Annotated in this window: 44 protein-coding genes and 2 rRNA genes (2 of these 46 running past the window's edge); 10 read left to right on the top strand and 36 right to left on the bottom strand. The window is 60.9% G+C overall.

What is annotated here, in order from left to right; all coding sequences use genetic code 11:
* The 6 genes from AC0R79_RS04865 to AC0R79_RS04840 form a co-directional block, all read right to left on the bottom strand.
* On the bottom strand, window positions 1-631 hold the start of the coding sequence (locus tag AC0R79_RS04865; RefSeq protein WP_474733472.1) for a DUF1329 domain-containing protein. It extends 743 nt beyond the left edge of the window; the window shows 631 of its 1,374 coding nt (coding positions 1-631); it begins with the start codon at window positions 629-631; its stop codon lies beyond the left edge, outside the window.
* 31 nt (window positions 632-662) lie between these two features.
* Window positions 663-2,621, bottom strand: coding sequence for a DUF1302 domain-containing protein (locus AC0R79_RS04860; RefSeq protein ID WP_474733471.1), 1,959 nt, complete (start codon window positions 2,619-2,621; stop codon window positions 663-665).
* Between the two features lie 45 nt (window positions 2,622-2,666).
* Complete coding sequence (locus tag AC0R79_RS04855) at window positions 2,667-3,953, bottom strand: phospholipase (protein ID WP_474733470.1); 1,287 nt, start codon at window positions 3,951-3,953, stop codon at window positions 2,667-2,669.
* Window positions 3,954-4,069: 116 nt separating this feature from the next.
* Complete coding sequence (locus AC0R79_RS04850) at window positions 4,070-5,638, bottom strand: FGGY-family carbohydrate kinase (RefSeq protein ID WP_474733468.1); 1,569 nt, start codon at window positions 5,636-5,638, stop codon at window positions 4,070-4,072.
* 20 nt (window positions 5,639-5,658) lie between these two features.
* Window positions 5,659-7,254, bottom strand: a complete 1,596-nt coding sequence (locus AC0R79_RS04845) for a glycerol-3-phosphate dehydrogenase/oxidase (RefSeq protein ID WP_474733467.1) — start codon at window positions 7,252-7,254, stop codon at window positions 5,659-5,661.
* Between the two features lie 5 nt (window positions 7,255-7,259).
* The gene (locus AC0R79_RS04840) at window positions 7,260-8,855 is read right to left on the bottom strand and encodes an FAD-binding oxidoreductase (protein ID WP_474733465.1); all 1,596 of its coding nucleotides are present in this window, start codon (window positions 8,853-8,855) and stop codon (window positions 7,260-7,262) included.
* A gap of 211 nt (window positions 8,856-9,066) precedes the next feature.
* Here AC0R79_RS04840 and gliR point away from each other — a divergent pair, with 211 nt between their 5' ends.
* Complete coding sequence (gene gliR, locus AC0R79_RS04835; protein WP_474733463.1) at window positions 9,067-10,095, top strand: AraC family transcriptional regulator GliR; 1,029 nt, start codon at window positions 9,067-9,069, stop codon at window positions 10,093-10,095.
* On the opposite strand, the gene AC0R79_RS04830 is transcribed toward gliR, so the two are convergent.
* From AC0R79_RS04830 to mdaB, 7 genes are all read right to left on the bottom strand, one after another.
* On the bottom strand, window positions 10,092-10,460 hold the full coding sequence (locus AC0R79_RS04830) for a glyoxalase superfamily protein (protein ID WP_007953815.1): 369 nt from the start codon (window positions 10,458-10,460) through the stop codon (window positions 10,092-10,094). The two genes, gliR and AC0R79_RS04830, sit on opposite strands and share 4 nt — an antisense overlap.
* A 117-nt stretch (window positions 10,461-10,577) precedes the next feature.
* Complete coding sequence (locus AC0R79_RS04825) at window positions 10,578-12,035, bottom strand: D-aminoacylase (protein WP_474733461.1); 1,458 nt, start codon at window positions 12,033-12,035, stop codon at window positions 10,578-10,580.
* Window position 12,036: 1 nt separating this feature from the next.
* The gene (locus AC0R79_RS04820; protein ID WP_221535603.1) at window positions 12,037-12,897 is read right to left on the bottom strand and encodes a MurR/RpiR family transcriptional regulator; all 861 of its coding nucleotides are present in this window, start codon (window positions 12,895-12,897) and stop codon (window positions 12,037-12,039) included.
* Window positions 12,898-12,912: 15 nt separating this feature from the next.
* Window positions 12,913-14,262 (bottom strand): GntP family permease, encoded by a 1,350-nt coding sequence (locus tag AC0R79_RS04815; protein ID WP_474733458.1) that lies wholly within the window; start codon window positions 14,260-14,262, stop codon window positions 12,913-12,915.
* A gap of 249 nt (window positions 14,263-14,511) precedes the next feature.
* Window positions 14,512-15,405 carry an NAD-dependent epimerase/dehydratase family protein gene (locus tag AC0R79_RS04810; RefSeq protein WP_474733457.1) on the bottom strand — a complete coding sequence of 298 codons (894 nt, stop codon included), beginning with the start codon at window positions 15,403-15,405 and terminating at the stop codon, window positions 14,512-14,514.
* 103 nt (window positions 15,406-15,508) lie between these two features.
* Window positions 15,509-16,420 carry a LysR family transcriptional regulator gene (locus AC0R79_RS04805; RefSeq protein ID WP_007953823.1) on the bottom strand — a complete coding sequence of 304 codons (912 nt, stop codon included), beginning with the start codon at window positions 16,418-16,420 and terminating at the stop codon, window positions 15,509-15,511.
* A gap of 60 nt (window positions 16,421-16,480) precedes the next feature.
* Window positions 16,481-17,071, bottom strand: a complete 591-nt coding sequence (gene mdaB, locus AC0R79_RS04800) for an NADPH:quinone oxidoreductase MdaB (protein WP_375745317.1) — start codon at window positions 17,069-17,071, stop codon at window positions 16,481-16,483.
* Window positions 17,072-17,272: 201 nt separating this feature from the next.
* On the opposite strand from mdaB, the gene AC0R79_RS04795 reads away from it, so the two are divergent.
* Window positions 17,273-17,587 (top strand): putative quinol monooxygenase, encoded by a 315-nt coding sequence (locus tag AC0R79_RS04795; protein ID WP_129972410.1) that lies wholly within the window; start codon window positions 17,273-17,275, stop codon window positions 17,585-17,587.
* On the opposite strand, the gene AC0R79_RS04790 is transcribed toward AC0R79_RS04795, so the two are convergent.
* Entirely contained in the window at window positions 17,577-18,341 is a 765-nt protein-coding gene (locus AC0R79_RS04790) for a sulfite exporter TauE/SafE family protein (protein ID WP_474733454.1), read from the bottom strand. The two genes, AC0R79_RS04795 and AC0R79_RS04790, sit on opposite strands and share 11 nt — an antisense overlap.
* A gap of 230 nt (window positions 18,342-18,571) precedes the next feature.
* On the opposite strand from AC0R79_RS04790, the gene AC0R79_RS04785 reads away from it, so the two are divergent.
* The 5 genes from AC0R79_RS04785 to AC0R79_RS04765 all read left to right on the top strand — a co-directional run bounded on the left by AC0R79_RS04785 (window position 18,572) and on the right by AC0R79_RS04765 (window position 21,494).
* Window positions 18,572-19,453, top strand: coding sequence for a LysR family transcriptional regulator (locus AC0R79_RS04785; protein ID WP_474733452.1), 882 nt, complete (start codon window positions 18,572-18,574; stop codon window positions 19,451-19,453).
* 42 nt (window positions 19,454-19,495) lie between these two features.
* Window positions 19,496-20,074, top strand: a complete 579-nt coding sequence (locus tag AC0R79_RS04780) for an NAD(P)H-dependent oxidoreductase (protein WP_375745310.1) — start codon at window positions 19,496-19,498, stop codon at window positions 20,072-20,074.
* 51 nt (window positions 20,075-20,125) lie between these two features.
* Window positions 20,126-20,503, top strand: coding sequence for a MerR family transcriptional regulator (locus tag AC0R79_RS04775; protein ID WP_474733450.1), 378 nt, complete (start codon window positions 20,126-20,128; stop codon window positions 20,501-20,503).
* A gap of 146 nt (window positions 20,504-20,649) precedes the next feature.
* Window positions 20,650-21,159, top strand: coding sequence for a flavin reductase (locus AC0R79_RS04770; protein WP_007953834.1), 510 nt, complete (start codon window positions 20,650-20,652; stop codon window positions 21,157-21,159).
* Window positions 21,160-21,218: 59 nt separating this feature from the next.
* Window positions 21,219-21,494, top strand: a complete 276-nt coding sequence (locus AC0R79_RS04765; protein ID WP_085713206.1) for a helix-turn-helix domain-containing protein — start codon at window positions 21,219-21,221, stop codon at window positions 21,492-21,494.
* A 52-nt stretch (window positions 21,495-21,546) separates the two neighbouring features.
* Here the strand turns inward: AC0R79_RS04765 and AC0R79_RS04760 are convergent, their stop codons facing one another.
* The 7 genes from AC0R79_RS04760 to AC0R79_RS04730 all read right to left on the bottom strand — a co-directional run bounded on the left by AC0R79_RS04760 (window position 21,547) and on the right by AC0R79_RS04730 (window position 30,839).
* On the bottom strand, window positions 21,547-22,104 hold the full coding sequence (locus AC0R79_RS04760) for a chorismate--pyruvate lyase family protein (RefSeq protein WP_375745305.1): 558 nt from the start codon (window positions 22,102-22,104) through the stop codon (window positions 21,547-21,549).
* 74 nt (window positions 22,105-22,178) lie between these two features.
* Window positions 22,179-22,544: an ArsR/SmtB family transcription factor gene (locus AC0R79_RS04755; protein ID WP_007953843.1), complete on the bottom strand. Its 366-nt coding sequence runs from the start codon at window positions 22,542-22,544 to the stop codon at window positions 22,179-22,181.
* Window positions 22,545-22,674: 130 nt separating this feature from the next.
* Window positions 22,675-24,126 carry an efflux transporter outer membrane subunit gene (locus AC0R79_RS04750; protein ID WP_474733448.1) on the bottom strand — a complete coding sequence of 484 codons (1,452 nt, stop codon included), beginning with the start codon at window positions 24,124-24,126 and terminating at the stop codon, window positions 22,675-22,677.
* Window positions 24,127-24,135: 9 nt separating this feature from the next.
* Window positions 24,136-27,213: a MexW/MexI family multidrug efflux RND transporter permease subunit gene (locus AC0R79_RS04745; protein ID WP_064593301.1), complete on the bottom strand. Its 3,078-nt coding sequence runs from the start codon at window positions 27,211-27,213 to the stop codon at window positions 24,136-24,138.
* Entirely contained in the window at window positions 27,210-28,310 is a 1,101-nt protein-coding gene (locus AC0R79_RS04740) for an efflux RND transporter periplasmic adaptor subunit (protein ID WP_221535611.1), read from the bottom strand. Before AC0R79_RS04740 ends, AC0R79_RS04745 begins: the two co-directional genes overlap by 4 nt.
* Before the next feature lie 135 nt (window positions 28,311-28,445).
* A complete protein-coding gene (locus tag AC0R79_RS04735) occupies window positions 28,446-29,603 on the bottom strand; it encodes an acyl-CoA dehydrogenase family protein (protein ID WP_115076459.1) in 1,158 nt (385 codons plus the stop codon).
* A gap of 231 nt (window positions 29,604-29,834) precedes the next feature.
* Complete coding sequence (locus AC0R79_RS04730) at window positions 29,835-30,839, bottom strand: NAD(P)-dependent oxidoreductase (RefSeq protein ID WP_474733444.1); 1,005 nt, start codon at window positions 30,837-30,839, stop codon at window positions 29,835-29,837.
* A gap of 26 nt (window positions 30,840-30,865) precedes the next feature.
* Between AC0R79_RS04730 and AC0R79_RS04725 the strand changes: the two genes are divergently transcribed.
* On the top strand, window positions 30,866-32,002 hold the full coding sequence (locus AC0R79_RS04725; RefSeq protein ID WP_474733442.1) for an LLM class flavin-dependent oxidoreductase: 1,137 nt from the start codon (window positions 30,866-30,868) through the stop codon (window positions 32,000-32,002).
* A gap of 36 nt (window positions 32,003-32,038) precedes the next feature.
* Here AC0R79_RS04725 and rfbA read toward each other — a convergent pair whose 3' ends face one another.
* Genes rfbA through AC0R79_RS04700 form a run of 5 tightly spaced genes read right to left on the bottom strand, consistent with a single transcriptional unit; the run spans window position 32,039 to window position 38,560 of the window.
* The gene (rfbA, locus tag AC0R79_RS04720; protein WP_115076456.1) at window positions 32,039-32,962 is read right to left on the bottom strand and encodes a glucose-1-phosphate thymidylyltransferase RfbA; all 924 of its coding nucleotides are present in this window, start codon (window positions 32,960-32,962) and stop codon (window positions 32,039-32,041) included.
* A gap of 42 nt (window positions 32,963-33,004) precedes the next feature.
* The gene (rfbB, locus tag AC0R79_RS04715; protein ID WP_474733439.1) at window positions 33,005-34,087 is read right to left on the bottom strand and encodes a dTDP-glucose 4,6-dehydratase; all 1,083 of its coding nucleotides are present in this window, start codon (window positions 34,085-34,087) and stop codon (window positions 33,005-33,007) included.
* A 54-nt stretch (window positions 34,088-34,141) separates the two neighbouring features.
* On the bottom strand, window positions 34,142-36,319 hold the full coding sequence (locus AC0R79_RS04710; RefSeq protein ID WP_474733437.1) for a prenyltransferase/squalene oxidase repeat-containing protein: 2,178 nt from the start codon (window positions 36,317-36,319) through the stop codon (window positions 34,142-34,144).
* A 22-nt stretch (window positions 36,320-36,341) separates the two neighbouring features.
* Window positions 36,342-37,592 carry a hypothetical protein gene (locus AC0R79_RS04705; protein ID WP_474733436.1) on the bottom strand — a complete coding sequence of 417 codons (1,251 nt, stop codon included), beginning with the start codon at window positions 37,590-37,592 and terminating at the stop codon, window positions 36,342-36,344.
* A complete protein-coding gene (locus tag AC0R79_RS04700) occupies window positions 37,589-38,560 on the bottom strand; it encodes an acyltransferase (protein WP_474733434.1) in 972 nt (323 codons plus the stop codon). Before AC0R79_RS04700 ends, AC0R79_RS04705 begins: the two co-directional genes overlap by 4 nt.
* Window positions 38,561-39,126: 566 nt before the next feature.
* Here AC0R79_RS04700 and AC0R79_RS04695 point away from each other — a divergent pair.
* Window positions 39,127-39,471: a cupin domain-containing protein gene (locus AC0R79_RS04695; protein WP_474733432.1), complete on the top strand. Its 345-nt coding sequence runs from the start codon at window positions 39,127-39,129 to the stop codon at window positions 39,469-39,471.
* Window positions 39,472-39,565: 94 nt separating this feature from the next.
* On the opposite strand, the gene mmsB is transcribed toward AC0R79_RS04695, so the two are convergent.
* Window positions 39,566-40,453, bottom strand: a complete 888-nt coding sequence (gene mmsB / locus AC0R79_RS04690; protein WP_039772935.1) for a 3-hydroxyisobutyrate dehydrogenase — start codon at window positions 40,451-40,453, stop codon at window positions 39,566-39,568.
* Window positions 40,454-40,462: 9 nt separating this feature from the next.
* Window positions 40,463-41,989 carry a CoA-acylating methylmalonate-semialdehyde dehydrogenase gene (locus AC0R79_RS04685; protein WP_474733430.1) on the bottom strand — a complete coding sequence of 509 codons (1,527 nt, stop codon included), beginning with the start codon at window positions 41,987-41,989 and terminating at the stop codon, window positions 40,463-40,465.
* A 149-nt stretch (window positions 41,990-42,138) separates the two neighbouring features.
* Here AC0R79_RS04685 and AC0R79_RS04680 point away from each other — a divergent pair, with 149 nt between their 5' ends.
* Complete coding sequence (locus AC0R79_RS04680; RefSeq protein ID WP_007953866.1) at window positions 42,139-43,086, top strand: LysR family transcriptional regulator; 948 nt, start codon at window positions 42,139-42,141, stop codon at window positions 43,084-43,086.
* On the opposite strand, the gene yfiB is transcribed toward AC0R79_RS04680, so the two are convergent.
* The 8 genes from yfiB to AC0R79_RS04640 form a co-directional block, all read right to left on the bottom strand.
* A complete protein-coding gene (gene yfiB, locus AC0R79_RS04675; protein ID WP_375745288.1) occupies window positions 43,083-43,583 on the bottom strand; it encodes an outer membrane lipoprotein YfiB in 501 nt (166 codons plus the stop codon). The two genes, AC0R79_RS04680 and yfiB, sit on opposite strands and share 4 nt — an antisense overlap.
* Window positions 43,583-44,851 carry a diguanylate cyclase DgcN/YfiN gene (dgcN, locus tag AC0R79_RS04670; protein WP_474733428.1) on the bottom strand — a complete coding sequence of 423 codons (1,269 nt, stop codon included), beginning with the start codon at window positions 44,849-44,851 and terminating at the stop codon, window positions 43,583-43,585. Before dgcN ends, yfiB begins: the two co-directional genes overlap by 1 nt.
* A complete protein-coding gene (yfiR, locus tag AC0R79_RS04665; RefSeq protein WP_474733426.1) occupies window positions 44,848-45,423 on the bottom strand; it encodes a regulatory sequestration protein YfiR in 576 nt (191 codons plus the stop codon). The genes dgcN and yfiR overlap by 4 nt, the downstream gene beginning before the upstream one ends.
* A gap of 119 nt (window positions 45,424-45,542) precedes the next feature.
* Window positions 45,543-47,651, bottom strand: a complete 2,109-nt coding sequence (recD, locus tag AC0R79_RS04660; protein ID WP_474733424.1) for an exodeoxyribonuclease V subunit alpha — start codon at window positions 47,649-47,651, stop codon at window positions 45,543-45,545.
* A complete protein-coding gene (gene recB / locus AC0R79_RS04655; protein ID WP_474733422.1) occupies window positions 47,648-51,337 on the bottom strand; it encodes an exodeoxyribonuclease V subunit beta in 3,690 nt (1,229 codons plus the stop codon). Before recB ends, recD begins: the two co-directional genes overlap by 4 nt.
* Window positions 51,334-54,786 carry an exodeoxyribonuclease V subunit gamma gene (recC, locus tag AC0R79_RS04650; protein WP_474735063.1) on the bottom strand — a complete coding sequence of 1,151 codons (3,453 nt, stop codon included), beginning with the start codon at window positions 54,784-54,786 and terminating at the stop codon, window positions 51,334-51,336. Before recC ends, recB begins: the two co-directional genes overlap by 4 nt.
* Window positions 54,787-54,940: 154 nt before the next feature.
* Window positions 54,941-55,056 (bottom strand): 5S ribosomal RNA (gene rrf, locus AC0R79_RS04645).
* A 155-nt stretch (window positions 55,057-55,211) separates the two neighbouring features.
* Window positions 55,212-57,671, bottom strand: a 23S ribosomal RNA gene (locus AC0R79_RS04640) (it continues 431 nt past the right edge of the window).

Genomic DNA, 57,671 nt, shown 5'->3' with positions numbered 1-57,671 from the left:
AGTAGTTGAAGAAGCCTTCCTGCTGCGAGGTCACCAGCGCGAAGCTGCCGTTGCGCTGCACGGGTGCTTCGGAAGCTCGGCGGACGACGTAGATACCGCGATAGCGGGTGATGTGGTTCCACAACACTTCGACGCCATCCTTGGGCACCGGAAACGGCACGCCGCCATAGGCATCGGCGAACCCGCTGCCGCCCTCCAGCAATTTGGCCGAGGTCGCATTTTTCAGGGTGTTGTCATACAGCCACTGCGGCGCCGAGCCGGATCGGCGCGAGGGATAGACCGGCATCTGGAAGGTGTCGGGGTAGCTGTTGAACAGAGCGATCTGACCCGGCGTGAGATGCGCTTTGTATTGGTCGAGGTTGGCCTTGGTGATGGTGAACAGCGGTTTGTCCGCCGCGTACGGATCGGGGTGATGCTGGCCGGGTTTGTAGCCGGCCGGCGCCTGGGTGATACCGCCGGTCCAGGCCGGGATGGTGCCGGCCGCGTTGCCGGCGCGCTCGGCGCCCATGGGGGTGAGCGAGGTTTTCAGTTGTTCGGCTTGCTGGGGCGAGATGGCGGCCAGCGTGCTGCCGGCGGTGAGGCTCAAGAGCAGCGCCAGTGTGGTTTTGGTCAGTCGTGATGCAGCAAACATGTTCGTTCTCCGAATTCAAAAACCTGTGGGCTCACAAGAAATACTTGAGGTTGAAACCGACGTTGTCGCGGTCGCGAATGCCGTTGTTCTGCCCACCGCCGTAGAACTCGGTGTACTGCAACTCGGCTTCGAGCCTGTTCTGGTAGTTGGCCTTGATCCCCAGCGTGTAGGCCTTGCGGCCCTCGATGGTGTTGCCGGCCTGGTAGCTGTTGCCCTTGAAGTCGTCCTTGTAGACGACGTAAGGCGAGACGTTGACCCCGGCATACACGTCGTTCCAGGTGCCGTTGAACATCACCGTGTAGCTGTAGGAATCGCGGTTGACCTGATCGTCACGATCGCCGCCGGACACATATGAAGTGTTGCCGGTACCGGCGTAGTAACGGTTGCTGCCGTCGTAGGCGGTGTATTGCAGGCTGCTGCCGCGCAGGTGCTCGGAGGCCAGTTCGAAGATGCCGAACATCGAGTCGAACGACAGCGTCGGGCCGAAGTTGTAGATGCTGCCCAGCGAAGTGTTGAACGCTTCCACCCGCTCGGCGTTGTTGATCTGGCTGTCGAGGGTGACCATTTGCCCGCCGACGTTGATGGTCTTGCCAGACACCGCTGCGGCAGCGCCATTGGCCAGGTCGCCGATCAAATCATTGGTGGCCGCGACGCCGATCGGCAGGTTCGGTCGGTAGGCCACTTCACCGAACACCGAGGCCTCGCCCAGCGTGGTGTTGAAGCTGAAACCGTACATGCGGATGTCTTCGGCATAACGCCGATGGGCCTGGATGTTGCCCATCACATCGGCAGTCGCCAGACCGTTGGCAAGCGCCCCGGCCTGACTGCCCGCAACGCTCGACAGCATGTTGGTCAGGGCATTCATGTCGATGCCGTTGTAGCCGCCAAGGTCGGCAGCGATGGTCGGTTCCTTGGCGTGGTAATTGACCATGTACAGGCCGAACTCGGTGCTGTTGAGTTCTTCGGCGATGTATCGAAAGGCGAAGCCGAACTGGCCGTCGTTGCGCGCGTTGTAGTCCTTGCCGATCGACGCCACCTTGAGGGTGTTGCCATAGGCCGGAGTAACGCCGTTGGCATAGAGGCCGGTGGACTTCAGCGCCGGGCCGAGCAACGGATTGTTGCCCAGTGCGCTGTACAGGCCGATGACGTTGCCGAACCCCGGCACCGGCGTATCAAGCGCGGTGCCGCTGAAGTTGTTATAGGCGGTGTTGCCGCCGTCGGCGAACAGGTCGGTCTGCGAGTAGAACGTGCCGACCGGGTCGATGCGGGTTTCTTTCCAGTTGGTCTGGTAAAAGCTCTCCATGGTCAGGTTGTCGCTCAGGCCGATGTTGAAGCTGACCGCCTCCACCGGCATCAGCACTTCCTTGACCTCGGCACCCGGCAAGCGGTACTTGGCGGCGTCCACCGGGTTGGTGGTGTTGATTCCGCCGCGATAGAAAATCCCCTCGCCCCAGTTGAACACCTGACGTCCCACCCGCGCGGTGACCGGCATGGTCGCGACGTCCCAGGTGCCATGAACGTAGGCATCGAGCATCTCGATCCGGCTGCCGGCGATGTCGCGGGTCTGGCCAGTGAAACGGTCGTCCTGGGGATAACTCTGGCTCGGTTGCGACGGGCTGTTGTTGTGGTAGTAGTCGTTGCGCTTGTCCATCAACTGGGTGTCGTAGAACGCGGTGCCGCGCAGGAACATCCCGTAGTTCTGGTAGTTGGCCTCCAGCTCCGACGTGATCTTGTACACCTCGGAAACCAGCCCGGTGTCGAAGTTGCGATTGCCGTCGTTGGTGTTGACGTCATCGTTGGTCTTGTCGCGGCCCTGCACCCGCCACAAGCGGCCGTAGGACAAGGTCGTGTCGAGCGAGCCGGTGACCTGATTGTCCAGCACGCTGAACTCGGCGGCCTGCACCGCATCGACTGCGCAGAGTTGCAGCAGCCCTGCCAAACCGACACCGGGGAGCGCTACGCCAGACAGGCGCAATCGAGTGTTGATCATCTGTTCCTCCTTCCCTGTTCTTATTGTTGTGTGTTGCCGCGATGCTTATGGCGCCAGCCCCGCACGGACATAAATCCGGCTGTGGGCGCCGAAATGGCCGAGCAGTCTTAGCAGTTGTTGATTGAGTTCCGGGTGCTCGAAGGTCTCGCGCTGCAACTGATTGCCCGCGCTGAAATCGCTGGTGACCGGCGCCGTTTCCAGCCACTGGCCGATGGCTTCATCGAAGGCAGCGGAGTCGTCGACCGACTCGGCACTCACCACTTCGCGCAGGTAGTCCACGGAGTACGGCGGGTAATGCGCGTCCCCGGCGGCATCGGCGTAAGCGTCGAGCATCGGATGCGGCTGACCGGCGCGCAGCACGCGGCGCAGCCAGGTCGACTGGTATTTCTCAACTTCCATGTGGCGGGTCGCCACCCGTTCGATGGACGCCTGTTTGTCATCCGCAAAACCGGCCAGCGCCTTGCCCTCCAGCAACAGAAGACTCGGCAGTTCGACGCCCGGCAACGGCTTGGCGTGATACGGCTGGGTCAGGTCCTGAACGTGGTGCAGACCCCAGCCGAGAAAGCGATAACCCCAGTAAGAATGGCCGGTGGCAAACGCCAGTCGCGCCAGCCCCATGTACTGATAGGCGCGCCAGTCCGGCCAGCTGCGTTCGAGGAATCCGGCGGCCGCATACACCACCGGGCTCTCGTGGAAGAAGCCCATGTGGAACGGCGCCTGGGAGCTGTACTGGAAGCGCGCATCGCCAAACGGCTGCGGGCCGAAGCCGTACAACGCGGCGACTTCGCCGGGGTTGTCGCTGAACAGGTTGATGTCGTGTCCGTAGTCCGGCTCGTCGGCGGCGCTGGCCAGCACGGCCAGAGGCGCGACTTTTTCGTGATCGGCCACGCGAATGAAACGCTGACGATTCCATGGCGAAAGCGTCTGCTCGACCATGACCTGATCGGGCTGCAGATGCTCGCGCTCGGGCAGGTCCTTGCCCGGCAATGGCTGGATGACCATCGCCAGAAAAATCTGCGGATTGATCCGCAACGCAGTGAGGAAGTCGTGGCGCAGATTGTCGCTCGGCACAGCGGGCAACTTGAGGTTGTCGGGGCGCGGCGGGTATTGATTGAAATGCTCGCGGGCGAAGCGCTCCTGCTCATCGAGCAACGCGACGATGGCCGGGTATTGCTCGGAGAGAAACTGCTCCAGCGGTTCGACCTCGACGGGCGACGCATCGCGCAACGCCGGCAGGTCCTGCAACGCCAGGTAGCTGCCCACCGTATGGTTCGACCAGCCCCACGCCGTGGGGGCCATTGCGCAAAGCAGCAGGAGGGAGATCAGCTTCATTGCTTCTGGTTCTTGTTATGTGTGCCGTGGGGATCGAGCCTAACAACCGACCCCGTCTCTGACACTGTCCGATCTCACCAGAAAAGTTCTCCGATAGCGCCACGCGCGATGTTCTTTCAGGCCGGGTAACCGGTGATCTTGCGGATGCTCTGGTACAACGGTTTGAGCTGCCGATACATGCGCAGATAGACGTCCTTGTACAGTCGCTCATAGACCTGCTGCGCCTCGGGTTGCGGCTGAAACACAGCACCGACCCGGGTCATCGCCGCTATCGCCGTGGGGAAATCCGCGTGCAGTCCCAGCCCCACCGCGCAACAAATCGCCGCGCCCAGACCGGACGCTTCATAGACATGCGGACGCTCCGCCGGCAGGCCGAAAATGTTCGCCGTGAGCTGCATCGCCGCATCACTTTGCGAGCCACCACCAGCGACCCGCAGACGGGTGACGGAGATCTTCGAGCGCTTCTCGATTTTCTCCATGCCCTGACGCAACGCATAGGCCAGACCTTCAAGGATCGCCCGGTAAATGTGCGCGCGGGAATGCACGTCGCCGAAGCCAATCATCGCGCCTTTGGCTTCCACGCCCGGCTCGCGAATCCCCGGCGACCAGTACGGTTGCAGCATCAATCCCATCGAGCCCGGCGGTACCGCATCGACCAATGCATCGAACAGTTGCTCGGGCTCGATGCCCTGCTCTTTGGCCTGCTGCATTTCCCTCAGGCCGAACTCGTTCTTGAACCAGCTGACCATCCAGTAGCCGCGATAAATCATCACCTCGCAGTTGTACTGATCCGGCACCGCCGACGGGTACGGCGGAATCAACGGGACGATTTCCAGATAGCGCGAGCGGGTGCTGGTGATGGTCGCGGTGGTGCCATAGGACAGGCACACCGTGCCCGAATCGACGACGCCGGAACCGAGCACTTCACAGGCCTTGTCAGCGCCCGCCGCGATCAGCGGAACGCCTTCGGGAATGCCGGTGTGGCGACTCGCTTCGGCGCTGATATGGCCGAGGGTTTCACCGGGTTTGTGCAAGGTCGGCAGTTGCTCGGGACGCACCGCCAGCGCCTGCCACTTCCAGTCACGGGTTGCGGCCCAGCGCAGGCGTTTGAAGTCGAACGGCAGGTAACCGACGCAACAACCCACCGAATCGACGAAGCGCCCGCACAGACGATGCGTGAGAAAACCCGAGAGCAGCAGAAACTTGTCGGTCGCCGCCCACACTTCGGGTTGATGGCGAGCAATCCAGTTGGCCTCGGCCTGGGCGCGAAAGTAATCCACCGTGGCCTGCGCGCCGGCCAGTTTGAACAGCCAGCCCCACGGCCCCTTGATCCCGCCTTCGACTTCGCTCTGGCGCTGGTCGAGCCAGAGAATCGCCGGGCGCAGCGGCTTGCCCTGGGCGTCGACGTTGATCACCGTGCCGCGCTGCGTCGTGAGAGAAACCCCGGCAATCTGCGAACGATCGATGCCGGTTTGCGCCCACACCTGCTGGCAGGCCTCGCCCAGTTTCGCCCAGTAATATTCCGGATCCTGCTCGGCCCAGCCCGGCTGCGTCGAGTAATAGGCCTGCAATTCAACCTTGCCCTTGCCGAGCAGGTTGCCCTGCAAATCGAAGAGCAGCGCGCGCACGCTCTGGGTGCCATTGTCGATGGCCAGCAGGTAACGCTTGTTCGGGTGGTTGTCCATGGAGCTCTCTTCGAGGGGCATCACTGCGCGATTTCCGGCAGGCCGTGATGGCGTTGCCATAACGCCTGATAGCGTTGCTGTTCCTGTTGCCAGTGTTCGTCGTCCCAGCCCAGCCGTGGCTGGCAGAGTTGGCGAATGGCCGGGAAATACTCCGCGCCGCCACGGGGCAGCAACAGGCCCAGACGGGTTCGACGCAGCAGCAGATCATCCAGATGCAGGACCATTTCTGCTTCGCAGGCGAAGGCCAGTTCCGCCCACAAGGTGTCGGTGGCGCCGACGGTGTCATGGCCCAGTTCGGTTAGCAGTTGCGCCAGCCTTGGCAAGTCCCGGCCATGTCGCCCGGCCAGACGTCGCCACTGGCCGGGACTGAGTCCGGGGATCGCCAGTGGCGGGACGGCGGCAAACACCGGCGCGGCATCGTCGTCGAAAGAACGACCGAGCATGTCGGCACAGGCCCTGAGCACTTCGATGGCTTGCGGGCGGAACGTCGTGAGTTTGCCGCCGGCCAACGTAACGCAGCCTGGCTCCTGCCACAGCACATGTTCACGGGTTTCGTTCGACGGTTTGTCTTGATGCTCACCCGCCGCGCTGCCCACCACCGGGCGCACGCCGGACCAGGTTGAAAGTACGTCGGCGGCTGTCACTTCCGCGCCGGGAAACTGCTGTCGGCAGGCGGCCAGCAGATAGTCGAGCTCTTCGGTGCTGATGCTCGCGCTCTGGTCCAGATTCTCGCGGTGATCGAGGTCGGTGGTGCCGACCACCGTGGCGCCTTCCCACGGGAAAACGAACACCGGTCGCCGATCCTGCTCGTGCATAAACGTGAACGCCTGCGCCACCGGCAAGCGCCAGCCCGGCAGCAACAAATGACTGCCGCGCAACGGACGCAACTGGCGTGGTGCCTCAGATGGACGCAAGCGTTCGGCCCAGGCGCCGGTGGCCACTGCCAGCACACGACAACGCAATTGCAGTGACTCGCTGGCCTCGCAATCTTCGACCTGAACCCCGCACACCCGCCCGTTTTCCCGCAGCAGATGTTCGACGCGTACACCGTTGAGCACCACCGCGCCGTCGGCCCGTGCTTCGCTCAACACGCGCATCACCAGCCGCGCGTCATCGGTCAGCGCATCGATAAAACAGGTGCCGCCCAGCAAGTCATTTTCTTTCACGCCCGGAGCGAGATAACGCAGTTGTTGCGCATCATGGAAACGATGGTCGCGGCGTCCGGCCAATGCGTCATAGATCGACAACAGACCGCCCAGCACCCGCGGTCCGGGAAAGCCGCCGCGATAGTGCGGCATCATGAAACTCATCGGCTCCACCAGCCCCGGCGCTTCGTCGAGCAGGCGCTGGCGTTCGCGCACTGAATCTCGGGTCAGGCGCCACTGGCCCTTGGCGATGTAACGCAATCCGCCATGAACCATTTTTGAGGATCGACTGGAGGTGCCCCAGGCGAAATCACGCTGTTCCAGCAGCAGACAACGCCAGCCACGACGCGCGGCCTCACGCAGGATGCCGGCACCGCTGATGCCGCCGCCGATGACGATCAGATCCCAGGTTTCAGCCGCCAGTGTCGGCAGGATTTGCTGGCGCCATTCGGCGTTCCAGTCCGCGCTCATGGCGGTCACTCCTGCAACAGCGTGCCGGGGTTCAGGCGCCCGGCCGGGTCGAAGTGCCGGCTCAGCGCCTGCAAGGTGTCCATCGCCAGTGCGCCCTTTTCGCGCGGCAGGTAAGGCGCGTGATCCTTGCCCACGCCGTGCTGGTGGCTGATGGTGCCGTGGTTGTCGACGATAGTCTGGCTGGCCGCGTGTTTGAGGGCTTTCCAGCGGGCCAGTGTCGCGGGATAGTCCGCCGCCGGGCGAAACACGTAGGTGGTGTAGATGCTCGAACCTTCGCCGTAGACGTGGGACAGATGGGTGAAGACGTGCACTCGCTCACCCTCGGCCGCCAAGGCATCCCGCAGGCTGTTTTCGATCAGGTTCAGCAGGTTGTCGACGTTGCTCCAGTCGGTGGCGGTTTCGAGGGTGTCGACCACGTAACCGGCGTTCCACAGGTTCTCCCGCAGATACGGAAAGCGAAAGCGGTTCTGCGCCCACTTCTTGCCGAGCAGCGTGCCGGTGAACACACCGCCGAACGCCTTCAGATGCTGACGGGCCTGACTCAGGGACAGCGCATTCTGCTTGCGATTGCCGGTCACGCCGAAGGTCAGCAGGCACTTGCCCTGCCCCGCGCCGCGCAGGCTCAGGTACTTTTCCAGCCAGGCGATCTGCTGCGGATGACCGGCCAATGCCAGTTGAGTTTCGGTTTCCACCGCGTTGGACAAGCGCAGCATCGACAGCGGCACCCGCGCCTGAGCCAGTTGTTGAATGGCTTGCAGCGCCTTGCTCCAGCTGGGCAGAAACACGCCGTAGAAACGCTCATCGGCCGGCAACGCACTGACCCGCACCTTGACCTCGGAAATGATCCCGAAACGCCCCTCGCAACCCAACACCACTTCGCGCAGATCCGGGCCGGCCGCCGACGCCGGGAAGGTTGGAATTTGCAGCGGCCCGGCAAAGGTTTCCAGGGTTCCGCCGGCGAACAGTTGCTCGATCCGCCCATAGCGCAGCGACTGCTGACCGCTGGAACGACTGGCCACCCAACCGCCCAGTGTCGACAGCTCCCACGACTGCGGGAAATGCCCCAGCGTGTAGCCTCGGGCGCGCAGTTGGCTTTCCACCTGCGGGCCACTGGCGCCGGGGCCGAAAGTCGCCAGCAGGCTTTGTTTATCGAGGTCGATCAGGCGGCTCATCCGCGCCAGGGACACCGTCACCACGGGCCGCGCAGAGTCTGGCGGGTTGATGTGCCCGGCCACCGACGTGCCGCCGCCGTAGGGGATCAGGCACAGGTCCTGCGCCTGGGCGAGCGCCAGCAATTGGCGGATGTGTTCGGCAGTTTCCGGGAATGCCACGGCGTCGGGGTAATTGCCCAGCGCGCCCTCGCGCAATGCCAGCCAGTCCGGCAGGCTCTGCCCGCGTGAGTGCAGCAGACGGTCATGGGCATCGATGCTGTACAAGGCGTGTTCCGCCAGCCGCGAGACCGGTACGCGGGCCAGCGCCGCTTCGAGCGTCGCATCGGGCAGCGCGCGTCCCTCCCCCAGTCGCTCATGGAGAAAACTTGCGCCCTGGGCCGGCAGTTCGACCACCGTGGTTGCATCTCCCCAGCCGTTCCAGCGTCGCATGCGTGTGTCCTTCTGTGCAGTCTGATCAGTGAGATTTCAGGCCCTCATACTAGTCAGCCGGCCGAAAGTGTCACGGTCGCATCCGGCCAGTTCGAGTAGCCAATTGAGTCAAACGTCGCGCAAGCGTCAGCCATTTACTTTAGTCGTGGATTCAAATTACCTTTCAGGGCGCTCATCCGCCCGTGGCGGCCTCGATCAAGGGAATTCGGTCATGCAATCGCTCGGCTTCACCTCCGTTCCGCCGCTGCTCAAGTACCTGCGCCATGCCGAACATCTGGGCCTGGCCATCGAGCCTGCGTTGGCGGCGGCCGGGTTGCAGGCGCAGCAGTTGAGCGACAACAGCCTGCGCTTGCCGGGTGAAACCCATGAGCGGTTGCTCGATTACTTTTGCGAACACTCGGGTGATCCGTTGTTCGGCCTCAACGCTGCGAATTTCGTGCTGCCCAACTCCTGGAGCGTGCTCGGCTACATCACCATGAACTGCGCGACACTGGGCGATGCCATGAGCCGCATCATGCCGTTCGAAAAACTGGTGGGCGACATGGGCGTCAGCCGCGCCGAGGTGCACGACAGCCACGTGCACCTGATCTGGAGCTGCCGCTTTGAACGCCCGCGAATTCGCCGGCATCTGGTGGAAAACGTACTCGGCTCCTGGCTGCAATACGCACGCTGGATCGCCGACACTCAGCTGTCGCCGGCCGCCGTGTGGCTGGAACACTCGATCCCGGCGGACACGACGCTGGCGCAATATGAAGCGTTTTTCGAATGCCCGGTGCTGTTCGATCAGCCGTATTCCGCGCTGGTCGTGCCGTTGCCGTATTTGCAGTTGCCGTTGCGCCAGGCCGATGCGCATTTGCTGCGCACGCTGGAAGAACACGCTCAGAGTTTGATGGCGACGCTGGAGGATGCGTCGCTGGAGCAGCGGGTCAAAAGCATCCTGCGCCAGTTGCTCAAGGAAGGCCTGCCGCGCAAGGAACAGGTGGCCGAACATCTCGCTGTGTCCGTGCGCACGCTGCAACGCCAGTTGCATCAGGCCGGCACCTCGTATCAGCAGATCCTCGATGAACTGCGCCAGGAACTGGCCGAGCATTACCTGCTCAACAGCACCTTGCCGATTCAGGACATCGCCCAGTATCTGGGCTTCACCGAACCGCGCTCGTTTCACCGCACCTTCAAGAGCCGACGCGGCATGCCGCCCGGTGAGTTTCGGCAGGCTCACCGTATAGCGAACGACAGTTAGAGGCTGATCGCGTTGGTGAACACCAGACGATTGCCGAACGGGTCGGCGATGGTCATGTCCTGGCTGCCCCACGGCATGGCCTGGATGCCCGGGTGCGAGAACTTGTAGTTCTTGGCGACCAACTGCTGCTGGAACGCCTCCAGCTCATCGGTCTCGATCCGCAGGGCCGAACCCGGTGTCGCATCGCCGTGATGTTCGGACAAATGCAGCACGCACTCGCCGCGCGAGACTTGCAGGTACAACGGGAAACCGGGTTCGAAACGATGCTGCCAATCGATCTTGAAGCCGAGGAAATCGACGTAGAATTCCACGGCCTTGGCTTCATCGAAAATCCGCAGGATCGGGGTGGTTTTGCCGAAGCTCATGGGTTGCTCCCTGACTGATTGGCCCCAGAGTGTAGCCGGGGTGGATGTCAGCAATTCGGCTTGGTGATGGCTTTCTTTAATTGCAATGTGCCATCACCGTGACGCAGTCAGCAAAATTCAACGAAAGCCGTCGCGCAGATCGCCCTGGCGCGCCAGGAACCGCCCTGGTCTCTGGCCGTTGGCCTGACCGTCGCGGTAACTCAAAACACCATTGATCCACACACCCTCGATACCTTGGGCGGCGCGTTGCGGGTCGTTGAAATCCGCCACGTCACGCACGGTCGCCGGGTCGAACAACACTAGATCCGCCCAGTGCCCTTCACGAATCTCGCCCCTTTCCTTCAAGCCGAAACGCGCCGCCGACAGACCGGTCATCTTGTGCACCGCGGTATGCAGCGGAAAAAGCCCGACGTCGCGACTGAAATGGCCGAGCACCCGTGGGAAAGCGCCCCACAGACGCGGATGCGGGAACGGGTCTTCCGGCAGACCATCGGAGCCGACCATCGACAGCGGATGAGCAAGAATCCGTCGCACGTCGTTCTCGTCCATGCCGTAATACACCGCGCCCGCCGGTTGCAGACGCTTGGCGGCGTCGAGCAACGACAGGTTCCATTCGGCAGCGATGTCCATCAGGTCGCGGCCGCCCATTTCCGGATGCGGTGTCGACCAGGTGATGGTGATGCGGTGGGCGTCGGTGACCTGCTTCAGATCCAGCGTCGAAGAACTCGCCGCATACGGGTAGCAATCGCAGCCGACCGGGTGAGTTTTCGCCGCCTCTTCCAGCGAGGCGAGCAACTGCGGACTGCGGCCCCAGTTACCGGCACCGGCGCATTTGAGGTGGGAAATGATCACCGGCGATCGGGCATGGCGGCCGATGCGAAAAGCCTCGTCCATCGCCTCCAGCACCGGTTCGAATTCACTGCGCAGGTGGGTGGTATACACCGCGCCGAACGCATTCAGTTCTTCGGTCAGTTGCATGACTTCATCGGTGGATGCCGAGAACGCACTCGCATACGCCAGACCTGTGGATAAACCGAGGGCGCCCGCCTCCAGGCTTTCACGCAACTGCTCGCGCATCGCGGCGATTTCATCATCAGTCGCGGTGCGGAAAAGATCATCAAGATGATTGCTGCGCAGCGCCGTGTGCCCGATCAGTGCCGCGACGTTCAGCGTGGTATTGGCCGCTTCGACCGCCGCCCGATAATCGCTAAAGCGCGGATAGACGAACGCCGCCGCCGAGCCGAGCAGGTTCATCGGATCCGGCGGATCGCCGCGCAAACTGACCGGTGCCGCACTGATCCCGCAGTTGCCGACAATCACCGTAGTCACGCCCTGGCTGAGCTTGGGCAGCATCTGCGGCTGGCGGATCACCACGGTGTCGTCGTGGGTGTGCACGTCGATGAAACCCGGTGCCAGCACACGGCCGGCGGCGTCGATTTCATCGGTGGCGTTGGCGTCGCGCAAGTCGCCGATGCGCGCGATGCGGCCATCGAGGATCGCCACGTCGGCGGCGTAACCGGGGCTGTTGCTGCCGTCGATGACCAGGGCGTTGCGAATGAGGGTGTCGTACAGCATGTCAGTCTCCCAGCGGCAGGTGATCGTCGCCGCCACGGTATTCGTCGAGGGCGAGTTTGATCCGCCGCAGACGTTCTTGATTGTCTTCAGGATTGGCCAGCGCCAGCTCGGTGGCCAGCACGTCGATGGCGAGCAGCATGCCGTAGCGCGCCGCCGTCGGTTTGTAGATGAACGAGGTCTCGGCGCCTTGCAGCGGCAGGACGATGTCGGCCAGTTCCGCCAGCGGCGAGTCAGCGCGGGTGATGGCAAGAATCCGTGCGCCGTAGTTGCGCGCCAGCGCTACGGTCTCCAGCAACTCCGGGGTGATGCCGGTCAGCGAACAGACGATCACCACCTGCTCGGCGCTGAGGCTGGCGGCAGTGACGCGCATCATCACCGCGTCGTGGCACACCGCAATCGGGTAGCCGAGGCGCACCAGCCGCACCTGCAATTCGTCGCTGCACAGGGTCGAGCAACCGCCGATGCCGAAGGCGTGGATCATCCGCGCCTGGCCCAGCAGTTTCACCGCATCGGCGAAGCGCGACTCGTCGAACGCCGCCAGATGCTGGCGTAAGGTGGTTTCGATATCGCCGACAATCTGCCCGTAAAACGCCGACTGCTCGGGCGTACCCGCCGGGTCGAGGAAACGGCTGCCAACACCACTGGCCTGAGCCAGTTGCAGGCGCAGGTCGCGCAAGTCGCGGCAACCGACAGTGCGGGCGAAGCGCGACAGCGTGGCAGTGCTGACTTCGGCCCGCTGCGCCAGCTCTTCGAGGCTGGCGGAGGCGGCAAATCCTACGTCGTCGAGCATCAGACGGGCGATGCGTCCTTCACCGGCGCTGAAGAAATCCTGACGGGCGCGGATCTGATAAAGGATGTCCATGGCGGATAACTCCGACTACAGCAGGTAAGAAAGACCGACGGTCAGGGCGAAAGCGACAACCGAGATCAGGGTTTCCAGCACCGTCCAGGTCTTGAACGTCTGGGCCACCGTCATGTTGAAGTATTCCTTGATCAACCAGAAGCCGCCGTCGTTGACGTGGGAAAAGATAACCGAGCCCGCGCCAGTCGCCAGCACCAGCAGTTCCGGGTGTGGATAACCCAGACCGATGGCCACCGGCGCGACCACGCCAGAAGCCGTGGTCATGGCGACGGTGGCCGAACCGGTGGCGATGCGCATCAACGCGGCGAACAGCCAGCCCATGATCAGCGGCGAAAGGTGAAATTCGTGGGCCAGGCCGACGATCTGATCGGTGACGCCGGCGTCCACCAGAATCCGGTTCAGACCGCCACCGGCGCCCACCAGCAAGGTGATGCTGGCGGTCGGTGCCAGGCATTCGTTGGTGAACTTGAGGATCGATTCCCGGTTGAAGCCCTGCGCGATGCCGAGCGTCCAGAAGCTCAACAGCGTCGCCAGCAACAGCGCGATCACCGAGTTGCCGATAAACAACAGGAACTGGTTGAAACCGCTGCCCGGCGTGGAAATCAGGTTGGCCCAGCCGCCGATCAGCATCAGCACCACCGGCAACAGAATGGTCGCCATGGTGATGCCGAAACTCGGCAGGCTGTCGCGGGGTTCGCGTTCGAGAAATTGTTTTTCCAGCGGGTTATCCGCCGGCAACTGAATGCGCGGCACGATGAATTTGGCGTACAGGGGGCCGGCAATGATCGCCGTCGGAATACCGATGGCAATCGCATACAGCAAGGTCTGCCCGACCGATGCCTGATAGGCCTGCACCGCCAGCATTGCTGCCGGGTGCGGCGGCACCAGCGCATGCACCACCGAAAGACCGGCGACCATCGGCAGACCGACCATCAGAATCGACACGCCAACCCGCCGCGCCACGGTAAAGGCAATCGGCACCAGCAACACGAAACCGACTTCGAAAAACAGCGGCAGCCCCACCAGAAACGCAATGCACACCATCGCCCAGTGCGCGTTCTTCTCGCCAAAACGCTCGATCAGCGTGCGCGCCATCTGCTCGGCGCCGCCGGACTCGGCCATCATCTTGCCGAGCATCGTCCCCAGCGCCACCACCAGCGCAATGTGCCCCAGCGTCTTGCCCACCCCGGCCTCATACGCCCCCACCACGCCGGACGGCGGCATCCCCGCCACCAGCGCCAGGCCGATGGAAATCAGGGTGATGACAATGAACGGATTGAGCCGGTAACGGGCGATCAGAACGATCAGGGCGATGATGGCAACGGCGGCGTACACCAGCAGCCAATAGCCGAAGGACGGTGTCATGCGGTACTCCTCGAAAGGGTCACGTTCGAATGGGTTGTGAAACTCATAAATCATTTCGAGATCGAGTTTTCAAACGAAGTGAAAGTAATTTTCGTGGAGGGATAAGGGTTGTCGCTTTTGGATATGTCTTGTCGCGAATAATGAAAATCGCGGGGTGGGATTTTCATGATCCTCGGGCACAAAAAAACCGGTGAAAACAAGCAAGCTTGCTTCCACCGGTCTCGGGGGCGTCACCTTTTCAGCGTGGACTCACACCATTTCGTTACGAATCCATTCAACCACCGACGTACGCTTCGGCGCCCAGCCCAGCAGTTCGCGGGCGTGTTTGCCGCGTACGCGGCTGTTGGAGCCGAGGCCGTAGTTAGCCATTTCGTAGCCCCACTCGGCTTCGGCGTCTTTCAGGGGCCAGTCTTGTGGCTCGCCGAGGTTCAGGGCCTGGGCCATGGCGGTGGTCATGTCGATGAACGACGCTTCGCCGCTTTCGGCGAAATAGAAGGTGCCCGGGACGTTTTTGGTCAGGGCCAGCAGGTACAGCGAAACTACGTCTTCGATGTGCACGTTGGACCAGATGTTCTGCCCGGTGCCGACGTGGCGCACTACGCCGCTTTTGCGCGCCTGTTTCAGCAGGCGCGGCAGTTGCACGCTGTCGCGATTGACGCCCAGGCTGTGGCCGTAGATCAGGGTATTGCAGATGACGGCCGAGTTCACGCCGTCCTTCGCTGCCGCGAGGATCAGGTTGTCGATGGCCACCCGTGCAGCCTTGTCGACGGTCGGCTCCGGCAGGTTGTCTTCGAAGTAGATGACGTCGCTGGATTTGCCGCCCGACGCATCGCCGACGATGCTCGAACCGCTGGTGTGCAGGAACACTTTGTTCGAGCCGCGCAGGGCATCGAGCAAGGCTTCGACGGCGCCGCGATGGTCGCTGCTGGCGGCGTTGATCACGGCGTCGGCGGCGCGGGCCTGTTCGGCCAGCAATGCGTTGTCGTCGAGGGTGCCGATTACCGGGGTGATGCCCAGTGCTTTCAGCTCATTGGCCTGTTCGGCGCTGCGCACCAGACCGGTGACGGTGTGGCCGGCCTGGACCAGACCGGTGGCGATGGAGCCGCCGATAAAACCTGCAGCGCCGGTGACGAATACGTTCATGGAGAAACTCCCTGCGTGAGTAAGTGATGCAACGAGTATCGACCGCCGAGCTCGGTGGAAAAACCCGCCCACAACCAAATCACTGTTGCGCAGGGATCACGAATCAGCCTTTGAAATCGGCGCTGGCGTAAGCCGCCAGTTTGCTCTGGATGAAGTCGAGGAAACACTGAATGCGCAGCGCCAACTGCGAGTTGCGGTAGTACACCGCGTTGATCGGCTGTCGATAACCGCTGTTGAATTCCGCCAGCAGCACCTTGAGGCGCCCGGCACGAATGTCGTCGATGGTCATGAAGTGCGAGAGGCAGGCAATGCCCTGGCCTTCCAGCGCCAGATGGCGAACCGTCTCGCCGCTGGAGGCGCTGATCGCCGGGGTGATCGGCCAGCGGTCGCCGTGCACGTAACGCAGCGGCCACTGGTTGAGGCCTTCGTTCTGGGTGAAGCCGAGCAAGGTGTGTTCGCTGAGATCGGCCACTTGCAGCGGCGCGCCGTGTTTTTCCAGATAGGCGGGACTGGCGACGATCAGCAGCGGACTGCAACCCAGCGAGCGGGCATGCAACGTCGAATCGGCGAGGGTGCCGATGCGGATGGCGACGTCGGTGCTTTGTTCCAGCAGGTCAATGATCAGGTCATTGCTGTTGAGTTCGAGCTGGATGTCCGGGTACAGCCGCCGGAATTCGTCGATGTACGGCACGATGGCGTGGAGCATGAACGGCGATGCGGCGTTGATGCGCAGCCGTCCTGATGGCGTCTGCTGGCGCGAAGAGAGGCGCTCTTCGAGCTGGTCCATCTGATCGAGGATCAGCTTGGCCTGTTCGAAGAAATACTTGCCCTCCTCGGTCAGGTCCATGCGCCGGGTGGTGCGGTTGATCAGCGTGGTGTCGAGCTTGGCTTCCAGCCGCGACAGCGTGCGGCTGACCGCCGACGGCGTCTGTCCGACCTGCTCGGCGGCGGCGGAGATCGAACCGCATTCGATCACGCAGACGAAAATCTGCAACTCATCGGATCTGGCTTTCACGGGTGTCCTCGAATCGAAAGGCCTGCTGCGCAAGCTCAGGCCTTCGATAGTAGCCGAGCGTCAGGCCTTGAGGCCAAACACCTCGGTCAGATGCTGCTCGTATCGCGCCACATCCGCTTCGATGTTCGGGCGTTTCATCACGTCCACACAGAGGAACGTCGGCAGGCCGGTCATGCCAAGAAACTCGTTGGCCTTGTGGAACGGGAAGTAAACGGCGTCCACGCCTTTGGCTTCAAAGAAGTCGGTCGGGTCATCGAACGCCTGCTGCGGTGCATTCCAGGTCAGCGACAGCATGTATTGCTTGCCGTGGATCAGACCGCCGCTGCCGTACTTCTGCGATGCGTCGGAACGGGTGCGACCGTCACTGGCGTAGAGGCTGCCGTGGCCTTCGGTGAAGACTTCGTCGATATACTTTTTCACGGTCCACGGCGCGCCCATCCACCAGCCCGGCATCTGATAAATGATCACGTCGGCCCAGAGGAATTTGGCGACTTCTTCGGCGATGTCATAACCCTCGTCGATGAAGGTGGTCTTGACGTCGACACCGCCACGATCCAGCACGCTCAGCGCCGCTTCGTGCAGGGTGGTGTTGTAGCGACCGTCGGAGTGGGCGAATTTTTTACCGCCATTGAGCAACAGCACTTTTTTCATGGGAGAGCCTCGATCGGATTCCGATGCGCAGCGCAGAGCGCTGGATGGAGAAGGGGAAAAATTGAATGGCGGCAGATTAACGATCCGCCTCGCGCGGAATAAGCACCGATTGCGCAAAATTCATTTGAGTAAAACGCACGAATCGAACGCCGATTATTGCCTTAGGATTGGCCGCCATCTGAATCTGAGGAGTTTTTTGCGATGAGCGAACGCCAGGGTTTCATCCTGCACGCCAAGACCCGCCCGGAAAAAGCCGAGGCTTTCGAAGCGTTTTTCCGCGCCTACGTCGAACCGAGCCGCGCCGAACCCGGCTGCATCGAGTACCACATGCTGCGCGACAAGGAAGACCCGAGCCTGTTCATTTTCTACGAGATCTGGGAAAGCCAGGCGCATCTGGACGTGCACTCGAACCTGCCGCACATGCAGCAGTTTCTCGCGCAGCGCATGGAGTATCTGGAGCGGGATTTCGATATCCGCCCGATTGAAATGCTCAGCGCGTCGTCCGCTAACCGCTGATCAGCAGATGGGCGCCGAGTGCGCCCAGACCGATGAAAAACACCCGCTTGAACAGCACGGCACTGATGCGCTGACGCAGCCATTGGCCGAGCAACATGCCGAGTACTGCCGGGATCAGTGCCAGCAGCGAAGCGCTCAATTCCGCACCGCCGAGCGACCCGCGCCAGAGCAATCCACCGGCCAATGCCAGGGTCGACACGGTGAAGGACAGGCCCAGCGCCTGCACCAGTTCATCGCGGCTCAAGCCCAGGGCCTGCATGTACGGAACGGCGGGAATCACGAACACACCGGTGGCCGATGTGACGACGCCGGTGATCACGCCACACAGCGGACCGAGCCACGGTTCATGGCGGCGACTGACACTCAGCGTCGGCAAAAACAATCCACTCAGCGCATAGAGCAACAACGCCGCGCCGAGCCCACGCACCACCCAATGCCCGCCAGCCATGCCGATCCACAAAGTGCCGATGGCCGTGCCGAGGAAGATCGCCAGCAGCATCGGCCACAAGCGTTTCACCAGCCCCTGCAAATGCCCGCCGAACGCCAGTTGCCAGACGTTGGTGAGGGTCGCCGGGATGATCAGCAACGCCGCAGCCTGCGACGGTGCCATAGCCAGACCGAGCAAACCCATGGCAACGGTGGGCAGGCCGAGACCGATCACGCCCTTGATCATGCCGGCGACAACGAAGGTCGCAATCACCAGCAATGACAGGGTCAGACCGAGGTTTTGATAGAAATCTGCGAGTGCGTTCATGGCCACACTTTGCGCCTGCGCGGGTGAACTGAAAATCTGTCATACACTGAGGCAGCCTCTCCCTATACAAGAGTCTTGTTTATTTTTCGCGGCCGCTGGCCTCTTCGCGGGCAAGCCCGCTCCCACAGTGTTTGTGTTGTACGCAGAACTTGTGTTCGACATCGGACCTGTGGGAGCGGGCTTGCCCGCGAAGGCGTCGGGACTAACACCACTGATATTGAGGCTGTCCCATGCACTTCGACCTCACCGACCTGCGCCTGTACCTGCACATTCTCGACAGCGGCAACATCACCGCCGGCGCTGCGCGCAGTCATCTGTCGCTGGCGGCGGCCAGTGCGCGGATTCGGGCGATGGAAGCGTCGCTGGGCACCGAGTTTCTTGAGCGCGGGCGCCGTGGTGTCACGCCGACGCCGGCCGGCAAAGCCCTGGCGCAACATGCGCGGGTGATGCTGCAACAAGCCGAACGTCTGCAACAGGATCTGGCCGAGTACGCGCGCGGCGTCAAAGGCCAGGTGCGTCTGCTGTGCAACACCACGGCACTCAGCGAATACCTGCCGGAGGTGCTGGCGGATTTTCTGCGCGAGCATCCCAATCTCGACATCGATCTGCAGGAACTGCCCAGCGCCCGCATCACGCATGCCTTGCGTCAGGGCGCGGCGGATCTGGGCATTGTGTCCGATGCAATCGACACCAGCGACTTGCAGACCCGAGCCTTTCGCGATGATCCGCTGGTGCTGATTCTGCCTCCAGAGCATCCACTGTCTGACGCGACCAATGTCAGCTTCAGCGACGCCCTGCGCCACGACTTTGTCGGGCTGCACGTCGACAGCGCGCTGGCGGTGTACCTGGAAGAACAGGCCCTCCACAGCGGCTCGCGGATGCAGATCCGTATTCGCGCCGATGGTTTCGACGGGGTGATGCGCATGGTGGCCCGAGGTGCCGGTCTGGGCATCGTGCCGCTGGCGGCGGTTCAGCGCGCCACGCCGCAAGCCTTCAAGACCCTGCCAATGCATGAAGGCTGGGCCAGGCGCAAACTGTTGCTGTGCGCCCGCGACTTCGCCGCCCTCCCCGCCTATGCCCGCGCGTTGCTCGACGCCTTGACTCTGCCCTGAGGGGCAGACTTTACCCTTGCGGTTTCTTCCTCAGGGGCAGTCATGATGGGCAAGCGGATTTTGTTGATTCTCGGCCATCCATCCAGCGAAAGTTTCTGCGCGGCACTGGCCGGACGCTACACAAAATCGGCCCGCGAGGCCGGGCACGAAGTGCGGGAAATCGCCCTCGGCCAACTCGATTTCGACCCGGTCCTGCGCGAAGGTTACCGCCAGGTTCAGGCCCTTGAACCGGATCTGCTCCAGGCTCAGGCCGACTTGCTGTGGGCCGAACACCTGACGCTGGTCTACCCGATCTGGTGGGGTGGACTTCCGGCTCTGCTCAAAGGCTTTTTCGACCGGGTCCTGCTCCCCGGCTTCGCGTTCAAATATCGCGAGGGCAAAGCGTTTCCCGACAAACTCCTGCACGGTCGCAGCGCCCATTTGCTGGTCACCATGGACACCCCGCCCTGGTATTACCGCTGGATCTACCGCATGCCCGGCTTGCATGAAGTGCGCAGGAACACACTGGCGTTCTGCGGTATCGAACCACGCCGGACGCTGACCTTCGGGCCAGTGCTCGGCGCCAGCGACCATCAGCGCGAAACCTGGCTGAAGCAGGCCGGATCGATTGCCCGCCATTGAGTTTTCCGCTATTGGTGCTCGGGCCCGCTGACGGAGAAAAGGGATTTGCACATGTACATCGGCCAGGCCGCACAGCGTTCGGGAACCACGATCAAAACCATCCGCCATTACGAGTCGATCGGCCTGCTGCCCGAGGCCCCGCGCCAGGGCAAATACCGGGTCTACGACCCGCAGACGGTCGAACTGCTGAGCTTTATCAAATGCGCGCAGGCGCTGGGTTTTCGCCTCAGGGAATTGCAGGCGATCTTTGCCGGCCAACCGGAATTGTCACCCTACGAAAAAGCCCGCCGCGCGATTGCCGACAAGCAAAAGGAAATCGCGGCGCAGCTGCTGAAACTCACGCAACAACAAGAGGAACTGACCGCGTTGGAGGCCAGCCTGGAACACGCGCAACAGCAATGCCTGTCGAGCGTATCGCCCACAAAATAAGCACAAGGAATAGCTTGCAAGGTACGTATACATACGTACTATATCGCCAGAGCGAACGTGTTGCCCGATACCCGTTTTCGCACAACGACAACGGACAAGGAAGAACGGATCGGCTCCATTAAACCTACATGGAATGAGGTGACGCGATGGTTGATTCAACGGAGTTTCGTAATGCGATGGCGATGCTGGGGAGTGCCGTCACCATCGTCACGACCGATGGCCCTGCGGGGCGTTTCGGCTTTACCGCGTCGGCGGTGTGCAGCGTGACGGATTCACCGCCCACGCTGCTGGTGTGCGTCAATCGCTCGTCGTCCAATCACGAGCATTTCAAGACCAATGGCGTGCTGTGCGTGAACGTCCTGACCGGTGATCACCAGTCAACGTCCGGCGCGTTCGCCAATCGGCAGTTGAGCATGCAGGAGCGTTTTTCCAGCGTGAATTGCCAGACACTCAAGACCGGTTCTCCGGTGATCGAAGAAGCGCTGGTCAGCCTCGATTGCAGGGTCAGCAAGGTCGACGAGGTCGGCACCCACAGCATCTTCTACTGTGAAATCCTCGAACTGCAGCAACACAGCGAGGCCACGGAAGGCCTGGTCTATTTCAACCGCAGTTACTACCGTCTGAACGACGAACTGCGCCTGGCACCCGAGCAGTGATCCAGACACCCGCCGGCCTCGGCTGAAGCCGGTCGGCGGGTCATGACAGGGATGTAACCATGCTATTCAATGAAGACAACTTCGCGGATATCGACCTGAACCTGATCATCATTTTCCTGGTGCTGTTCCGCGAACGCAGCGTGTCGCGCACGGCCGAGCGCCTGCACGTCAAACAACCCGCCATCAGCGGATCGCTGGCACGGCTGCGCAAGCGGTTCGATGATCCGTTGTTTCTGCGTTCGTCGAGAACCATGCGCCCGACCTCGAAAGCCGAGGAACTTGCGCAGGCGCTGACGCCGGCCATCAAGCAGATCGAAGCGGTGATCCGGCTCTGAAAAAACGGCGAAAAAAAACCTGCGGGCGTTCACTCCCGCAGGTTTCATTTTGTCAGGCCGACTTGAGCGCCTGAGCGTATTCAACCCGTGCCCAGAACGCCGGCAAAAAGCACTCGCTGACCAGCAGCGCCGAGCCATTGCGGGTGAAACGCGAACGCCGGGCCAGCAGACGTTTGGCCTGTGGCGCGAAGCGATAGGACAGCGCCGCCAGCGGTGCGCCGGGGGACAGCAAGGCGCACTGGAAAGGCTCGCGCAGGGTCTGCTCCGAGGTATAGAGAATCTCGGCCAGCGGTCGACGGCCATAGCCGTTCAGATCCGCCCAGTCGCCATTCAGTGCCGGCATGCTGGTCAGGCTGCGCGCGGTGACGCAGGCTTCGCCATCGAGCTTCATCACCACTTCGCGCACCCAACCGATGGTCGACGGCGGCACGTTCAGCGCTTGCGCTTCTTCAGGATTGAGCGGGCCATGGGACTGCTCGACGACTTCGATTGAATAATCGCCCATGGCTTTCAGACGTGGGGTCAGTGCCCCGGGCAAAAACAGCCAGTGATGCTCGGAGCCGGTCAATTCCGACAGCGGTCGCGATGACCAGTAATGACTTGTATCCATACCCGCTCACACCTTCCTGGTGATGGTGAATTGTTGGTTGCCGTGGAAGGCCAACCCTTCACCGGCGGTGTCTGTCACTCGGCTCCGTTTTCTTCGGTCACTTCGTGTTTGCTGATGACGCTGATGGTCTGTTCATCGGTCTTGACCGCCGACAGCAGCGAGTCGAGCAATCCCGGAAAACGCACGTCCATGTCTTCACGACGCAGGGACAGCAGGTTTTCCCGACCGTAAGGGCGCTGCCAAATCAGGCCGCTGTCGCGCAGTACCCGCCAATGGTGGGTCATGGTCGACTTCGATGCGCCCTTGAGGATCCGGCCGCACGGATGCTCCTGGCCATCGGACAACACTTTCAACACGGTCAGGCGTAGCGGGCTTCCCAATGCGTTCAGCACATTTTCCAGAAGGATCTGATCCTGATTGGGATGATTCGGGACGTTCATAGGTAGGTACCCTTGATGATATAGGCGGGAAAAATCCGGCTTGTATTCGTCTATACGAGAACAGTAAGACTATACACAAGATGCTTTTTCCCCGCGACAGCCGCCCCGAAGGCGGCGTCCCGCAAAACAACTACAAATCGCTGCTCTGCGCTGTCTCCAGCGCGGGCGCCTGGAACCCGCCGCCCAGCGCCGCCATCAACGAAACCGAGCTGTCGATGTGCTTGCTGTTGAGGAAGGCCAGGCGCATTTCGTCCTGGATCAATTGCTGCTCGATGTTCAGCGCATCGAGGAACGTGTCCTCCCCGGCCTTGTAGCGCGACTGCGACAGATCGTAAGAGGACTGCGCTATCGAACAGGCATCGCGCTGCACGACGATCTGCTGCTCGAAAGAACGCAGCTGCGTCACCGAAATTGCCACTTCGTGCAGGGCCGAATTCAGCACTCGGTTGTACTGCGCGATGGAGCTGTCGAGCTCGGCATTGCCGGCTTTCAGATCCGAGCGCAGACGCCCGGCATCGAAGATCGGCAGCGACACCGTCGGCGCCACATTCCAGAACTTGCTGACCCCGGCGAACAGCGCATCGCCGGTCAGCGCATGGGAACCCGCCGCTGCCACCAGGTTGATGTTCGGGTAGAACGTGGTCTTCACCGCCTCGACGTTTTTAGTCTCGGCCTCCACTCGCCAACGCGCAGCGACGATGTCCGGACGACGGCCCAACAGTTGAGCCGGCAACTGCGCCGGCAAAGCCACCACACTCGCTTGCAGATTTGATGGCCGCTCAAGGGTGTGCGCACGGTCAACGCCCTTGCCGATCAGCGCCGACAGTTGAAGACGAGCAATTTCGATGTCTTCGTTGGCGCCGATCAGGGTCGATTCCGAACGCGCCTTGAGACTCTGCACCTGCTTGAGTTGCGACAGGTTGTCGAGGCCCGAGCCGTAACGTGAATCCGTCAGGTCCACCAGTTTGCTCAGGCGTTCCAGATCCCGTTGATTGAGCTCCGACACCTGCCATGCATACGCCAACTGGTTGTAGGCCTTGACCACGTTTGTCGCGAGAATCAGCCGCGACGATTGCAGATCGACTTCCGCCGCTCGTGCGCTGTTGAGCGCCGATTCCCAGGCGGCGCGCTGGCCGCCCCAGAGGTCGAAGGTGTAGCTGAAATTCACCGCCAGATTACGTGCGGTGAAGTACTTGTGGCCCTCGCCGCTGTAGTCCTCGAAGCGCGACAGCCGACCGCGAGTGACACCCGCCGACGCGTCCATTTCGGGATAGCGTTCGGCATCGCGCAGGTCGAGAAATGCGTTGGCCTTGGCCACCCGGGCAGCGACTTCCTGCAAGTCCGGGTTGCTGGCATACGCCTCTTCGATCAACGCGCCCAGGCGTGGATCGCCCAGCGATGTCCACCAGTCCGCACGCGGCCATTGGGCTGGCGGCAGTTTGTCTTTCAGGCTGTCGGACGGCGCATCGGCGACCGCCAGCAATTTGCCCTGATGATCGATCCCGGCGTAGTTCACACAACCCGCCGCCAACAGGATGGACGCCGCCAGCGGCGCCAGCATCAAACGTGTAATCGAATGCATGTCACGTCCTCACAGGATGGGTTGCGGCACACCGGCCGGTTCGGCTTCGGGTGCGTGGCTCGGTTGCTTGATCGAACTGAGCAGCGTGTACACCGACGGCAGAATGAACAGGGTGAACAAGGTGCCGATCAGCATCCCCACCACAATCACCAGGCCCAGGCCGAAGCGGCTGTTGGCGCCGGCACCGCTGGCGAACAACAACGGCGCGAGACCGACCACCATTGCCGCAGTCGTCATCAAGATCGGCCGCAGACGCACCTGCGCGGCGTGCTGGATCGCTTGCACACGGTCCATGCCTTGCTGGCGCTGCAACTCGTTGGCGAATGCGACCATCAGGATCCCGTGCTTACTGATCAGACCGATCAGCGTGATCAGGCCGATCTGGGTGTAGATGTTCATCGAGGTCATGCCCAGCGCCAGCGGCACCAGAGCCCCGCAGATCGACAGCGGCACGCTGATCAGAATGATGAACGGGTCGCGGAAGCTCTCGTACTGCACGCTCAGCACCAAGTAGATGATCACCAGGGCCAGGCCGAAGGTGAACGCCAGGCTGTTGCCTTCCTGCACGTATTGGCGGGCGTCGGACTGCCAGTCGAAACTGAAGCCGGCGGGGAAACCTTCCGATTGCTTCTGCAGGAAGCCCACCGCATCACCCAATGTCACGCCCGGCGCCGGAATGGCCTGGAACGTGGCGGAGTTCTGCTGGTTGAACTGGGTCAGGCGGTTCGGCTCGACCTTGACGCTGAGGGTGGCCAGCGTCGACAGCGGCACCGGATTGCCCTTCTGGTCCTTCACGTAATACAGCTTCAGGGTTTCCGGGGTCAGGCGATCCGCCGACACCGACTGCGGGATCACGTCGTAGGAGCGACCATGGAACGAGAACCGATTGACGTACTTCTCACCGATCAAGCTGTTGAGCGTTTCGCCGATGTCCTGCATGCGGATGCCCAGGGCGTTGGCCTTGGCCCGGTCAACCTGGATTTCCACCACCGGGTTGTTGAAGTCCAGATCGCTGTCGACCACCGCGAACAGACCGCTGGCTTGCGCCGCCTGCTTGAGCTGATCCATCACGTTGTACAGCGCCAGGTATTCCTGATCGCTACGGATCACCATCTGCACCGGCAGGCCACCGGTGGAGCCCGGCAACGGCGGCATCTGGAACACGAAAATGCTCGTGCCTTCGATCTGGTTCACCCGCGCCTGCAAGTCAGGCTGGATGGTGTTGGCGTCGCGGCCGCGTTTTTCCCAGTCCACCAGGTTGATCCCGCCGACGCTGTTGGACAGACCGTCGGAGCCGTTCGCCACCCAGTTGCTGTAGCCCTCGGGGATTTCGTTGAAAGTCTTGTACAGCTCGTGGGCGTAGGCTTCGAGGTAATTCAGGTTGGCGTGCTGCGGCGCCTTGATCGCGGTCAGCAGGATGTTCTGGTCTTCCAGCGGTGCCAGTTCGGTCTGTGCCGAGCGATAAAGGAACGGCAGGCTGAAGAAGATCACCAGCGCCACGCTCAGGCTAATCCAGCGACGTGCCAGCGAACCGCCCAACAGAGCGCCATAGCGACGGGACAGATACTGGAAGAAACGATCCGCCTTAACGGCCATGAAGCCTTCGCTGGTTTTCGCGTCCAGCAGACGGGTACTCATGATCGGCGACAGGGTCAGCGCGACGATGCCGGAGATCACAACGGCACCGGCCAGGGTCAGCGCGAACTCCTTGAACAGCGTGCCGGTGAGGCCGCCCATCAAACCGATCGGCGCGTACACCGCCGCCAGGGTGAAGGTCATCGCGACCACCGGCCCGGCCACTTCACGGGCACCGATCAGTGCCGCGTCGAACGGCGTCTTGCCCTCTTCGATGTGACGGTGAACGTTTTCCACCACGACGATGGCGTCGTCCACCACCAGCCCGATGGCGAGCACCATGGCAAGCAAGGTCAGCAGGTTGAGGCTGAAGCCGAACATCTGCATCAGCATCGCCGCGCCGAGCATCGACAGCGGAATGGTCACCAGCGGAATCAGCACGGTGCGGAACGTGCCGAGGCACAGGTAAATCACCAGCACCACGATCACCAGCGCTTCGAGCAGGGTGTAGCTCACCTCGTCGATCGACGACTGAATGAAGTGCGCCACTTCGAACGGGATCTGCACGGTCACGCCCGGTGGCAGGGTTTCCTGGATCTGCGGCAGCAATTCACGCACGCGTTTGACGATGACCAGCGGGTTGCCGGTCGGTGCGGCGTCCAGGCCGAGGAACAGCGCCGGTACGTCGCTCATCGCGCCGCTGGTGTCGGTGGAGGCCGCGTTCAGTTCCACAGTGCCGACGTCACGCACACGGATAATGTGGCCGTTGTCGTTGCGCAGCACCATGTCGCGGAAGTCTTCGACGCTGTTCAGGTCGGTGTTGACCCGCAGGTTGCTGACCACGTACAGGCCTTTGACCTGACCTGGTGCTGCCTGGAAGTTGTTGCCCTCGATGGCCGCCGAAACGTCCTGCCCGGTCATGCCGTATCCGGCCAGACGCTGCGGATCGAGCCACAGGCGCATGGACAGTTTCTGCTCGCCCATGATGTTGATCTTGGCCACGCCTTCGATGCCGGCGAACATCGGCTCGACGACGCGGGAGATGTAGTCCGACATCTCCGGAATGGTCAGGTTGGAGCTGGCGAACGCGACATAGGCAACGCTGGTGAAGCCGCCGGAAGTGCGCTCCACCACCGGGTCGTACGCGTCCTTCGGCAAGCGGTATTTGATCTGGTTGACCTTGGCCATGACCTCGGTCAGCGCCGCGATGGAGTCACTGTTGAGCGCCATGCGGATCGTCACCTGACTGCGGCCCTGGGTCGAGGCCGACGACAGATAGTCGATGCCTTCGACCGAGGCTACGGCCTGGCTGATCGGTTGGGTGACGAAGCCTTGCATCAGTTCCGAAGAAGCGCCGGGATACTGGGTCGTGACCGTGATGGTCGACGTTTCCAGCATCGGGTACTGGCGGATCGGCAGGTTCATCAGCGCGCGTACCCCGAACAGCAGGATCAGCGTGCTGACCACCACGGCCAGCACCGGGCGGCGAAGAAAGAGGTCGGTGAAATTCATTTTTCCAGCCCACTGAGTTTAAGAGCAATCGTGTCCGGCACGCCTTCCACCGCCACGCCGTCGTGGAGTTTGAGCTGGCCGGACGTCACCACTTGCACGCCTTCGGTCAGGCCCTTGTCGACCACCGCCCAGCCATCGCGGCGCTCGCCGACCTTGATGCTTTCGCGCTTGACCTTCTGCACGCCGGCCTCGTCGGTGTAGACCGAGAACACGCTCTCGCCGTAGGCGTTGTAGGTGATCGCGGTTTCCGGAATCAGCAGCTCGGCGGTCTGCGGCAGGGTCACCGAGACCCGTGCATACATGCCGGGACGCAGGCGTTTTTGCGTGTCGGTGATGACCGCTTGAACGTTGATGGTGTGGGACTGGTTGATCTGCGGATCGACCGCGACGATCTTGCCGGCGAAGGTCACGTCCCCCCAGGCATCGACCTTGGCCTGCACGGTCTGGCCCAGTTGCACTTGCGAGCCATCGCGCTCGGCGAGGGTGAAGTTGACGCGCAGCAGGCCCGGATCCGTCAGGGTCGCCACCGCGCTACCGGCCTGCAGATACTGGCCCAGATGCGCCTGGCGAATGCCGAGGGTGCCGGCGAACGGCGCACGAATGTGCCGTTGGGCGATCTGCGCTTGCATGCGCTCCATGTCGCCTTTGGCCGCGTCATATTGAGCGCGGGCACTGTCGAAGGCGCGACGGCTTTCGGCGCCGGTCTTGGCCAGCTCCTGGACCCGGGCAAACTGCGCCTTGGCCGATTCGTACTCGCCTTTCAGGCGTACCAGTTCGCCTTGCTCCGGCGCATCGTTGAGCTTGAGCAGCACTTGCCCCGCCTTCACTTCATCGCCCGACTCGAAATCGATGTCCACCACTTTGCCGCTGACTTCAGCCGACACCAGCACCTGGCGCTGAGCTTCGAGTTTGCCGATGGCTTCGAGGTAGTAGGTGTAGGGTTGTTTCTTGACCACGGCCAGACCGACCCGGGTGCTGGGGATCCGTTGCTCGGCCGCCGCCGGTGGCGGCGACCAGAAACGCCAGCCCAGTGCAGCGGATAACACCACCACAAGAATAATAAAGATCAGCGACTTGATAATGTTTCGAGCAAGCATGTGGCACTCCCTTGACTCTTTGCTGCGAGCACAAAAGTTTGAGTTTTAAGAAAATAAAGGTGCAACTCAAGGCGGGCGCGTTATCGATCCCTGTGAATTTTCACTTGTAAACGCGCCCGCTTTATTTATCCGCTGTTACGCCGCGGCCAGTACGTTGGTTTTATCCAGGTAGTACTTGCCGATACCGTGCAAGTTCAAAGGCGACAACGTGAAGTGCTTCGACCCGGTGTGGATATCGCGGAAGCAACGCTCCAGGAAGTGCGACTTGTAGACGGCTTTTGAACCGGCCATCGAGTAGATCTGGTTGACCGCATTGACCGAGTTCTCGGTCAGCACCGAGGCTGCCAGACCGACGCGGGCGCTGACCGGTTCGCCGATGGTTTCACCGCGGTTGATCACCTGGTGGATCGCATCTTCCAGCAGCAGTTGTGCGGTGTGTACCGAGGAGATGGCGCGACCGGTCTTCTCGAAGATCACCCCTTCCAGACCCGGATCGGTGTTCACGGCGCGGTCGTTGCGGAAATGGTCGACCGCAGCGCGGGCCACGCCCAGCACGGTGGACATCGCCGCCAGGGTGCCGAACTCGTAGTAACCGGTGGCATAGGCCCGGGAGCTGCGCGCTTCGGGAGATTGCTTGAGGGTTTCGACGTCCAGCGAGAAGGACTTGTGGACGATCACGCTGGAGCACTGGAAGTGATGGCTGCCGGTGCCGCGCATGCCCAGGGTGTCCCAGGTCGGCAGGATGGTGCACTGGCTGGCGGGCACGAAGAACATCCGCACTTCGGGAGTGGTGTTGTTTTCGGTGCCTTTGACGGTGGCGGTGCAAACCAGCCAGTCGGCGTGGGCCGAGCCACTGGCGAACGCCCATTTGCCGCTCAGCAGGTACTCGTCGCCCATCGGTAGCGCTTCGCCGCCGGAGTGGATGGCGCCGATCACGAAACCGTCGCAGTGGTTGTAGATCGCTTCGGAAGTGGCTTCCGGCAGGTAATCCGACAGGCGTCCCATCGCCACCTGCACCGCCAGCTGCCAGGACAGCGAGGCGTCAAACCGGGCGAATTCCAGCAGCAGGGCCGAGGTGGTCTGGATATCGACCTGGGACCCGCCAAACGCCTTGGACACCGAGGTGCGGCCAAAACCATCCTTGAAGAATCGGGACATCACATCCTTGTGCGTCGCATTGGTCTGCTCGCTGTAATCGCGGTGCTGAATAATCAGCGGATTCAGTGCACGCACCTTCTCGAGCCATTCATTGGATTCGGAGGGAAGGCTGTTCCATTGCATTAGATTTTTCATAACGGCTCCTAGCTATTATTTATTTACGATCAGCAGACGAAAAAACAGACAGAACTTTTTATTGTTGTTAAACCCCGATAAAAATGTACGTCTACAGTCGTACATTTGACAAGCACTATTATCAGACTTCTTTCATTTCCCAATAAAAGAGCAATCACTGTCCGACAATTACGCAAGGCGCAAGAGGCCAACGTAACTTGCGAACAAGTTACGTTGCTTGAATCTTTTTGATTACTTCACGCCGGCGCGCCGATCACTGACTTTCGACAGTGAGGCCCAGTCCTGATCGGCCTGACCATGGGCCATGCCGTCCAGCAGGTTGTCCTTCAACACGCTGGCAAAAGGCAGCGGCACCTGCGCCGCTTCACCGGCTTCCAGCGCCAGGCGTACATCCTTGAGACCCAGCGACAATTTGAAACCGGCCGGCTCGAATGTTTCATCGACCATCAGCTTGCCGTAGCCCTGATAGACCGGCACGGCGAACAGGGTCGAAGTGATCATTTCGATGAACGCCTCGCGACTGATGCCGTAGCCGCCGGCCAGGGTCGAGGCTTCGGCCATGGATTCGATTGCCGAGGCGATCATCAGGTTGGCCGACAGTTTGGCGGCGCAGGCCACTTCAGCCGTGTCGCCGAACTTCCAGGTCTTGCGCCCCAGCACATCGAACAGCGGCTGCACCCGGGCCAGTGCTTCGGCGGGCCCGGAGGCGAGAATGTTCAGATTGCCAGCGGCCGCCACATCGACCCGCCCCAGCACCGGTGCCGACACGTAACCGACGCCGCGTGCTTCATGCACGGCCGCCAGTTCTTTGGCCAGCGCCACGGACACCGTGGACATGTTGACGTGAACGCTGCCGGCCCGCAGACCGTCCAGCGCCTTGGCGTCGAAGAACACCGAGCGGATTGCCGTGTCATCGCCGAGCATCGAAATCAGCACCTCGGCCTGCGCCGCCAGTGCCGGTGTCTCGACAGCTTCGGCGCCGGCCGCAGCCAGTGCTTCCAGCGGTGCCGACGAACGATTCCACACGCGGACCCGATGCCCGGCTTTCAGGAGGTTCAGCACCATCGGTGCGCCCATCGTGCCCAGACCGATAAATCCCAGTTCCATGTCGCGTTCCTCTCTCGGTGAGGTCTTCAAATCCGTTTGTGCAATGACCCATGTTTGCGATTGTACGTGTACAGGCGTACATTTCAAGTGCCGCGATGATTCATTCTTCGCAGCAAGGGTTTCAAACACACCTTTACCCAAGGCAAGGAGGCTTTATGCAATTCGGGATCTACACCGTTGGCGACGTCACACAAGACCCTACCAACGCCCGTACCCCCAGCGAATCCGAGCGCATCCAGGCCACCCTGCAAATTGCGCAGAAGGCCGAAGACATCGGACTGGACGTGTTCGCCACCGGTGAGCACCACAATCCCCCGTTCATCACCTCCTCTCCCACCACGCTGCTGGCCTACATCGCAGCGAAGACCCAACGCATCATCCTGTCGACGTCCACCACCCTGATCAGCACCAACGATCCGGTGCGTCTGGCCGAAGAATATTCGCTGCTGCAAAATCTCTGCGGCGGCCGCATGGACCTGATGCTCGGCCGGGGCAACACCGCGCCGGTCTATCCCTGGTTCGGCAAGAGCATCGCCGACGGTCTGCCACTGGCGATGGAAAACTATCGCCTGCTGCACCGGCTCTGGCGCGAAGAAGACCTCAACTGGAGCGGACGCTTTCGCACCCCGCTGAAAAACTTCACCTCGATCCCGCGGCCCCTCGATGACCTGCCGCCCTTCGTCTGGCACGGCTCGATCCGCACCCCGGAAATCGCCGAGCAGGCGGCGTATTACGGCGACGGTTTTTTCGCCAGCCACATCCTCTGGCCCCGTGAGCATTTCATGGCGCTGGTCGAGTTCTACCGATCGCGGTTTGCCCATTACGGTCACGGTACGCCGGAGCAGGCGATCGTCGGTCTCGGCGGGCATATTTTCATGCGTCGCAACTCGCAGGATGCGCGCCGAGAGTTCCGTCCCTACTTCGACAACGCCCCGGTGTACGGCCACGGTCCATCCCTGGAGGAGTTCATGGAAATGACCCCGCTGGCCGTTGGCAGCCCTCAGGAAATCATCGACAAGACCCTGACCTTCCGCGAGTACTTCGGCGACTATCAGCGCCAGCTGTTCCTGTTCGACCATGGCGGCATTCCGCTGAAAACCGTGCTGGAACAACTCGACATGTTCGGCAAGGAAGTGTTGCCGGTGCTGCGTGAAGAAACCCGCAAACGCCGCTCCCCGCTGGCGGCCGAAGCGCCGACTCACGCCAATCGCCTGGCCCGTTTGCAAACCCTCTCGGCCGAACCGAGCGCCACGGTCAAAGCTGCCCAACTCGACAGCGTGACCGGCCACTGAACCTGTGGGAGCGAGCAAGCCCGCTCCCACACTGGATCAGGCAGCGCCTTTCAACGGGCGCTGCGCATCCATCGCCACCACCACATCATCGTGGATCAAACGCGCCAGATACTGACCGTAACCGGTCTTGCTCATGCTGCCCGCGTGCACCAGCAATTGCGCGTCGTCGATCCAGCCCTTGTTGTAGGCGATCTCTTCAAGGCAGGCGATTTTCAGACCCTGGCGTTTCTCGATGGCCTGGACGAAATTGCCCGCCTCCATCAACGCATCGTGGGTGCCGGTGTCCAGCCACGCCATGCCACGGCCCATCACCGACACGTTCAATTTTCCGCGTTGCAGGTAGACGTTGTTGACGTCGGTAATCTCAAGTTCACCGCGCGGCGACGGCTTGATGTCGGCGGCAATCTGCAGCACTTCGTTGTCGTAGAAATACAGGCCGGTGACGGCGTAGTTGGACTTCGGATCGCTCGGTTTTTCGCAGATGCTCAGGGCCTTGCCGGCAGCATCGAACTCCACCACGCCGAAGCGCTCGGGATCGGCCACGTAGTAACCGAACACTGTCGCGCCTTCATCACGAGACGCCGCTTGCAGCAGGGTTTCACCGAAGCCGGCGCCGTAGAAAATGTTGTCGCCGAGCACCAGGCAGACGTTGTCTTCACCGACGAATTCGCGACCGATGATGAACGCCTGCGCGAGGCCGTCCGGGCTCGGTTGTACCGCGTAGCTCAGGCTCAGGCCCAACTGGCTGCCGTCGCCGAGCATGCGCTGGAAGCCCGGCAGATCTTCCGGCGTGGAGATGATCAGGATCTCGCGGATTTCCGCCAGCATCAGCACCGACAGCGGGTAGTAGATCATCGGTTTGTCATACACCGGCAGCGACTGTTTCGAGACGCCCAAGGTGATCGGGTGCAGACGCGAACCGGCGCCGCCCGCCAGCAGAATTCCTTTGTACTTGGCCATGCTTTTTTCCTTTCAAGCAGTGAGATTTGAATGACTGAATGTTCAGGCAACGAGGGCTTCTTCGCGTTGCTCGCCGAGGCGCTCCAGCGCGTAGGCACCGGACATCACCCGCACCCACCAGGCGCGGTTGTCCAGATACCAGTCGACGGTTTTCTGCATGCCGCTTTCGAAGGTTTCCTGCGGCGTCCAGCCCAGCATCGCGTGGATTTTTCCGGCATCGACGGCATAGCGTTTGTCGTGGCCCGGACGATCCTTGACGAAGGTGATCAGGTCGCGGAAGTGCGCGACACCCGCCGGTTTTTCCGCACCACGTGCCTCAAGCAGATCGCACAGGGTGTGCACCACTTCCAGGTTGGTCTTCTCGTTGTGGCCGCCGATGTTGTAGGTCTGCCCGACCTCACCGCGCGTGACCACCGCATACAGGGCGCGGGCGTGATCCTCGACGAACAGCCAGTCGCGAATCTGCGCGCCATCGCCGTAAACCGGCAACGGCTTGCCTTGCAGCGCATTGAGAATGACGTGAGGAATCAGTTTTTCCGGGAAGTGATACGGGCCGTAATTGTTCGAGCAATTGCTCATCACCACCGGCAGGCCGAACGTGCGATGCCAGGCGCGGACCAGATGATCGGAACCGGCCTTGGTCGCCGAGTACGGCGAACTTGGCGCATACGGCGTGCGCTCGGTGAACGCCGGATCTTCGGGTTCCAGGTCGCCATACACTTCATCGGTGGAAATGTGATGGAAACGGAACGCCGCCTGTCGCGCCGCGTCCAGTCGATTCCAGTAACCACGCGCCGCTTCGAGCATCGTGTAGGTGCCGACGATGTTGGTTTCGATGAAGGCTTGCGGGCCATCGATCGAGCGGTCCACATGGGACTCGGCGGCCAGGTGCATCACAGCATCCGGTTGCAGGCGCGCGAACAGTTCGTCCAGCGCTGGTTTGTCGCAGATGTCGACCTGGCAGAAACGGTAACGCGGCGAATCGGACACATCGGCCAGCGATTCAAGGTTGCCGGCGTAGGTCAGTTTGTCGACGTTGATCACTTCACATTCGGTCTCTTCAATCAGAAACCGCACCACGGCCGAGCCAATGAAGCCCGCGCCCCCTGTCACTAAAATTTTCATCAGCGCCTCCCCTGGCAAATTGATGACTTAACGTCCTTCGATGCTGTGTGCGGATCAGTTCAACAACGCCACCCAGTATTGCGACAGCCCTTGTTCGAGAATCAGCAGCGTCTGGATGCAGACGAAGCTTTCGTCGGTGGTCGCCGAGGTCGCATTGAGCGGGCCGAATCCACCGTCCTGCTTCTGATGGGAAGCGATCCAGTCTTTCGATTCCTGCAAATACGTCGGCTGCGCGTCGAGCAGATACATCGCCGCGATGGCCATGTAAGTGCCCACCAGGCTGATCGCTTTGCCCGGCCGGTAATGGAACGAGCCGTTGGCCAGTTGCAGCTTTTGCAGCCAGGCGACGGTCTGTTCGGCATCGACGATGCGTCGGTTGAGAATGAACAGCGTCGACACCACGCGGTACACCGAAAACGCGTCCGGCGAATACCCGGGCTTATTGGCGAAACCGCCGTCGACCGAGCGGCAGCGCAAGGCAAACGCCATCACGCCCTGCTCGTCCGGCGCCCTGGCTTCAAGCGCATGTAGCGACAGCACCGCCAGATTGGTGTGCCAGATGTCCGAGCCGAAACCCGGTACATCGCCGAACCCGCCGTCCGGGTTCTGACACGCTTGCAGGTAACGCACGCAACCGCCGATATCGTTCGGCAAGGCGCCCAGCACTCGCAGCGACAACACCGCGCAGTAGGTGGCGAACACATCGCTCAGATGCCCCGGCTGCTCGGCGAATCCACCGTCGGTGTTTTGCGAGGCCCGGATGCAATCGATCAGGCAGGCCTTGTTTTCGATTTGCAGACCCAGCGCATGCAAGTCCGAGATCACATGCAACCCGGAAAACACCTGCCAGGTCTTGTCGGCACGGAACCCCAGCGGCGCGGTTTCGGCTGTCAGCCCGTAAGGCGTTTCGTTCGATGCCCGGGCCTTGGCCAGCCACGCCAGATAACGCTGCAGATCAACATTAATGGTCGGCACGCCATTCGGATGAATGCGCTGCACATCACCACCGCCATCGATCACTTGCAGCTCACGGTTTACCAACGCCGCATCGTCATGATGAGCAACGGCAGCGGCCGGCTCGATGGACTGCAAGGCGTGGGCCGCGGCGAGCTGGGTTTTCAGGCTTTTCAGGTGCAACGGCAGGTACGTCAGGTTGCCAATGCTGAAGATCCCCGGCTGACGCGGCGGCGCCCAGAACTGCCGAATGAACGGCACGGTCGGGTCATCCGGGGTCGACCAGAAATAGCCCTTGCCCATGAACAGACCGCCATTGCGGGCGTCATGAAACTCCAGCAACGCTGCCGTCACCGAAGCACGATCCGCTTCACTCGCGCCGGACGGCAACGCCTGAATCGCCTGCAACAGCAACGCCACGTCGTAGGCAGTCTTGATCGGAAATGGCGACTCGTGATTTCTGTACGAGGTGTGCCAGTCGCAACGCACTTTGCCGTTGATCCCGACCCGGTCCCAATACCCGCCGTACGCCGGATCGCGGAACAGCGCCAGGGTTTGCAGCAGGAACGAGCGGGCCAGATTCGACAACGCATTGTCGTCCCGCGTATCAGCCAGTTGCGCCAGCACCAGGCTGACTTGAGCCCGCACACCGCAACGGGTCAGCGCCACATCGACACAGGATTGGCTGTCGCTGCCGGCCACCCGGCCGATCAGGTTTTCTGCATGAATCTGCAAGTGCCCGACCAAGCCGAGACCCAACGGCTGATTGTCGATACGCGCCAGCAAGGCCGTGGCGCTGATGTCGAGATCGATCGAAGTCGCGAGCTCCAGCGGCGTCGACCAGTCGCTGCTGTACAGGCCGGCGATTGTGGAACGGGCGTAAAGCGCTTCAACCTTTTCCAGCAGGCCGTGGATCGCAGCATTGTTCGCCGCGTCCTGCGGCACCCGGCGCTGATAGGCAATCAACGCCGCCAGCGCGTCCAGTTGCAGCGCCAGCGTGCGGCAGCGTCCGGAGCCGTGCGGCGTCCAGTAGCGGTCGGCGAGCTCATGGAAACCGCCATTCGACGCATCGTGCAAACGCATCAGCCCGTCATGGGCAAAACGCAGTTCGACATCGTCGCCGTGCTCGGCCTGGTAGAGCGTCGCCGCGACCTGATCCTGCAACTGCTTGTCGCTGGAAATCGCAACCTCGCCACTGGCATCGGTCACGGCGAAAAAACCGCCGTGGTCGATGTCCTTGAGGCCTTGATCAAATAGAAACCGCGGATGCAGTGACATGGTGAATCCCTCTTCCTTGAGGTTAAGCGGCTTTGCTTTCGGTCAGCGACACAACGCTGCCCTGGCACAACTCGATGATGCGCGTCGCGGCGCGGGCGGCACCTTCGCCATCCGGCGCGGCCACTTGTTGATGCGGTGCGTAGTAGGTCGAAGCGTCGGTGTCTTTTTCCAGTTCGCCCTGGATCAGTTCGACGATCGCATCGCGGTCGTGGCCCAGATGCGTCGGGAAACCCAGCAGCTCCAGACGGCGCAGCGCCTCGAGTTCGTGGTACTCGGACTTGGACGGCAGCACGAACAGCGTTGGAATCTGCAGTGCGGCGATTTCCGTCACGGTGATCCAGCCCGGCGCCGAAATCAGCAGGCTGGCTTCACGCAGCAGGCCCATCCAGTCCGGGTAGTACGGCACGCAGACGACGCCGTCCTGAGCCTGGATATCCTGACGGCCCAGCAACACCAGTTTCAGTTCCGGATTGCGCTCGCGCAGGACCTTGAAGCTGTCGAGGTAGGCGGCGAGCAGCGCGTCCTTGTTCTGGGCAAACATCGTGGTGCCGCTGATCGAAGCCACAACGAACGGCGAGTCGCCGAGGTTCAATTGCTCGCGCACATTCAAACCGGTCTGCACATTGATGTCGCGGATCATCGGGCCGACAAAATGCGCCTTGCCGCTGACCAGCGCTTCGGCCACCGGTGTGCCCTGATCGAGAGAGGCCACATACGGTTTGTCGGTCAGCACCAGTTGGCTCTGATTGATCATCCAGTTGAACTGGCTGTGCAGCGCGGTGCGGGCCCGTGCCATTTCCAGGGCGTTGACTTCGAAACCGCCGTCGGCCAGATCATGGTCTTCCAGCTGACACAGGGTGAAGTCGTAGCGCTCGGTGACGAACACCAGCGGCGTGCCGCTGAAAATCGCGGCCAGGCAGGCGGCCATGTTGTAGTCCGACACCAGAGCGGTCGGCTTGTACTCGGCGATCAGCGCCAGGTAAGACAGAATCCGCTCGCCGGACAAGAAGGTATTGGCGATATAACCGCCAATGTAATTATTCCAGTCGAGTTCTTTCGACAAGTTGCTCTTTTTCGAGTAATCGACCAAACGACCGGCAATATCCACAACTTCTACGCCAGACTTTTCGAACATCGGCGTAAAGGTCGGCTGCAAGGAAGCCAGTGCCACGGTCAATGGCATGTCCGGACGCTGTTTCTTGATCGCCTGAGCGATGGACAGCGCGCGCATGTTGTGACCGGAACCGGTTGGATTGGGGGCAAATAAAATCATTCTTGAATCTCCATTAGTTGAACAACGCCATGAACCACAGTGTTTTCCAATACATCCCTTATAACCACCGAGTACGGTTTGATAACGGCACCGTCGCCAATATTCAGTGGACCTACCAAGATGGCGCCCTCGCCAATAACGCAACGACTTCCAATGCGCACCGGTGCCTCCTCCCAGGGCAGTGAGCGGAATGAATGATCATGAGTGGAGGCCACGATCGTGACCCCCTCGGACAACTCGCTGAAAGCACCCACGGATACGCCGCCGGCCGCCTCGATAACCACACCGGCAGCCAGTCGCACGCCGGTGCCCAATTCGATGCCACCCAGTTGCGACATGCCGCCCTGACGGTTGCTGCGCCCGATCAGAATGCAGTCCCGGGCGATTTCCACCGACGCTCCGCCGCGCAGTTCGGCATCGATCAGGGCGTCGTCGCTGATGTCCCAGGTCTGGGTGTCGGGGTTCAGCGACTTGAGCCGCGCGACCGACTGCGTTGACCGATCGAGCATCGACGGCAAGCCCTGACGCGCCCGTTCCCGGACTTTTGCCAGCACCGGTTCCGGGCTCGGCCGGCCGTCCTCGACCACGGTGCGCCGGGCAATGACCCGCGCCGGACGACCGACGACGATTGCGTCCGGCGGGACATCGGCGGTCACCAACGCGCCAGCCGCTACCACGGCCCCGGCACCGATGGAAACACCGGCAGCCACGGTGGCCTTGGCGCCCAGCCAGACATTTTCGGCAATCCGAACCGGAGACTGCACCGTCCCCAGGCACCGGGATCCGGTGGCGAACATGCTGGATTTGCCGATGGACGCATACCGCAAATCGCACCTGAAGCCGATAAAGCAGTCATCACTGATCTGCACATGTGTCAGGCGACTGCCGGCACGCACCCAGACGTGCTGGCCAAGTTCACTCGCACTATCAACAATCGTCGAAACTTCAATTACGTTTATGTCGTCCACAATAAAGCCTCATTCCATTGATGCCGGGCACATAAAAATTCGATAGGCGTGCGTATCCCGCAGATATAAATCCGCCAGTGCACAAATAATAATTAACTGTTTATTTAGGGCTTTTACTCAAAGCACGCGAGACATTGCGTCCGCGCCGCTTATTAACTGTCCGGTTCATTCAACTGTCATTATTCATTAACAACAGGTAGAAGTTCACACTTGAGCCAAAAGCCAAGTCAGTTTCGAGATGAGAAAAAGCCGATTCAAGTCTGTCCGTGACTTAGGTTAAGCTCCCTTTGGAGGAATAGTTCTTTAGTACGAATGTTATAGTACAGACGATTTTGTTTTGCAATAGGTGTCAGAATGGTTATCTCGTTTTAGTCTAAAAATTGATTGAACTTTTATGGTGCACGCTTGTACCAAAACCTTCTTATATGCACAGCGCTGGTGCAAATCAGGGAGGAGTGCAGATTTGCTCCAGCGCTTACAGACATCTGGAGGTCGACCCCAGACATTCCGACAGCACCCGCGAAGGCTACGGTGACGGCTCTCACTCCCTCTGGCCTGGAGCCGTCATGCCCGCACCTATCACCGTTTTGCGCGACACCCATCCCCTGCCCGTACTCGACGCCTGCAAATGGGAAAAGTTCGAGGGCGACCCGCACACCGTCAACCTCAATGCCTACACCAGCGAAGACGGCAGCAAGATCATGGGCACCTGGATCTGCACGCCAGGCAAGTGGCGAGTGGATTACGTTAAGTGGGAGTACTGCCATTTCCAGGAAGGCTACTGCGTGATCACCCCGGACGGCATGGAGCCGATCCACCTGCGTGCTGGCGACATCTTCGTGGTCGAGCCAGGAATGAAAGGCACCTGGGAAGTGGTCGAGACCGTGCGCAAATATTTCGTGTTCGCCTGATACAAAAAAGCCGGGGAACCACCCGACGTGATTTCCCGGCAACACCTACTGCATTGGATGTGCAGACCTGTGGCGAACACAGGCCTGACGACGGTTACTGCGGCTTGCGATAACTGTTGATGATCGCCGAGAAGTCCTTGCCACCTTCCCCGCGCTGACTCATCGCCTGATACAACTGCTGCGCCACCGCGCCCAGCACCACCGGCTGATGGGCCTGACGTGCCGCTTCGGTGGCCAGCCCCAGATCCTTGAGCATCAGCTCGGCGCCGAAGCCACCGGTGTAGCCGCGCGAGGCCGGTGCCGTTTCGACGATGCCCGGCCACGGGTTGTACATTTCAGAACTCCAGCAACGCCCGGTCGAGCTGTTGATGATCCCGGCGAGCACCGTGGTATCGATGCCCAGCGCATCGCCCAGCGCCATCGCCTCGCTGACGCCGACCATCGAAATGGCGAGCAACAGGTTGTTGCAGATCTTGGCGATCTGCCCGGTGCCGACCTCACCGCAATGCACGATGTTGCGGCCCATCTGCGCCAGCACCGGTTGCAGGGTGGCGAACAGTTCCGGGGTGGCGCCAACCATGAAGGTCAGCGTCCCGGCCGTGGCACCGCCGGTACCACCGGACACCGGGGCATCGGCCATGGCCACGCCTTGTTTGGCAGCCGCCGCAGCTACATCGCGCGCAGTCTGCGGATCGATGGTGCTGCAATCCACTGCCGGCACGCCTTTACCGATCCCGGCGAGAACACCGTCTTCACCGAGCCAGACGCTGCGCACATGCACCGCCGCCGGCAGCATGGTGATCACCAGTTCTGCATCTTCAGCAGCTTCGCGAGCCGAAGCGCGGATGGTGCCGCCAAGCTGCTCGAGTTCCGCCAGCACGGTTTTGTTCAGGTCCACCAGATTCAGCGAATGCCCGGCCTTGATCAGGTTGCGCGCCATCGGCGCGCCCATGTTGCCCAGACCGATAAATGCGATTTTCATGGCCATTCCTCAGCGCAGGTTGATGGTGGTGTTCACGCCGTCGTTGACGCTGTCGTCATCGAACCAGCGCGCCGTGACCGTTTTGGTCTGGGTGTAGAACTGCACCACTTGCTTGCCGTACGGGCCGAGGTCGCCAAGTTTCGAACCGCGCGAACCGGTGAAGCTGAAGAACGGGACCGGCACCGGAATCGGGATGTTGATGCCGACCTGGCCGACGTCGATTTCAGTCTGGAATTTACGCGCCGCCGCACCGCTCTGGGTGAACAGGCCAGTGCCATTGCCGAACGGGTTGGCGTTGACCAGCGCGATGGCCTGATCGAGGGTGTCGACTTCCAGCACCACCAGCACCGGGCCGAAGATTTCCTGGGTGTAGATCTGCATGTCGGTGGTCACCCCGGAGAACAGGGTCGGGCCGACGAAGTTGCCTTTCTCGTAGCCCGGAACGCTGATGTCGCGACCGTCCAGCTCGAGTTTGGCGCCTTCCTTGATGCCGCTTTCGATCAAATCGAGAATCCGCGCCTTGGCCTTTTTCGAAATGACCGGACCGACATCGGTGCCCGGCTCGTTGCCGGCGTTGACCTTGAGTTTCTGCGCCAGCGCTTTCAGATCCGGCAACCATTGTTTGGCCGCACCCACCAGCACCACCACCGAGGTGGCCATGCAACGCTGTCCGGCCGCACCGAAACCGGCGCCAACCAGAGCATTGAGCGCTTGCTCGCGATTGGCATCCGGCAGTACCACCGCGTGGTTCTTCGCGCCCATCATCGATTGCACGCGCTTGCCGTGCTTACCGGCCAGGTCATACACGTGAGTGCCGACGGCGGTCGAACCGACAAACGAAACGGCCTTGATGTCCTTGTGGATGCACAAGCCGTCAACCACGTCTTTGCCACCATGAACGACGTTAAGCACACCGGCCGGAATGCCCGCTTCGATCGCCAGCTCCACCAGCAGCATGGTCGACAGCGGATCCTGTTCGGATGGCTTGAGGACGAAGGTGTTGCCGCAGGCGATGGCCATCGGGAACATCCACAGCGGGATCATCGCCGGGAAGTTGAACGGGGTGATGCCGGCGCAGACGCCGATCGGCTGGCGCAAGGTGTAGGTGTCGACGCCGCCGGCCACGTTCTCGGCGAACTCGCCCATCTGCAGGCTGCCGATGGAGCAGGCGTGTTCGACCACTTCCAGGCCACGGAAAATATCGCCCTCGGCATCGGCAATGGTCTTGCCCTGCTCGGCGCTCAGCACCACGGCGATACGTTTGGAATGCTCGCGGATCAACGCCTGCAGCTTGAGCATGATGCGCATGCGCGCGCCGATCGGGGTCAGTTTCCAGGTCTGGAAGGCGCGCTGTGCGGCGCTGACGGCGGCGTCGACTTCAGCGGCGGTGGCGAACGGAACCTTGGCCAGAACCTGCTGGGTCGCCGGGTTGACGATGTCGTGCCACTCGGTGGTCTGCGACTCGACCCACTCGCCGTCGATCAGCAGCTTGACCTTCTGGATCGTGGTTTCGTTGGGCGTAAGCGATGCGTTCATGCTGGTCTCCAGAACTTGTTTTTATCTTAGGAGCCAAGGCGAAAGGTTCGCCTTGAGATGAGGCGTGTGTCACGAATTGGTTGTCGGACTGTTTTTGGAGTATAGATGTGCAAACTTCTAATAAGAACGCACATATAAGCCCGTCCATCATGCAAAAAAACATCACCTCTCTAGGCTCGCTGAACTGGGACGACCTGAAGTTTTTCCTCGAAGTCGCCCGTACCCGCAAGGCCAGCACCGCGGCCAAACGCCTGGCGGTGGACTACACCACCGTGTCGCGGCGGATCAGTTCACTGGAAGCGGCGCTCGGCACTTTGCTGTTCGAAAAATCGCGCACCAGCGGTTTCGTGCTGACTGCCGAAGGCCAGCGCCTGTTGAGCTACGCCGAGTCGATCGAAAGCACGCTGCACATGGCCTGCGAGCAGGTGTCCGGCTCCGGCGTCGCGCTGTCCGGGCATGTGCGCATGGGTTGCACCGAAGGTTTCGGCAGCTTCTTCATCACCCCGCAACTGAGCCACTTCGTCGACGCCTACCCGGCGATCTCGGTGGACATCCTGCCGCTGCCGCACTTCATCAGCCTGTCCAAACGCGAGGCCGACATCGTCATCGCCCTCGAACGCCCGGAACACGGGCCGTACGTGTGCTGCAAACTCTGCGACTACCGCTTGCAGCTGTACGCGACCCAGGAATATCTCGACAAACACCCGCCGATCCGCCGCCCCGCCGACCTGGGCAAGCATCAATTCATCAGTTATGTGGATGATCTGGCGTTCAGCTCGGAGCTGCTGTATCTGGCGAACGTGTTGCCCGGCGCCAGCGCCAATTTGCGCAGCACCAGCGTGATTGCGCAGTTCGTGGCGGCGCAGCAGGGGCGCTCATTGGCGATTCTGCCGTGCTTCCTCGCGGCCCAGGATCCGCGCCTGTTGCCGGTGTTGCCGGAGGAAATCGACATCACCCGGCAGTTCTGGATGTACTGCCGGGAGGATCTTCGGAAGTTGAAACGGATCACCCTGTTGTGGGATTACATCCGTGAGGTGACCGAGCGCAATCAGGGTCTGTTGATGGGTGAGACCCGCGAAATGCAGTTCGCCGATTAATCGGCGCTGACCACGATCGACACCCGGCGGTTTTCGGTGCGGCCGGCGGCAGTGTCGTTGGAGGCGACCGGCTCGCGACTGCCGAGGCCTTGCAGCTGAATGTTCTCTTCTTTCATGCCGACCGCGGTCAGCACTTTACCGACGCTTTTCGCGCGGCGCAGTGACAGCTGCTGGTTGTAGGTTTCCTTGCCCGAGGCGTCGGTATGGCCATCCACCCGCACCCGCTCGATGCCGACACCCAGCAACGCTTTGCCGATACGCTCGACGATTTCGGTACTTTGTTTGTTCAGGCTTTCGACATCGCTGCCAAACAGCACTTTGCCCGACAGGCCGAACTCCCAGCCGTCATCGGTCAACTCGAAGCCTTGCTGCTTGAGAACCGCGACCTGGGCTGGCGTCAGGCCTTTTTGCGGGGCGGTCTGGCAACCGGTCATGGCCAGCATGGCCGTCAGCAACAGGGTGGAAAACAGTCGAAAGGAAAGTGAGAACACGGGCATCAGCTCCTGGTTTGAACGGGATCGACCAGGTGCTCCGACCCGGCCGTGAATTGGGCGCCGCGCGACAAACGCTTGGCTTGGTACATCGCGGCATCCGCCGCATCGAGCAAGGTGCCGGGCGTGGCACCATGATCGGGGTAAACGGCGATGCCGATACTGAGCGAAGTCACGACACTGCTGTCGCCTGGCAGCGCAATCGGAATGTCCATGCTGGCGAGGATCTTGTCGGCAATGCGCTCGGCGTCTTCGGTCTTGTGCAAGGGTGTCAGCAGAACGGCAAATTCATCACCGCCCAGACGCGCCACCAGATCTTCCTCACGCAACTGCGCTCGCACCCGATCCGCTACCGCCACCAGCACCGCGTCGCCGGCGGCATGACCGAAGCTGTCGTTGATATCCTTGAATCGGTCGCTGTCGAGAAACAGCACCGCCACGCGCTCGTTGAGTTTGTGGGCGCTGCGTAGCGCACGGATCAGGCGGCCTTCGAAAAAGGCCCGGTTCGGCAAGCCGGTGAGACTGTCGTGGCTGGCCTGGTGGGCGAGGGTTTCGTTCTCGCTTTGCAGGTGGGTTTGCCAGTCTTCGAGTTCATCGAGCAAGGCATTGAAGTCATTGCCGAGGTTGTCCAGTTCGGCAATCTTTGCCCGAGGTACGCGTCGGTCCAGTGCCCGCTCGCTGCGGGCCGCATGCGCCACCGCCGCCAGGCTGTGCAACGGGCCGATGATCCTGCGCAACTGACGCTGCGCCAGGTACAGCGCGACCCAGGCGCTGATCGCCGTGCAGAGAATGATGCCCGCCAGACCGCTCAACAGGAAGCGCATCAGGCTGCCGCCGTGGCCGATCAGCAAAATGCGCCCGATCTCCCGATCCTGATGCAGGATCGGCAGGTTGATGGGTTTTTCCAGAATGACCCGCGCGACCTGCATCTCAAGTTCGGAAAACAGGCCATTCTCCGGACGCTGCCAGCGCGCGACCAACTGGCCCTGAGTGTCCAGCACCTGGGCATCCGCCACTTCTTCGGTCGAGGCGATCAACGCCAGCGCTTCGGTCGCGGCGGCCTTGTCGTTGAACACCACCGCGGCTTCCACGGTGTAACTGATCGAGCGGGCGATCAAGTGCAGGTTGTGATCGGCATAGACCCGCAGCGCCAGCACCCCAAGCAGCGTCAGCGACACACTGGCCATTGCCACGGCGACCAGCGCCACAATCAGGTTGCCACGGCCGATGACCGAACCGAGCGTCGGGCGCCCTGTGGATTTGTCGCGTCTCATGGCACCGCCGGTTTGCGGCGCGACAACTGCAGCACGCTGGGATGAATGCGCACGCCGCTGCGGGCGACGGAGTCGAGATTGACCTCGAACGACACTTGTTCATCGCCGACCCGCAGGCAGAACAGGCTGCCGACCGTGCACTGATCGCCGCCTTCACTGATGCTCAGCACCGGATGGCCGATCAGGGACGCGAACAGTCGGCTGCGTTCGTCGGTCGTGAGTTTGCCGATGTAGACCGCATCGCACTCGCTGACGATGGCCGGATTGTCAGCCAACAGTCGACGCACGATGACCGGACGCCCCGTGGCCTGGGTCGTGCCCTTGACCAGGTCGTCGGTGTATTCGGTCGGGCCGACGATGCACAGGCGTAATTGCGCCGGCTCTACCGGCCAGCGTGCGTAACTGAGGATACCGAGGACAACTTGGGTGACGGATTTGGCCCGTTGTTCGGCCATGCCCGCCGGGGGTTGAGTCTGGGCAGCGGCCACACCCGTGAGCAAACAGAGCACACCGGCAAGCAACGCCTGCTTGCAGCCAACTACGCGCTCTGTCGCCCAGACAGCCACCTTCATGCAGGGATTCTCTTGGATCGTTACGAAATGATGCCGCAACGATAGCACAGCGCTGGAACGCCAGCGATACAACGACCTCTGACCGGTCGGTCAATTATCGGCGACAATCGAAAGCTCCTTCATCCTTTATGCGGCGTCCCTTCTTCCAATTCCAGCATCAGTCCACTCAGGCGCTTCACCTTGCGCTGCACCGCTTCTTCAAACACGCCGCTCCGAGGCTCGATCAAGGTGAACCAGTCCTTGGCCCGGGTAATTCCGGTGTAGATCAGTTCCTTGGTCAACACGGGATTCAGGGCGTCCGGCAGGATCAACGCGGTATGGGCAAACTCCGAGCCCTGCGACTTGTGCACAGTCATCGCATAGACGGTTTCGACATCGTTGAGCCGGCTCGGTAGCACGAAGCGCACCCCGCCGCGCCCGTCGTTACGCGGGAATGCCACTCGCAACACCGACTTACCAGCATCCGGCCCATCGCGCTCGGGCAGTTTCAGGGTGATACCGATGTCACCGTTCATCAGCCCCAGGCCGTAATCATTTCGGGTCATCAGCACCGGCCGGCCTTCGTACCATTGCTGGTCGCTCTCGATCAGTCGCGCCTTGAGCAACGCATCAGTGATGCGCTGGTTCAGCCCTTCGACACCCCACGGCCCTTTGCGCACTGCGCACAACAACTGGAAGGTATCGAAGGCCCGCAGGACGTCACGCGCCCAATCGACCCAACCCGGGTGCTCGAGCGGCGTTCCGCTCGCCGGACGTCGATCGCGCAAGACGCTCAGATAGTGTCGATAACCGTGACGGCCTTCGCCGTGTCCATCGAGCACCAGGTGCTCAAGGTTCCGGTCGTGCTCGTTCTGAAGCGGCAACGAAAACACATCACCATGGGTTTTGGCGTCCAGTAACTGGCGAGCCTCGACCGGGAGTTGCTGATTCACCCTTCGCGCCAGTTGACCGATGCCGCTGCCCTCGCCGAAACGCCGCGAGTGACGCAACATCACCACTTGCTGGGCCAACGGATGCGAACCATCAGTGCCTTCGTGCAGACCGCTGTCCTGCAGGGATTCGCCGCTCACCTGTTCCAGCCACTGGCGGGTCTGCGCACTGTACCAACCGGCTTCGGCATCACGGCACAAATCTCCCAGCACCGCACCTGCCTCCACGGAGGCAAGTTGATCCTTGTCGCCCAGCAACACCAATCGGGCATGAGGCGGCAAGGCATCGAGCAGATTGGCCATCATTTCCAGGTCGATCATGGACCCTTCATCGACCACCAGTACGTCCAGGGGCAGACGGTTACCGGCATGGTGGCGAAAGTGCCGCGTGCCGGGACGACTGCCGAGCAGGCGGTGCACCGTGGTCACCTCGGTCGGGATTCTTTCCCGGACACTGTCAGCAACTTTCAGCGACTGCACCTGCTGACTGATGGACTCGGTCAGCCGCGCCGCCGCTTTACCGGTAGGGGCCGCGAGGCGAATGCGCAACGGTTGATGCGCCTCGACCGCTGGTGCCTGGAGCAACGCCAGCAAACGGACCACCGTCGTCGTCTTGCCGGTACCCGGGCCACCCGTGATGATGCTGAAGGCACTTCGGGTGGCCAAGGCGCAGGCGAGTTTCTGCCAGTCGATGACATCCGCACGCTGGGCCGGATCGAACAGTGCGTCCAGCCTCTGTGCAAGATCGGCTGGTGTCGCTTCCTGCTCCGCGAGACGCTGACGCAATGCGCTGTCGATACGCCGTTCGTAGGCCCAATAGCGCCGCAAGTACAAGCGCTTGCCGGACAACACCAGCGGGCGTTCCTGCGCCGATGCACCTTCGTCGGCGGCCAGTGCCACCAGCGAACTGCCGGCCAGTACTTTGCACCAATGCGCTCCGTCGAGGGTTTCGAGCAACTGCGAGGGCAACAGCAATACGCCGGGTTGTGCGTCCCCCTCCGGCGGCAGGGAAAGTGCAAAATCCGGTGCCTTGAGGGTTTCGAACAGATCCAGACAGACATGACCATGGCCGAGCTGGTGACTGGTCAATGCGGCGGCGAGCAACACCAGCGAATCGACATCGGGTGCCAACTCATGAAGAAAGGCCACAAATGCCTTGTCCAGTGCCCGCAACCAGCCCCGCTCGACCCACTGGGTCAGCAACAGCAACAGGTCATCGGCACGGGTCAGGGGCGTCAGTTGCGCGAGGCTGTCGGCGGTCAGCGGCGTTGGCAGCAGGTCGGCGAATGTCCGGTTCATAGCAGTACTCCCTGTTCCCACGCGGGCTCGGCCTTGGGTTGCGGTTTGCCCTGAAACATGAAGTCCAGACGCTCGATCAGCTCCCTTGGTGGTCGCGCGAAGTAAACGCCGCCGCCAGGGGCCCGTGTCCCGCGCAGGAACAGATACAACGCGCCGCCGATATGCCGGTCGTAGTCGTAGTCGGCGAGCCGCGCCTTGAGCTGACGATGCAGTGCCAACAGGTACAGCACGTATTGCAGGTCATAACGGTTGTCGAGGATCGACTGCTCCATGGCTCGCTCGGTGTACGCGGCGTCGTCGACACCCAGCCAGTTGGATTTGTAATCGGCCACGTAGTAGCGGCCCTCGTGCTCGAACGTCAGGTCGATAAAGCCTTTGAACATGCCATTGAGCTGCACCGCTTCGGCGCCGACCCGGGCAACACCGTTGTGGGTGAACTGACGCACCTGTTCGTCGAGCTTGAGGACGTCGACTTTGTGGCTGGCAAACCAGAACTCCATCTCGACCCGATACTGCTTCAATTGCTCAAGCACCACTGGCGGTTGGTCGAGCCCTGCGGGCAGTGGCAGTTTGAGCAAGTGTTGCAACCAATCGCCGAGGGTGGTGATCCAGCCTTCCCAGCCCCGTCGATTACAACGCCGGGCAATCGCATCGTCCAGCGACTCGCGGGTGACCGCGAATCCTTCCTCCCCTGCCCACTCCAGCAAACCGTGAAGAAACGTTCCCGGATTCGGCCCTCGAGGGAAGCGGTGAATATCAGCCCCACCGGCGATGATCTCGCGCGGAGCTTCAGGATCGAGGCGTTCGTCGTCGAACAGTTTTTGCGCTTGCGGACTGTCTGGAGCTTCGTCATTGCCGACGCTCAGCACGTCACTGATGCGCAAGGCGCTGTATGACGCGATCCACCAGTTTTCGCTGGCCCTGCGGCTCGGCAAAAGGGTGGCACGTAGCGTGGCTTCGTTACGCGGAGGCTGGTACTGCTCGCTTGTGGCCTCCGGCATTTCAACAACGCTCAGCGCCGAACAATCCTGTTGCAGATCGTCCAGCCAGCGGGCCAATCCGCTGGACTCATTCAACGTTGCGCCGCCGCCCAACAGATAGCCCAGTGCAGAAAGATGCAGCACCGAGCTGCTGTGATTGCCGCGTTTGAGATCCGTCACCCCGAGCCAGCACGCATGTTGCGCGCGGGTCAGCGCGACGTAGAGCAAACGCAGATCCTCCGCCAGGCGCTCATTGTCCGCCAGGGCGATCAGTTCAGCGTCGGGCTTCAGACTGATGCGGGCCTTGCCGGACTCATCGTGGTAATGCAGCGGCAATCGACTGCCATCCACGGGTTTGGCCGAGCAGATGAACGGCAGGAACACCAAAGGGTATTCAAGCCCCTTGGACTTGTGAATGGTCACGACCTTGACCAGTTGTTCGTCGCTTTCAAGACGCAAGATCTGCTCTTCACCTGCCTGCCCGGACAGCGCCAGATGCTCGGCCAGATGACGGATCAGTGCCTGCTCGCCATCGAGTTCCGACGCGGCCTGTTGCAACAACTCCGACAGGTGCAACAGGTTGGTCAGCACCCGCTCGCCATCACTGCGGGCAATGAGCATCTGCGGCAGTTGAAAGTCGTGCAGCAGGCGCCGCAACATCGGCAGCACCCCTTGCTTGCGCCAGAGCTCACGATAACCACGGAACTGCATGACCCGGGTTTCCCAGACCAGTTCGTCCTGATTCAGGCGCTCCAGTTCAGCCAGTGGCAGATTCAGTGTGATGCACGCCAGCGCCGCTTTCAGGGAGCGTTCGACATCCGGCTCGGCGCACGCCTTGAGCCACGACAACAGGTCATGGGCTTCCTGTGCGGCAAAGACCGAGTCCTTGTCCGACAGATAAACGCTGCGGACTCCGCGCGTTGCGAGCTCACCGCGTACCGCCTGCGCCTCTTTACCGTCGCGAACCAGGATCGCAATGTCCGCTGGCCGCAGCCCACGCCAATCCTTGCCCTCTTGCGCAAACCCGGCGCGACCAGTCTGTCCGCCATTGAGCAGGGTCGTGATCTCACTGGCGCAGGCCGCCGCCAACTGCTGACGATAAACCGTCCCGGACAGTGGCTTGTCGGTGGATAAATGCCAGATGCTCAGCGCTGGCACATCAAGCCCGGATACCTGCAAATGTTCTTTACGCCCCTGAGCCTCTACAGGCTGGAATGGCACCGGGTTATCGCCGTTTTTCTCTCGGAACAGAAATGCTCCGCGCCCTTGCTCACGGGACTCGGCACGTTCGAAAACATGGTTGACCGCACTGACCATCCCGTGACTGGAACGGAAGTTCGTGCCCAGGGTATGCAGGCGTCCGGTTGTAGCCTGGCGGGCTCGCAGATAGGTGTAGATGTCCGCGCCACGGAAGGCATAGATCGCCTGCTTGGGGTCGCCAATCAGGAACAGCCCGGTCTCGGGATTATCCTCTTCAATGCGATAGATGCTTTCGAAGATCCGGTACTGCACCGGATCCGTGTCCTGGAACTCATCGATCAAGGCGACCGGGAACTGCTCGCGGATTAGCGTGGCGAGACGTTCGCCACCATCGGATTGCAGGGCAGCATCCAGACGCAACAGCATGTCGTCGAAACCCATTTCGGCCCGACGGCGCTTCTCGTCTTCAAAGCGGGCACCAACCCATTTGGCAGCATGCTGCAGCACGGCCGCATCGGGCGTCGGCAAATTGTCGAGGCTCGACTTGAGCACAGGCATGGCATCCAGGCCCGGGTGACTCGGCGGCTCGCCCTTCCAGGCTTCAGCCATGCCCTCCGGCGTGAGCCTGGCGAACCCGGTGCCGATATCCAGCTGTTCGAGCGCCTCGTCCTCGGCCCAGGCCTTGAGCTTTTCGAACCAGGGTTCGAAATAGCGGGCCTGCATCTTGCGCCCGTCCACGGTTTTGTTGGCGACGCCCTGATGGCAGATGGCGAGTAACTCATCGGCCCACTGCCGCCATGGCCCCTTCAACTCCACCAATGCCGCACGGCGTTCCTGCAGGCAGTCTTCGATCAGTTCGGATGGGGTCTTGTCAGAGTCCCCTTCGCGCTCGGTACCAAACAGCCCACGCACACGCGGCAACAAGGCCGCCGGACCTCCCCAGTGACTGCGGACCCAGCTCAATGCATCGCCCTGCATCGGATAGCAAAACAGCCGCCAATAATCGCGCAGCACTTCGCCGAGCAGGTCGCTGTGATCGGTTTCCAGGGTCTGGGTAAACAGACTGCCGCTGTCGAACGCATGCTCGCGCAACATTCGCTGACACCAGCTGTGGATCGTCGAGACCGCAGCTTCATCCATCCATTGCGCGGCGATATCCAGGCGGTTCGCGCAACCGGGCCATTGTTGCGGATCGAACTGTGCACGCAGCTCATCGATCAGCGCATCAGGGGGAGGCGTCTCGTCACGAAAGAAACGAGCGGCCTCGGCCAGACGCGTGCGTATGCGCTCGCGCAACTCTTTGGTGGCCGCGTCGGTGAAGGTCACCACGAGAATCTGCGGGGGCAACAGCTCTCGAGCGAAACCACTCGCCTCGCCTCCGTGGCCGAGGATCAACCGCAGATACAACGCCGAAATGGTAAACGTCTTGCCAGTGCCCGCACTGGCTTCAATCAGTTGGCTGCCCTTTAACGGGAATGCCAGGGCGAGAGGCTGCTGGTTACTCATGCGCCTGCCTCCTCGTGGGTCCATGAACGCCACGGTGCCTCAAGCAGAGGGCGATACAGTGCATCACACCAACCGGAGAAGGTTTCATCCGCCTGCAGTGCATCGAAGTCGGCGAATTGTCGGGACAGAGCCGGACTTTCACGCCGCTCGCCTTCGCTGGTCTGACCATCGCCCTCATAGGCTTTACGGGCAGCCGCTTCAGCCTTGACCGGATCGGTCTGGGCCAGCCATGCAAAAGCCGTTTTTACCGCGACAGGAAGTGGCTGGCGCATGCCCGTCTGCCAAGCACGCAGCAGATCCTCAAGAATGCGCCCCGCTCGAGTCTGTTCCAGAGGTTCAAGAAGGAGCGTGTCATCACTGGCCACCACTGCGGTCGTCAGGGAAAGACCACTGGCGCACGCGACAAGATGGCTGACCCAGGGCTTGGTCATACGATGCCATTTGCGGCTCTTGATCGAGCCTATGCTGTTGGGGATTGTTGTGACCGACAGTACGCCGCCATCGGCGCGCCGGTGCAAACCGCCTAGCCATCCTTCAAGGCGCAGTTCCTGCCATTCAAAATTGATCGGTAGCGCGTTGGTTAGCGGTGTTGGCCATAACGCCAACAGCTGTTGATATCGTTGCAACAAGTCTGGCAAAGGCTCGATCAACTCTCGCTGAAGGCATTCACCGAATCCGGCCATGGGCAGCAGTCCGCTGTTCTGCAGGCGTCGGGCTTGAGACTCGAGCGCCTGATCAACATCGTCCGGGTGTCTCAAGGCTGCCCCGAGCAAGCTGTCGCTGAGCGTGTATCGCTGCAACGCATCCAGCACAAAAGGCTCCTCGTCAGCCTGAGGTACCTGCGCCGCTTCGAAGTAAACCTTGAGTCGCTGAGTGAAAAAGTGTCGAACCGGATTGCGCAGGAAGTCCTGCAGCAGCTCCAGACTCAACGGTTCCTCCTGAACATGGGGGGCAAGCATTGCTGCGGCGTCGTTCTGTTCGTGATGTTGATGCAGCACCTGCCATTCACTGGCGTAGCTGAACAGCTTGTCTTCCTCATGGAAGTAGCGCGAACTGAATGGCTGCAACGGATGCTCCTGAGTCATGGCAATCAGGAGATCTTCGTTGTCATCGACCGATCGCCATCCATTGGCGAGATGATCGCGCAACTGGCCGATCAACACAGAGGCTGGCCGCTCACTGTTGTCGCGAATGCTGCGGCCGACCCAACTGATGTAGAGCTGATGACGGGCGGACAAGAGCGCTTCGAGCAGAAGATAGCGGTCATCCTCCCGACGGGAGCGATCTCCCGGCCGGTAGTCGCTGCCCATGAGATCGAAGTCCAGCGGCGGCTGAGCGCGTGGATAATCACCATCGTTCATGCCCAACAGGCAAACCAGCCTGAACGGGATCGCGCGCATCGGCATCAACGTGCAAAAGTTCACGGCTCCCGCCAGGAAGCGCTGCGACAGACGCCCCTGATCCAGCCCCGCCAGCCAGGCCTCACGGACGACGGTCAGTGGCAGCTCGTCCAGCAGACCGACGGCTTCACAGGTTTCCAGCCAGGTTTCGCGCAACTCCTCGAGTTGAGCCAGCAGATAGTCGTCATGCTCATCTTCGGGCTTGAAAAACAGTTGCATCAACGCCTGAAGCCGATGCCCCCATTCCTGTGGTTGGGCGGGTTTCATCAGTTGCTGATGCGCGAGTTCCAGTGCATCCAGCAACGCTACCAACGGGCCGATCAACGCGGCATCGAGACCACCGATTTCATCGTAAGGTTCGATATCCCCACAGGCTCCGGAACTGCCGACGGCATAGCCGAGCAGCATCCGACGCAGGCCGAAGCGCCAACTGTTTTGCTCCAGCTCATCGGGCAATCCCAGTTCGGCCCGTTGCCCGGCATCGATCCCCCAACGTACGCCGGCCCCTTCGATCCAGCGATGCAGAGTCGGCAAGTCTCGCTCCTGCACACCAAACCTGGCGCGTAACGCAGGAACGTCGAGCAGGTCGAGAATTTCACTGACGGGGAAACGACTGTCCGGCAGCTTGAGCAAATGCTCGACAGCGATCAGTAATGGATCCCGCCCGCGCTGGCCCTGATCGGCCATAGTGAAGGGAATGAAGCGTGGATCCTGACGATCCAGTTGGCCAAATACGGCGCGGATATGCGGCGCATAACTATCGATGTCAGGCACCATCACGATCACATCGCGAGGGCGTAATTGAGCGTTGGCACTGAAACGGGCCAGGAGTTGGTCGTGGAGAATCTCCACTTCGCGCTGGGCGCTATGAGCTATGTGAAAGCGGATCGAATCGTCTTGAGTCAGATCGACTGCCGGCCAGAGCGCTCGAGTCTCGCTGAGCGGCCGCAGCTCCAGAATGTCGTCCTGTAACTGGTTGAGCATGTTCTTCGGCTGGGTTTCGCTGAACAGATCGATACGTCCATTGCGAAATGCTGCGCGATAGCTGTCCGGCTCATCGTAGCTGTCGAGAAGGTTGATGTAATCACGACCTTGCTTGCCCCACGCCGCGAGAAGGGGGTGAGCATGTTGGTGGAGCGATTCCGAATCCAGCACCACAGGCATGCCATTTTTTCGTGCCTGCCGCTTGTACTGATGACGCAAGAGATCCTTGTCGGCGACGATATCGGCCCAGTGATAACGACAGGGGTTATGGACGCACAATAAAACCTGGCTGAAACGAGACAACCCGGCCAATGCTTCCAGTACCTGGGCGGGCAACGAGGAAATTCCGAAAACGATCACTCGCTGGGGAAGTCCGGTCGGTGCGCGTTCAAGACTATTGATGCGCTCCATGAACCGCTGGTGCACGCCCGCGCGACTCTGGGCCATGCCTTGCTCGCCCACATCGTCCAGCAGAGCGCGCCACAATTCTGCCTGCCAGCAACTGGTGGGTGAGAGCGGCTTCGCTTCACCTCTTACATTGCGGAGTTGATGATGTCCCTCTGCCCAGTCCTCAAGCCAATCAGCGCGGTAAACCTGGTATTGGTCGAAGAGGTCTGCCAGACGTTCGGACAACTGGTAGCGTTTGCGCAGATCGTTGTCATGGGTGAGGAAGCGTTGTAACGGTTCGAAATGCGGACGGGTGATGACCTGTGGCAACAGGCGCATCAGGCGCCAGGTCAACGGTGCCTTATCGAGCAGCGACTTTGCCGGAATTTCCTCTCGCCCCAGAACCATCCGGTAAAGCTGCCACATGAAACTGCCCGGCAGTTGCACATCAATAGCGGCGGCGATACCACAGCCGCCTGAATCGTCCGCTTCAGGATCCTCAGCCAGTGCCAGCTTGAGCCATTGAGCGATGCCGTTGCTCTGTACGAGCGCGATTTCGTTCTCCAGGGGAGCCAGTGGATAGCGCCGCATGATGCTGATCACAAGACTGCGCAGTTCATCCAGGCTGTTGCTCTGAACGACCATGAATGCAGCGTTGAGGGACTGGGTGTCCGGCATGAAGGCTTCCTTGGAAAAGTACAAAAGCTAGGGCTGAACCTTAGCATTGTCGGCCAGCGACGACAGCCGCAAGGCGGCTGAGAATGCTGTAAGAACTTTCCTGCGGGCAAAACAAAACCCCAACTGCTTTCGCAATTGGGGTTTCGGAATTTAATCTTGACGATGACCTACTCTCACATGGGGAAACCCCACACTACCATCGGCGATGCATCGTTTCACTTCTGAGTTCGGGATGGGATCAGGTGGTTCCAACGCTCTATGGTCGTCAAGAAATTCGGGTACTGAGTCGTGACCAGATGGCCTCGCTTCAGCAAATTGGGTATGTGACAGCTAGGTGTTTTGTGAGCGTCGAACTTTCGGTTCATTTTCGTCTTCACACACCGCAATCTGGTCTCTTTCGAGTCTACAGATTGCTTGGGTGTTATATGGTCAAGCCTCACGGGCAATTAGTATTGGTTAGCTCAACGCCTCACAGCGCTTACACACCCAACCTATCAACGTCGTAGTCTTCGACGGCCCTTCAGGGAACTCAAGGTTCCAGTGAGATCTCATCTTGAGGCAAGTTTCCCGCTTAGATGCTTTCAGCGGTTATCTTTCCCGAACATAGCTACCCGGCAATGCCACTGGCGTGACAACCGGAACACCAGAGGTTCGTCCACTCCGGTCCTCTCGTACTAGGAGCAGCCCCTCTCAAATCTCAAACGTCCACGGCAGATAGGGACCGAACTGTCTCACGACGTTCTAAACCCAGCTCGCGTACCACTTTAAATGGCGAACAGCCATACCCTTGGGACCGGCTTCAGCCCCAGGATGTGATGAGCCGACATCGAGGTGCCAAACACCGCCGTCGATATGAACTCTTGGGCGGTATCAGCCTGTTATCCCCGGAGTACCTTTTATCCGTTGAGCGATGGCCCTTCCATACAGAACCACCGGATCACTAAGACCTACTTTCGTACCTGCTCGACGTGTCTGTCTCGCAGTCAAGCGCGCTTTTGCCTTTATACTCTACGACCGATTTCCGACCGGTCTGAGCGCACCTTCGTACTCCTCCGTTACTCTTTAGGAGGAGACCGCCCCAGTCAAACTACCCACCATACACTGTCCTCGATCCGGATAACGGACCTGAGTTAGAACCTCAAAGTTGCCAGGGTGGTATTTCAAGGATGGCTCCACGCGAACTGGCGTCCACGCTTCAAAGCCTCCCACCTATCCTACACAAGCAAATTCAAAGTCCAGTGCAAAGCTATAGTAAAGGTTCACGGGGTCTTTCCGTCTAGCCGCGGATACACTGCATCTTCACAGCGATTTCAATTTCACTGAGTCTCGGGTGGAGACAGCGCCGCCATCGTTACGCCATTCGTGCAGGTCGGAACTTACCCGACAAGGAATTTCGCTACCTTAGGACCGTTATAGTTACGGCCGCCGTTTACCGGGGCTTCGATCAAGAGCTTCGCGTTAGCTAACCCCATCAATTAACCTTCCGGCACCGGGCAGGCGTCACACCCTATACGTCCACTTTCGTGTTTGCAGAGTGCTGTGTTTTTAATAAACAGTCGCAGCGGCCTGGTATCTTCGACCGGCGTGGGCTTACGCAGCAAGTGCTTCACCCTCACCGGCGCACCTTCTCCCGAAGTTACGGTGCCATTTTGCCTAGTTCCTTCACCCGAGTTCTCTCAAGCGCCTTGGTATTCTCTACCCAACCACCTGTGTCGGTTTGGGGTACGGTTCCTGGTTATCTGAAGCTTAGAAGCTTTTCTTGGAAGCATGGCATCAACCACTTCGTCGCCTAAAGGCAACTCGTCATCAGCTCTCGGCCTTAAGATCCCGGATTTACCTAAGATCTCAGCCTACCACCTTAAACTTGGACAACCAACGCCAAGCTGGCCTAGCCTTCTCCGTCCCTCCATCGCAATAACCAGAAGTACAGGAATATTAACCTGTTTTCCATCGACTACGCTTTTCAGCCTCGCCTTAGGGACCGACTAACCCTGCGTCGATTAACGTTGCGCAGGAAACCTTGGTCTTTCGGCGTGGGTGTTTTTCACACCCATTGTCGTTACTCATGTCAGCATTCGCACTTCTGATACCTCCAGCAAGCTTCTCAACTCACCTTCACAGGCTTACAGAACGCTCCTCTACCGCATCACTTACGTGATACCCGTAGCTTCGGTGTATGGTTTGAGCCCCGTTACATCTTCCGCGCAGGCCGACTCGACTAGTGAGCTATTACGCTTTCTTTAAAGGGTGGCTGCTTCTAAGCCAACCTCCTAGCTGTCTAAGCCTTCCCACATCGTTTCCCACTTAACCATAACTTTGGGACCTTAGCTGACGGTCTGGGTTGTTTCCCTTTTCACGACGGACGTTAGCACCCGCCGTGTGTCTCCCATGCTCGGCACTTGTAGGTATTCGGAGTTTGCATCGGTTTGGTAAGTCGGGATGACCCCCTAGCCGAAACAGTGCTCTACCCCCTACAGTGATACATGAGGCGCTACCTAAATAGCTTTCGAGGAGAACCAGCTATCTCCGAGCTTGATTAGCCTTTCACTCCGATCCACAGGTCATCCGCTAACTTTTCAACGGTAGTCGGTTCGGTCCTCCAGTCAGTGTTACCTAACCTTCAACCTGCCCATGGATAGATCGCCCGGTTTCGGGTCTATTCCCAGCGACTAGACGCCCTATTAAGACTCGCTTTCGCTACGCCTCCCCTATTCGGTTAAGCTCGCCACTGAAAATAAGTCGCTGACCCATTATACAAAAGGTACGCAGTCACAGAACAAAGTCTGCTCCCACTGCTTGTACGCATACGGTTTCAGGATCTATTTCACTCCCCTCTCCGGGGTTCTTTTCGCCTTTCCCTCACGGTACTAGTTCACTATCGGTCA

This window comes from Pseudomonas sp. HD57-3, assembly GCF_056113135.1.
The sequence above is the reverse complement of the archived record's forward strand: the minus strand, read 5'-3'. Positions and strand labels throughout refer to the sequence as shown.

Bases quoted from the DNA above. Each gene is read 5' to 3' on its own strand.
- AC0R79_RS04750 (WP_474733448.1), bottom strand. From the start codon at position 24,126: ATGCATTCGATTACACGTTTGATGCTGGCGCCGCTGGCGGCGTCCATC.
- AC0R79_RS04825 (WP_474733461.1), bottom strand. From the start codon at position 12,035: ATGCTGTACGACACCCTCATTCGCAACGCCCTGGTCATCGACGGCAGC.
- AC0R79_RS04725 (WP_474733442.1), top strand. From the start codon at position 30,866: ATGCAATTCGGGATCTACACCGTTGGCGACGTCACACAAGACCCTACC.
- AC0R79_RS04770 (WP_007953834.1), top strand. From the start codon at position 20,650: ATGGTTGATTCAACGGAGTTTCGTAATGCGATGGCGATGCTGGGGAGT.
- mdaB (WP_375745317.1), bottom strand. From the start codon at position 17,071: ATGAAAAAAGTGCTGTTGCTCAATGGCGGTAAAAAATTCGCCCACTCC.
- AC0R79_RS04705 (WP_474733436.1), bottom strand. From the start codon at position 37,592: ATGATTTTATTTGCCCCCAATCCAACCGGTTCCGGTCACAACATGCGC.
- yfiB (WP_375745288.1), bottom strand. From the start codon at position 43,583: ATGCCCGTGTTCTCACTTTCCTTTCGACTGTTTTCCACCCTGTTGCTG.
- AC0R79_RS04840 (WP_474733465.1), bottom strand. From the start codon at position 8,855: ATGCGACGCTGGAACGGCTGGGGAGATGCAACCACGGTGGTCGAACTG.
- AC0R79_RS04830 (WP_007953815.1), bottom strand. From the start codon at position 10,460: ATGAGCTTCGGCAAAACCACCCCGATCCTGCGGATTTTCGATGAAGCC.
- AC0R79_RS04735 (WP_115076459.1), bottom strand. From the start codon at position 29,603: ATGAAAAATCTAATGCAATGGAACAGCCTTCCCTCCGAATCCAATGAA.
- AC0R79_RS04710 (WP_474733437.1), bottom strand. From the start codon at position 36,319: ATGTCACTGCATCCGCGGTTTCTATTTGATCAAGGCCTCAAGGACATC.
- AC0R79_RS04745 (WP_064593301.1), bottom strand. From the start codon at position 27,213: ATGAATTTCACCGACCTCTTTCTTCGCCGCCCGGTGCTGGCCGTGGTG.
- AC0R79_RS04860 (WP_474733471.1), bottom strand. From the start codon at position 2,621: ATGATCAACACTCGATTGCGCCTGTCTGGCGTAGCGCTCCCCGGTGTC.
- rfbA (WP_115076456.1), bottom strand. From the start codon at position 32,962: ATGGCCAAGTACAAAGGAATTCTGCTGGCGGGCGGCGCCGGTTCGCGT.
- AC0R79_RS04695 (WP_474733432.1), top strand. From the start codon at position 39,127: ATGCCCGCACCTATCACCGTTTTGCGCGACACCCATCCCCTGCCCGTA.
- AC0R79_RS04790 (WP_474733454.1), bottom strand. From the start codon at position 18,341: ATGAACGCACTCGCAGATTTCTATCAAAACCTCGGTCTGACCCTGTCA.
- recD (WP_474733424.1), bottom strand. From the start codon at position 47,651: ATGAACCGGACATTCGCCGACCTGCTGCCAACGCCGCTGACCGCCGAC.
- AC0R79_RS04795 (WP_129972410.1), top strand. From the start codon at position 17,273: ATGAGCGAACGCCAGGGTTTCATCCTGCACGCCAAGACCCGCCCGGAA.
- AC0R79_RS04855 (WP_474733470.1), bottom strand. From the start codon at position 3,953: ATGAAGCTGATCTCCCTCCTGCTGCTTTGCGCAATGGCCCCCACGGCG.
- AC0R79_RS04820 (WP_221535603.1), bottom strand. From the start codon at position 12,897: ATGGACATCCTTTATCAGATCCGCGCCCGTCAGGATTTCTTCAGCGCC.
- AC0R79_RS04845 (WP_474733467.1), bottom strand. From the start codon at position 7,254: ATGAGCGCGGACTGGAACGCCGAATGGCGCCAGCAAATCCTGCCGACA.
- AC0R79_RS04775 (WP_474733450.1), top strand. From the start codon at position 20,126: ATGTACATCGGCCAGGCCGCACAGCGTTCGGGAACCACGATCAAAACC.
- AC0R79_RS04815 (WP_474733458.1), bottom strand. From the start codon at position 14,262: ATGACACCGTCCTTCGGCTATTGGCTGCTGGTGTACGCCGCCGTTGCC.
- recC (WP_474735063.1), bottom strand. From the start codon at position 54,786: ATGCCGGACACCCAGTCCCTCAACGCTGCATTCATGGTCGTTCAGAGC.
- dgcN (WP_474733428.1), bottom strand. From the start codon at position 44,851: ATGAGACGCGACAAATCCACAGGGCGCCCGACGCTCGGTTCGGTCATC.
- AC0R79_RS04685 (WP_474733430.1), bottom strand. From the start codon at position 41,989: ATGAACGCATCGCTTACGCCCAACGAAACCACGATCCAGAAGGTCAAG.
- AC0R79_RS04780 (WP_375745310.1), top strand. From the start codon at position 19,496: ATGATGGGCAAGCGGATTTTGTTGATTCTCGGCCATCCATCCAGCGAA.
- recB (WP_474733422.1), bottom strand. From the start codon at position 51,337: ATGAGTAACCAGCAGCCTCTCGCCCTGGCATTCCCGTTAAAGGGCAGC.
- mmsB (WP_039772935.1), bottom strand. From the start codon at position 40,453: ATGAAAATCGCATTTATCGGTCTGGGCAACATGGGCGCGCCGATGGCG.
- AC0R79_RS04765 (WP_085713206.1), top strand. From the start codon at position 21,219: ATGCTATTCAATGAAGACAACTTCGCGGATATCGACCTGAACCTGATC.
- AC0R79_RS04850 (WP_474733468.1), bottom strand. From the start codon at position 5,638: ATGGACAACCACCCGAACAAGCGTTACCTGCTGGCCATCGACAATGGC.
- rfbB (WP_474733439.1), bottom strand. From the start codon at position 34,087: ATGAAAATTTTAGTGACAGGGGGCGCGGGCTTCATTGGCTCGGCCGTG.
- AC0R79_RS04755 (WP_007953843.1), bottom strand. From the start codon at position 22,544: ATGAACGTCCCGAATCATCCCAATCAGGATCAGATCCTTCTGGAAAAT.
- AC0R79_RS04740 (WP_221535611.1), bottom strand. From the start codon at position 28,310: ATGCTTGCTCGAAACATTATCAAGTCGCTGATCTTTATTATTCTTGTG.
- yfiR (WP_474733426.1), bottom strand. From the start codon at position 45,423: ATGAAGGTGGCTGTCTGGGCGACAGAGCGCGTAGTTGGCTGCAAGCAG.
- AC0R79_RS04680 (WP_007953866.1), top strand. From the start codon at position 42,139: ATGCAAAAAAACATCACCTCTCTAGGCTCGCTGAACTGGGACGACCTG.
- AC0R79_RS04810 (WP_474733457.1), bottom strand. From the start codon at position 15,405: ATGAACGTATTCGTCACCGGCGCTGCAGGTTTTATCGGCGGCTCCATC.
- gliR (WP_474733463.1), top strand. From the start codon at position 9,067: ATGCAATCGCTCGGCTTCACCTCCGTTCCGCCGCTGCTCAAGTACCTG.
- AC0R79_RS04785 (WP_474733452.1), top strand. From the start codon at position 18,572: ATGCACTTCGACCTCACCGACCTGCGCCTGTACCTGCACATTCTCGAC.
- AC0R79_RS04760 (WP_375745305.1), bottom strand. From the start codon at position 22,104: ATGGATACAAGTCATTACTGGTCATCGCGACCGCTGTCGGAATTGACC.